Genomic DNA, 56,606 nt, shown 5'->3' with positions numbered 1-56,606 from the left:
TTGGCCCCGTACGCGGTGTGGTCGACGATCGAGCCGGCGCCCGTCGCCAGCTTCAGCGGGAAGGTGGCGTCCCGGCCGCTGAGCTGGAAGGTGACCTTCTGACCGTGTGCCACGACCTTCCGAAGGGTCGGAAAGAGCGGCGCGGGACCGACGTCCGTCTTGATCGCCATCATCCGCTCGAAGGAATAGCGGACGTCGTCACCGGTGATCTTGTGACCGTTGGAAAAGGTCAGATCGTCGCGGAGCGTGCACTCGTACGTCGTCAGCTTCGAACCGACGAACCGGCAGTTCTCGGCGGCGTCCGGAACCGGGGTGGTGAAACCCGGCTTGAAAGTCAGCAGCGACTGGAAGACGTTGCTGTACATCGCCCAGGAACCGGCGTCATAGGCACCGGCCGGGTCGAGGGACGTCACCTCGTCCGTGGTCCCGACGGTGATCGGATCGGAGCGCACGTCGTCGGAGGGCAGCAACTGCCAGCCTCCGATCCCCGCGACCACCAAAACCCCACAAGTGATCAGAATTCGCAGACGGACCGTAGACCGCATGAGACGTGTTTCCTTTTCGCGTTCCCACCCCTGTCGCGGCGGAAAACAGCCGGCCGCGATGCCGCAACCCAACCACACGCCCTTCACCAGTGGAAGGGTAAACCTTCACACTGCATGTATATGTCCAGGGATTAGGGATTTCAGGGGACTCAGCGGTACTCGGCAGTACGTATCCGGCAAGATGCACTCGGTGACTCCTCCTGTGAGCCGGCTGTGAGCCGGCTGTGGGCCACCTGTGCGTCACCCACTGCGCCGTCCCGTGAGGACCCCGACCCGACCCGTCTCCGCCTGCCTCAGGCCTGCTTCGAGGCCAGCTCCACGACAGTGATGTCGGAAGGCGCGCCGACCCGGACCGGCGGTCCCCAGGCACCCGCACCGCGCGACACGTACAGCTGTGTGTCGCCGTAGCGCTCCAGGCCCGCGACCGTCGGATTGGCCAGCTCCGCCAGGTAGTTGCCGGGCCAGAGCTGGCCGCCGTGGGTGTGCCCGGAGAGCTGGAGGTCGACGCCGTGGCGTACGGCGTCGTCGATGACGATCGGCTGGTGTGCGAGCAGCACGGCGGTACGGGCCGGGTCCCGGTCCCCGAGCGCCTTCACGAAGTCCGGGCCCTGCCCCTCGCTCTCCCCCGCGACGTCGTCCACGCCGGCGAGGTCGAAGCCGGCGCCGATCTCGACACGGGCGTTGCGCAGCGGGTGCAGGCCGAGCTCGCGGACATGGTCGACCCAGGCGTCGGCCCCCGAGAAGTACTCGTGGTTGCCGGTCACGAAGTACGCGCCGTCACGGGCCCTCAGCCGGGCGAGCGGCGCGGCGGCCGGACCGAGGTTCTCGACGGTGCCGTCGACCAGGTCGCCGACCACGGCGACGAGATCGGGCTGGGTGGCGTTGATCGTGTCGACGATCCGCTGGGTGTGGGCGCGTCCCAGGATCGGCCCCAGGTGGATGTCCGACACCACCGCGATCCGGTACCCGTGCGCCCCACGGGGCAGCTTGGCCAGCGGCACGGTCACCCGCTTCACCCGCGGCCCGCGCAGCACCCCGTACGTCCCGTACCCGACGGTCCCGAAGGCGACGGCGACCGCGGTCCCCGAGACGAGCCGGTTGACGAACAGCCGCCGCGAGAGGTCGGGAGCGACGCCGCCCGCCGGGACGCCCTCCTCGGCGGAGGCAGGCGCGGGGGCGGAGGCGGACACGTCGACGGAGGCGCCCGCCTCGGTGGGGGCGGACACCTCGACCGGAGCGGCCCCCGCGCCAGTGCCCGGAGCGGGAGCGTCCGCCGGAGCGGGTGCCTCCGCCGGAGCGGTCCCCACCGCGGCGGGGATCGCCTCCGGCCGGGCCTCCGCCGCCGGGACAAGGCCGGCCGGGGACCCCGCCCGCCGGGCGAGCCACCGCCGCAGCAGCGGCCGCAGCGGCTCCGTGACGAGCAGGGCGAGCGTCACGTACAGGAGCAGCGCGAGCCAGAGGAAGCCCGGCCAGGCGACGGTCTGCTGGAGGACGAACGGGGCGCCGGCCCGCCCCGAGACGAGCGCGGCGAGCGACAGGACCGGCAGCAGGATCGCCGCGGCCGTGCCGAGACGGCGGGCGGCCGTCCCGGGCGCCGTCAGGTCGCGCACGAGGCGCCGCCACACGTACCGGTGAACCGCCCCGAGCAGGGCGAGGACCACGACCAGGACCAGCAGGAAGACGACCACGCCCGAGATACCCCTATCCGCGCTCGCGCCGAAGGGCGCGCACGCCACGCAACCCGATCACCCCGACGACCGTCCCCAGAACAAAGGACGTGACGGCCAGCAGCAGGTGCACCCAGAAGTAGGCCGTCGGATCGCCCGCGTCGTCGAAGGCGAGACCGCTCGCGTCGTTCCACAGGTTCTTGACGAAAGTGATCCAGATGAACCAGCTCCACACGCCGAACGCGAGCAGGAACCAGGAGACGGGACGGCTGAGCTTCATGGTCCCAGTATCACCGGCCGCCCCACGGGCCCTGCGGACGGGTGGACGAGCGGGGACGAACCGCCCCGCGGGGTTCGGAACGCGCTTCCGGGGATGTACGTTCTCGATCGTGTCCGCTTCGAAGATGACCGCGAAGGCCGCCCTGTCGGTGACCGCCGCCGCCACCCTGCTCCCCTTCCTCGCCGCCCCCGCGCACGCGGACGACAAGGACCAGCAGCCCAAGCCGCCCGCCCTCATGTCCAGCGTCGGCGGGACGCGCCTCGCCCAGCCGGGCACCCAGGTGCAGCTCGGCCCCGGCGCGCCCGTGCTGCCGAAGGAGCTCAGCGCGCGCTCGTGGATCGTCGCGGACGCCGAGAGCGGCCAGGTGCTCGCCGCGCACAACGCGCACTGGAAGCTCGCGCCCGCGTCCACGCTCAAGATGCTGTTCGCGGACACCCTGCTGCCGAAGTTCCCCAAGACCACGAACCACACCGTGCTGGCGCAGGACCTGGCGGGCATGGGCGCCGGGTCGAGCCTGGTCGGCATCAAGGAGAAGCAGACCTACAGCGTCCACGACCTGTGGCTCGGCGTCTTCCTGCGCTCCGGGAATGACGCCGTCCACGTCCTGGCGGCCATGAACAACGGCGTGCAGCAGACCGTCGCGGACATGCAGGCGCAGGCGGACGACCTCCAGGCCCTCGACACCCAGGTGGTCTCCCCGGACGGCTACGACGCCCCGGGCCAGGTCTCCTCCGCGTACGACCTCACGCTCATCGCCCGCCACGGCATGCAGAACCCGGACTTCCGGGAGTACGCCGCGACCGCCCGGGCGAAGTTCCCCGGCGAGCAGAAGCCCGGCAAGAAGCGCGAGACCTTCGAGATCCAGAACACCAACCGGCTGCTCACCGGCGACCTCGGCGTCCCCGCGTACCAGGGCATCGCCGGCGTCAAGAACGGCAACACCACGCACGCCGGCGCGACCTTCACGGGCGTCGCGGAGCGCGACGGCCGGGTCCTGCTCGTCACCGTGATGAACCCCTCCTCGAAGGAGCAGCACGCCGTCTACAAGGAGACGGCCCGCCTGCTCGACTGGGGCTTCGCGGCCGCCGGCAAGGTGACGCCGGTCGGGGAGCTGGTGCCGCCGAAGTCGGCCCGTACGGGCCAGGGGACCGGCACGGACACCTCGAACGGGACCGCGCCCGCCCCCGGCAAGAACGCCCCGACGGGTGCCGACCACGCGGCCGTCGCGTCGCAGAAGTCGGGCGGCGCGGGCATCGCGCTCGCCGTGGCGGGCGGCGTGCTCGTGCTGCTCGCGGGCGCCGCGTTCCTGGTCAACCGCCGCTGGCCGCTGGCGGCTTCGGCCCGTCGCCAGAAGTCCGCGGGGTCTGCGGGACCTGAGGGGTCCGCGGTATCTGAGGGAGTGGAGGGGTCCGAGGGCGCGGAGGGTTCGCCGAAGCCCGAGGGGTCTGCGGAGACCCGGGAGACGGCGGGGGCCGCGGCGGCTACCGCGGGGACTGCGGCCGCTTCCGCGGGGACTACTGCGCAGGCTTCGGAGTCTCCGGCTTCTCAGGAGCCCGCGGGGGCCCCGGCGGCTCCAGCCGCGCCTGCCGCTCCGACGGCTCCGGTCGCGCCTGCGGCTCCGGTCGCTCCGGTCGCTCCGGTCGCTCCGGTCGAGCCTGCGGCTCCGACGGCTCCGACGGCCGCGGTGGACGGGACGACGGCGACGCCGTGACCCCGGTGGCCGTCCAGGCCGCGCAGAACAGCAGCAGCTTCGCGGTGAAGTTGATCCACAGGAGCAGGGCGACCGGCACGCCGAACGCCCCGTACATCGACTTCGCCGCGACGCCCTTCATGTAGCCGCCGAGCAGCAGCTTCAGGAGCTCGAAGCCGACCGCGCCCATCAGCGCCGCGATCACCAGGTCGCGGCGCCGCGGCTCGACGCCGGGCAGCAGCGTCAGCACGTACGACAGGATCAGGAAGTCGGCGACGATCGCGACCAGGATCGCGGCGGTCTCCAGGAAGAACCCGCCCGCGCCGGAGTGCGAGACGCCGAGCTGGTCGGCGCTCCAGCCGACGGCCGTCGAGCCGAGCCAGGACGCGGCGAGCGAGCCCAGCATGACGCCGCCGAGGCCCAGCAGCACGAGCGTGTCCTTGCCCTTGCGCAGGATCGGATTCTCCTCGTCGACACCGTCGAGGCCCCACACGGCGCGCAGGCACTCCCGCATCGAGCCCACCCAGCCGATGCCCATGAAGAGCAGCACGGCGCCGGCGACGAGACCGATGGTGCCGGCGTTGTCGACGAGGCCGGCGATGTCGAGCTGGTCGGAGATGCCGGGGACCTGGTCGGCGATCTTCGTCTCGATCCGGTCGAGCTGTTCGGGCGAGAGCAGCGCGGCGCCGATGGCGGCGGCGACGGTGATGAGCGGGAAGAGCGCGAGGAAGCTCAGGAAGGTGATGGCGGCGGCGAGCCGGGCCCAGTAGACCTCGTCGAGCCGCTCGTACGCGTGCCAGGCATGGGTCTTCATGAAGCGGTTGACCCATGGGCCGACGACGGGGAGCTTGGTCAGCCAGTCCATGGCGGGCGCGCCTCTTCCTCGGGGGACGGGGTCCGGAACACAAGGGTCCGCGTACCCCAGAATCGCAGAAAGGTCGCCAGGGCCATGCCGACTCCCAGTCCTGACACCGTGTCGGCCCGGGCCGAAGTGAGACCGAGGCCGTGGTGGGAGACGGCGAGGCACAGCAACTGGACTGCCGCTCCCGCCACGTTCACGGCGAAGAAGACGGCGTACTCGCGCAGGGCGACGGCGCGCCGGTGGTAGGTGCCGAGCGCGTTGCCGAGGTAGGCGACCGTGCAGCCGGCCAGGAAGGACAGCGTCTTGGCGGTGATCGGGTCGACGCCGAGCGGCCCGCGCAGCCACAGGAAGAGGGCGAGGTCGGTGGCGTAGGCGACGAGTCCGGCGCCGGCGAAGCCGAGCACCTCACGGCCGGCGCCGTGAGCGAGGGCCCGGCGCACGGACGCGACGGTTCCCTCGCCGCCCGGGCCGCGGGGGAGGGCCCGGCGCGGCCACCCGGCGGTTCCCTCGCCGCCGGCGCCGTGGGGAAGGGGCCGGCGCACCCGCCCGGCGGTCGTGTCGCTCACAGGTCCACCACCGCCATGCCGTACATCGCCGCCCACACCAGGCCGATGACGGCGAGCGGCCGGTCCCGCAGGACCACGTCCTCCGGCTCGCCCGCCGTGCCGCGGTCGGCGAAGACGGCGTAGCGCAGCACGGCCAGGACGAAGGCGACGACGGAGAGCTGTCGCCAGGGCAGCAGGGAGCCGTTGGCGACGCCGCCGCTCTCCAGGGCCCACAGGCAGTAGCCGAGCACGGCGACCCCGGCGGCCAACTGCCAGACGAAGCGCAGGTATCCGGTCGTGTACTGGGTGAGCAGGGCCCGGGTCGCGCCCTGCGCGTCCTCCATCTGCACGGCCTCGGAGTAGCGCTTGGCCGCCACCATGAACAGCGCGCCGAAGCCGGTGGTGATGAGGAACCAGCGTGAGAGGGGGATGCCCAGGGCGATTCCGCCGATCACCGCTCGCATGAGGAAGCCGGTGGTGACGACGGCGAGGTCGACGACGAGGACGTGTTTGAGGCGGACGCAGTAGGCGAGTTGCATGGCGAGGTACGCGGTGATCAGCAGCGCCGTCATCGCGTTGCAGAGCAGGGCGCTCGCGACCGCCGCCCCGAGCCCGAGCGCGGCACCGGCGGCGTACGCGAGGGGTACGGGGACGAGGCCGGCGGCGACCGGGCGGTGCCGTTTGACGGGGTGGGCCCGGTCGGCGGCGGCGTCGCGGGCGTCGTTGACCAGGTAGACGGCGGAGGCGGCGGCCGTGAACAGGGCGAAGACCAGGACGAGTCGGGCCGCGTGCTGGGCGGAGCCGAGCTGTCCGGCGGCGACGGGCGCGGCGACGACGAGGCTGTTCTTGACCCACTGGCGGGGCCGGGCGGTGCGGAGGAGCCCGCGGGCGACGGCGAGGGCGCCGCGCCGGGGACGGCGCAGCGGCGGTGCGGCGGGCGCGTCGAGCAGGGCGGTGACGGTGCGGCCCGTCGTGTGCTCAGTCACGGTGGCCTCCGGTGACCCAGCGGTGGCCCGCGGTCGCCGTGGCCACGCCGAGCAGGGCGCCGGCGGCCACGTCGGTCGGGTAGTGGACGCCGACGACGAGCCGGGAGAGGCACATGGCGGCGGCGGCCGGTACGGCGACGTGCCGGGCGACCGGATGCAGGGCGGCGAAGGCGACGGCCGCGGCCGCGGCGGAGCTGGCGTGACAGCTGGGGAAGGAGTGGCGGCCCGCGGTGCGGACCAGGGGCGCGTAGTCCTCGGGGCACGGCCGGGGGCGCCGGACCGCCCGCTTGACGCCCATGCCGGCCAGGTGGGCGGCGCCGACCAGGGCGGTGCCGCGCAGCCAGCCGGCGCGGCGCGGCGGGTCGAGCGCGGCGGCGGTGAGTCCGGCGGCGAGCCAGAGCGCCGCGTGTTCGCCGCCGTGCGAGAGCGCCCGGGCGGCGGCCGCCACGGCGGGGCGCCGGCCGCAGGCGCGCAGTGCGGCGAGGACCCGGTGGTCGGCCGCGGTCCAGTCCCCGTATCGCATGCGTCTCACTCGCCTCCGCGCGTCACCGTCAACCACGGGCGACTCTGACGCGCGGAGGGGCCCTAGGGGACGGCACGCTTTCCTGACACTCGTTTAATCACCCATATCGCCGAACCGCCTGCCAATCCCGGCATAAGCGACAGTCCCGGCTATACGGTCGCCCTCATGGCAGCCGAGACCGACATCGAGACGGGTGTCGCGCCCCCGTACCACGCGACGGACTCCGTCGCCGCAGACGCCTACGCCGACGCCGACGCCGACGACTTCATTGACGCCGAGTCCTGTGCGGGCGCCGACGCCGACTCGTACGACGTGGACGGCGCGTACGTCGGGGACGGCGGGGACGGCGCGTACGGCGGGGACGGCGCGTACGACTCCTTCGACACGCTCACCGGCTGGGGCCGCACCGCCCCCACCCTCGCCCGCGTGATCCGCCCCCGCACGTACGAGGAGGCCGCCGCCGCCGTCCGCGCCTGCGGTGCCCGCGGGTCGATCGCCCGCGGTCTCGGCCGGGCGTACGGGGACGCCGCCCAGAACGCCGGCGGGTCCGTGCTCGACATGACGGCCCTGGCCCGGATCCGCGCGATCGACGCCGACGCGGGGCTCGTCGTCTGCGACGCGGGCGTCAGCCTGCACCACCTGATGGAGGTGCTGCTGCCGCTCGGCTGGTTCGTGCCCGTCAGCCCCGGCACCCGTTACGTCACCGTCGGCGGGGCCGTCGGCGCCGACATCCACGGCAAGAACCACCACGTCTCCGGGACCTTCGCCCGGCACGTCGTCTCCCTGGACCTGCTCACCGCCGACGGACAGGTGCACACGCTCGCCCCCGGCACCCCGCTCTTCGACGCCACGACCGGCGGCATGGGCCTGACCGGCGTGATCCTCTCCGTCACGCTGCGGCTGCTGCGCGTCGAGAGCTCGCTGATGTACGTCGTCACGGAACGCGCCGCCGACCTCGACGACCTGATGAACAGGCTCGCCTCCACCGACCACCGCTACCGCTACTCCGTCGCCTGGATCGACCTGCTCGCGCGCGGCGCCGCGACCGGCCGCGCCGTCCTCACCCGCGGCGACCACGCCCCGTACGAGGCACTGCCGCGCCGCGCCCGCCGCGCGCCCCTCGACTTCCGGACCGGCCGGCTGCCCGCCGCTCCCGCGTACGTCCCCGAGGGGCTGCTCGGCCGCACGAGCGTGGGCGTGTTCAACGAGCTCTGGTACCGGAAGGCGCCCCGCCGCTCCACCGGCCGGCTCCAGGGCCTCGCCTCGTTCTTCCACCCCCTGGACGGCGTCCCGCACTGGAACCGGGTCTACGGGCGGAGCGGCTTCGTGCAGTACCAGTTCGTCGTCGGGTACGGGCAGGAGGAGACCCTGCGCCGGGTCGTGCGGCGGATCGCGAGCCGGGGCTGCCCGTCCTTCCTCGCCGTACTGAAACGCTTCGGCGAGGCGGACCCCGGCTGGCTGTCGTTCCCGCTGCCCGGCTGGACCCTCGCGCTCGACATCCCGGCCTCGCTCAGCGGGCTCGGCGCCTTCCTCGACGAGCTCGACGAGGAGGTCGTCGCCGCGGGCGGCCGGGTCTACCTGGCCAAGGACTCGCGGCTGCGGCCCGAGCTGCTCGCCGCGATGTACCCGCGGCTCGCCGACTTCCGCGAGCTGCGGGCCACCCTCGACCCGCGGTCGGTCTTCGTCTCCGACCTCTCACGGCGCCTGGGCCTCTGACCCACCAGCTGCCCCTCTTGTCTCCCCGTCTCCCCCGTCTCCCCCGTCTCCCCCGTCTCCCCAGCCCCTCCCATCTCCCCTGCCCCCGTCCCTCCCGTCCCTCCCGTCCCTCCCGTCCCTCCGGTCCTCATGAGGAGTGTGAACGCCATGAAGGACGCCTTCGGCGCCCCCCAGTCCCTGCTCGTTCTCGGCGGCACCTCCGAGATCGGCCTCGCCACCGCCCGGCGGCTGATCGCCCGCCGCACCCGCATGGTGTGGCTGGCCGGCCGGCCCTCCCCCGCCCTGACGGCCGCCGCGGAGTCGCTGCGGGCGCTCGGCGCCGACGTGCGCACGGTCCCCTTCGACGCGCTCGACACCGAGTCCCACGAGGAGCGCCTGGGCAAGCTCTTCATCGAGGGCGACATCGACATGGTGCTGCTCGCCTTCGGCGTCCTCGGCGACCAGGCCCGCGACGAGTCCGAACCGCTCGCGGCGGTCCGGGTCGCCCAGACCAACTACACCGGCGCCGTCTCCGCCGGCCTCGTCTGCGCCCAGGCCCTGCAGGCCCAGGGGCACGGCTCGCTCGTGGTGCTCTCGTCGGTGGCGGGCGAGCGGGCGCGGCGGGCCAACTTCATCTACGGCTCGTCGAAGGCCGGTCTCGACGCCTTCGCGCAGGGCCTCGGGGACGCGCTGCACGGCACCGGGGTGCACGTCATGGTGGTCCGGCCCGGGTTCGTCCGCTCGAAGATGACCGTGGGCCTCGAAGAGGCCCCGCTGGCGACCACCCCGGAGGCGGTCGCGACGGCCATCGAGCTGGGGCTGCGGCGGCGCTCGGAGACGGTCTGGGTGCCGGGTGCGCTGCGCGTGGTGATGTCGGCGCTGCGGCACGTGCCGCGGTCGGTGTTCCGGCGGCTGCCGGTGTAGCCGGCGCGGCCGCGTCTGCCGTACGGGAGGAGCGGCCGCACGACGGGGCTGCCGCTCCTAAGCCCCCGGGGGCTAAAGGGTGGCCGTCGGCTCGTCGACCGGGCTGCCGCCCTGCGCCGGTACGGAGGGGACGGTGACCGTGCGACCGCTGCCGAACTCGTAGTCGTACAGCTTGCGCCACACCTCGTCCGCGCCCTGCTCGTAGAGCGCGAAGGAGCGGCAGGTCCAGGCCGCCCGGTAGCCGGCGAGCTCCTCGAAGGCGCGGTCCATCGCCGGGTCGGGGATGCCGTGCGCGACGGTGACGTGCGGGTGGTACGGGAACTGGAGCTCGCGCGGGACGGGGCCGGCCGCGTCGCGGATGCGCTGCTGGAGCACGTCGCAGCCGACGGCTCCCTCGACGAGCTTCACGAAGACGACCGGGGAGAGCGGCCGGAAGGTGCCGGTGCCGTCGAGCCGCATCACGAAGGGCTCGCTGAGCGCGGCGATCCGGGCGAGGTGCGCCTCGATCTCCGGCAGGCGGTCCTCGTCGACCTCGGTCGGCGGGAGCAGGGTGACGTGCGTGGGAATGCCGTACGCGGCGGGATCCCCGAAGCCCGCGCGCCGCTCCTGGAGCAGGCTGCCGTGAGGCTCCGGGACCGCGATCGAGACGCCGATCGTTACGGTCCCCACGTCGTTCTCCTCCGTCGTCCGTCGAAACGTGTGTGGTGGTGCAGCGCCAGTGTGCGGCCTGCACCACCCTTTCGGCCAGGGTCCTTGGACTCCGTGCCCGGCTCAGTGCTTGGCGGGCAGGAAACCGATCCGCTCGTAGGTCTGCGCCAGCGTCTCCGCGGCGACCGCGCGGGCCTTCTCCGCGCCCTTGGCCAGGACCGAGTCCAGCGTCTCCGGGTCGTCCAGGTATTCCTGGGTGCGGGTCCGGAAGGGAGTGACGAAGTCCACCATGACCTCGGCGAGGTCGGTCTTCAGGGCGCCGTACATCTTGCCCTCGTAGCTCTTCTCCAGGTCGGCGATCGACGTGTCGGTGAGCACGGACATGATCGTGAGCAGGTTGGAGATGCCGGCCTTGTTCTCCGGGTCGAAGCGGATGACCGTGTCGGTGTCGGTGACCGCGCTCTTGACCTTCTTGGCCGTCGTCTTCGGCTCGTCGAGCAGGTTGATCAGACCCTTGGGGGTGGACGCCGACTTGCTCATCTTGATCGCCGGGTCCTGCAGGTCGTAGATCTTCGCCGTCTCCTTGAGGATGTACGGCGCCGGGATCGTGAACGTCTCGCCGAAGCGGCCGTTGAAGCGCTCGGCGAGGTCGCGGGTCAGCTCGATGTGCTGGCGCTGGTCCTCGCCGACCGGGACCTGGTGGGCCTGGTAGAGCAGGATGTCGGCGACCTGGAGGATCGGGTACGTGAAGAGGCCGACGGTCGCGCGGTCGGCGCCCTGCTTCGCGGACTTGTCCTTGAACTGCGTCATGCGGGAGGCCTCGCCGAAGCCGGTGAGACAGTTCATGACCCAGCCGAGCTGGGCGTGCTCGGGGACGTGGCTCTGGACGAAGAGGGTGCAGCGCTCCGGGTCGAGGCCGGCGGCGAGGAGCTGGGCGGCGGCGAGCCGGGTGTTGGCACGCAGCTCGGCCGGGTCCTGCGGGACCGTGATCGCGTGCAGGTCCACCACCATGTAGAAGGCGTCGTGGGATTCCTGCAGGGCGACCCACTGGCGCACGGCGCCGAGGTAGTTGCCGAGGTGGAACGAGCCTGCGGTGGGCTGGATTCCGGAGAGCACACGAGGTCGGTCAGAGGCCATGCTCATCATTCTCTCAGGTGTGGGAACCGATCCCGGACTTCCGGTGTATCAAAGGTGTGAGCACGCGGGAGGGGGGCCTGGTCGAGGACGAGGCCGCCGTGATCGCCCGTGTACGCGCCGGGGAGCCGGAGGCGTACGCGGAGCTGGTCCGCGCTCATACGGCGGTGGCGCTGCGCGCCGCGGTGGCCTGTGGGGCGGGCGCGGAGGCCGAGGACGTGGTGCAGCAGGCCTTCTTCAAGGCGTATCGCTCGCTGGGACAGTTCAGGAACGGGGCCTCGTTCCGGCCGTGGCTGCTGGGCATCGTGGCCAATGAGACGAGGAACACACTGCGGGCGGCGGGGCGGCAGCGGGCCGTGGCGGGCCGGGAGGCGGAGCTGCTCGCGGGCGAGCCGCTGATACCGGAGGGCGCGGATCCGGCGGTGGCGGCCGAGGAGGACGAGCGGCGCCGGCGGCTGCGGGCGGCGCTGGACGCGCTGGGCGAGGAGCACCGCCAGGTGGTGGTGCACCGCTATCTGCTGGAGCTGGACGAGGCGGAGACGGCCGAGGCGCTCGGCTGGCCGCGGGGGACGGTGAAGTCCCGGCTGAGCCGGGCGCTGAAGAGGCTGGGGACGGCGCTGGAGGGAGGTGACGAGCGTGGCTGACGGCGGGGAGCGTGGTCTGGAGGAGGAGCTGCGGGGGCTCGGGCGGTCCCTGAGGGTGCCCGACGTGGACGGGGCGACGATGGCCGAGCGGGTGCTCGCTCAGCTCCTGGCCGAGCAGGTCCCCGTGCCCGTGCCGGAGCCGCCGCCCGACCGGTGGGGGTGGCTGCGGCGCCGCTGGAAGGCGCTGGTCGCCTCGCTCTCGGGGCTGCTCATGGTGGTGGTGCTCACTCCGCCGGTGCGGGCGGCGGTCGTGGAGTGGCTGGGCTTCGGCGGGGTCGACGTGCGGTACGAGCCGGGGGCGCCGCCCGCGCCGCGCGCGGCGGCCGTTCCCGACTGTCCGGACCCGGTGCCGTTCGCGGAGGCGGGGCGCAGGGCCGGCTTCGCGCCGCCGGTGCCCGGGGCGCTCGGGGCGCCGGACGCGGTGACGGTGACGGGGGCGGAGCCGCGCGCGGTGATCGGCCTCTGCTGGCGGACGGCGGACGGCCGCGCGGTCCGGCTGGACGCGTTCCCGGCCCGGCTGGACCTCGGCTTCGCCAAGCAGGTGCGGGTCCAGCCGGAGTGGGTGGCGCTGCCGGACGGCACGGAGGCGTACTGGTTCGCCCGTCCGCATGTGCTGACGTTCCCGATGACGGATGCCTCGGGGACGGTGTGGACGCACTCGGTGCGCCCGGCGGGCCCCACGCTGCTGTGGACGAGGAGCGGAGGCGCGCTGACCCTCCGTCTGGAGGGGATACCGGACCGGACGGAGGCGCTGCGGGTCGCCGCCTCCGTCCGGTGAAGGGGGAGGCGGCGACGCGACCGATGCCGGTCACGGGCCACACCGGCCAGACCGGTCAGACTCGACAGACCGATCAGACCGATCAGACCGATCAGACCGATCAGGTTGGTGGCTCCGGCCGGTCTCAGACCGGGAGGCCGGGGGCCGGGAAGGCGGCCATGAGCTCGGCGACCTCGGCGCGGATCACGGCGAGGGCGTCCTCGTCGCCCTTGCCGGCGGCGGCGACACCGCGGTCGATCCAGTCGGCGACCTGCGGCATGTGGGAGACGTCGAGGCCACGGGAGGTGAGGGAGGGGGTGCCGATGCGGACGCCGGAGGGGTCGAAGGGCTTCCGGGGGTCGTAGGGGACGGTGTTGTAGTTGACGACGATCCCGGCCCGGTCGAGGGCCTTGGCGGCGATCTTGCCGGGGACCTCCTTGGGCGTGAGGTCCATCAGGATCAGGTGGTTGTCGGTGCCGCCGGAGACCAGGTCGAAGCCGCGGGCGAGCAGTGCCTCGGCGAGGGCCCGGGCGTTGGCGACGACCGCGTGGGCGTAGTCACGGAAGGAGGGCTGGGCCGCCTCGCGGAGGGCGACGGCGATGGCCGCGGTGGTCTGGTTGTGGGGGCCGCCCTGGAGGCCGGGGAAGACGGCCTTGTCGAGGGCCTTGGCGTGGTCCTCGCGGGACATCAGCATGGCGCCGCGCGGGCCGCGCAGGGTCTTGTGGGTGGTCGTGGAGATCACGTCCACGTGCGGCACCGGGGAAGGGTGGGCGCCGCCCGCGATGAGGCCGGCGATGTGCGCGACGTCGGCGACGAGCACGGCGCCGGCCTCACGGGCGATCTCGCCGAAGGCGGCGAAGTCGATGGTGCGGGGCAGCGCGGTGCCGCCGCAGAAGATCACCTTCGGGCGCTCGGCGAGGGCGAGTTCGCGGACCTGGTCGAAGTCGATGAGCCCGGTGTCCTTGCGCACGCCGTACTGGACGCCGCGGAACCAGGTGCCCGTGGCAGAGACGCCCCAGCCGTGGGTGAGGTGGCCGCCCATGGGCAGGGCCATGCCCATCACGGTGTCGCCGGGCTGGGCGAAGGCGAGGTAGACGGCGAGGTTGGCCGGGGAGCCGGAGTAGGGCTGCACATTGGCGTGGTCGACGCCGAAGAGGGCCTTGGCGCGCTCGACGGCGAGGGTCTCGACCTGGTCGATGTTCTGCTGGCCCTCGTAGTAGCGGCGGCCGGGGTAGCCCTCGCTGTACTTGTTCTGCAGCACGGTGCCGGAGGCTTCGAGGACGGCGGCCGAGACGTAGTTCTCGCTGGGGATGAGCCGCAGGGTCTCGGCCTGGAGCCGCTCCTCGGCACCGACGAGCGCGGCGAGCTCGGGGTCGGTGGCGGAGAGCGCAGGGTGGTGGGCGGGAAGTTCCGTGTGGTGGGCGGAAAGTTCCGCGTGGTGGGCGGGAAGTTCCGCGTGGTCGGCGGGAAGAGTCATGGCGTTCCTCCGGGCAGGGGCCCCGGTGCGGCTGCCTTCCGGCACCCCACGGGACCTGGTCGGTCGTCCCGTGATGCCCAGGCGGGCGGCACCTCGTGTGGTCTGCCGCGCACGGCTCCCCCGGGGTCCGTTCCCCGTTCGCCAGTCGCCGCGCGTGTTTCCAGACTAGCGGGCGCGCCGACACGTAGGTTTCCCCGTCCGGCATCCGAGCGACGATAAGAAAAGGGAGCCACACCCGCCCCAGGCCGCAGGACGAACGGAGATCCCGTGTCGAGAACGCAAGACGAGATCGCTGCCGCGGACGCGCACAGCGCCCACAACTACCACCCCCTCCCCGTGGTCGTCGCCTCCGCCGAGGGGGCGTGGATGACCGACGTCGAGGGACGCCGGTTCCTCGACATGCTCGCCGGGTACTCGGCGCTCAACTTCGGTCACGGCAACCGGCGCCTGCTCGACGCCGCGCGGGCGCAGCTGGAGCGGGTGACGCTCACCTCGCGAGCCTTCCACCACGACCGCTTCGGGGAGTTCTGCGCGCGCCTGGCCGAGCTGTGCGGCAAGGAGATGGTGCTGCCGATGAACACCGGCGCGGAGGCGGTGGAGACGGCGGTGAAGACGGCCCGGAAGTGGGGCTACGAGGTGAAGGGCGTGCCGGACGGGCACGCGAAGATCGTGGTGGCGGGCAACAACTTCCACGGCCGGACCACCACGATCGTCAGCTTCTCCACGGACCACGAGGCCCGCGACCACTACGGTCCGTACACGCCGGGCTTCGAGATCGTCCCGTACGGCGATCTGACCGCGCTGGAGACGGCGGTCACCGAGAACACGGTGGCGGTGCTCCTCGAACCGATCCAGGGCGAGGCGGGGGTGCTCGTCCCGCCGGCCGGTTATCTGCGCGGGGTACGGGAGCTGACGGCCCGGCGGAACGTGCTGTTCATGGCGGACGAGATCCAGTCGGGCCTGGGGCGTACGGGCAAGACCTTCGCGTGCGAGCACGAGGACGTGGTGCCGGACGTCTACATCCTGGGCAAGGCGCTGGGCGGCGGTGTGGTGCCGGTGTCGGCGGTGGTCGCGGACCGGGACGTCCTCGGCGTCTTCCGCCCGGGCGAGCACGGCTCGACCTTCGGCGGCAACCCGCTGGCCTGCGCGGTGGCCCTGGAGGTCATCGCGATGCTGCGGACCGGCGAGTACCAGCAGCGGGCGGCCGAGCTCGGCGAGCACCTGCACGCGGAGCTGGGCCTGCTCGTGGGCGGCGGCGCGGTGGAGGCGGTCCGCGGACGGGGCCTGTGGGCGGGTGTGGACATCGTTCCGGAGAAGGGCACGGGCCGGCAGATCTCGGAGAGGCTGATGGAGCGCGGCGTCCTGGTGAAGGACACCCACGGCTCGACGATCCGGATCGCCCCGCCGCTGGTCATCGGCAAGGAGGACCTGGACTGGGGGCTCGAGCAGCTGCGGGCGGTGCTGTCGTCGGACTGACGTCTGGCGTCGGGCTTCGGATCCGCGGTCCGGAGCCCGACGTCGGGGAGGGCGGATCGTGCCGGGGTCGGGCTTCGGAGCCGCGGTTCGGAACCCGACGCCGGGGACGGCGGACCGTGCCGGGGGCCGACTTCGGAGCCGCGGTCCGGAACTTGACGCCGGGGACGGGCGGACCGTGTCGGGGGCCGACTTCGGACTCCCGGTCCGGAACCCGCCGCCGGGGAGGGGGCCGTGCCGGCAGGGGTCGGCACGGTGGCCTTCCCGGCTTCCACCGTGGAGGGCGCCGGTCCGTTTCGCGGGGCGGGTGAGGGTCAACTGGGGCCGGGGGTAGGCCCATTGACACTTCATGTGGTCTAGGCCAATGATGGCCGCCATGTCGAGACCCCGTCTGCGTCGCGCGCTGCGCGGCGCGCTCGCCGCACTCGTCCCCGTCGCGCTGCTCGGCGCGTTCGCCGGCTCCGCGCACGCCGCCCCGGCGGCGGCCTGGCCCGAGCCCGTCCCGGTCGTCTCCCACGTGGAGACCACCGACCCGGTCGTGTTCGTCACCATCGACGACGGCTGGTACCACGATCCCGCCGCCGCGAAGCTGCTGCTCGACCGCCGGGTGCCCGCCTCGCTCTTCCTGCTGCCGGGGGCCTACACGTACGACGACGGCTACTTCCACACCCTGCTCGACCAGGGCCGTTCCCGGGTCGAGAACCACACGGTCGGCCACCCGGACCTGACCACCCTGGACGCCGCCGGCCAGAAGGCCGAGATCTGCGGCGCGCGCGACGCGCACCTCGCCGAGTTCGGCGACGGCCCGCGACTGCTGCGCCCGCCGTACGGCGCGTACGACGGGACGACCCGGACCACCGCCCGCGCCTGCGGTGCGAAGGCGCTGGTGACCTGGACGTACGACCTGACCACCTGGGGCGCGTGGACCCCGCCGGCGCCGAGCCTCAAGGCGGGCGACATCATCCTGCTGCACTTCAACGAGACGATCGAGCAGGACCTGAGGCGAGCGCTCGACCTCGCGGACGCGGCGGGCCTGAAGCCCGCACCGCTGCGGGACTACGTCACCGAGTAGCCCGCCGTCGCCGAGCGGCGCCGCGGCCCTGCCGGGCCCTCGCCTCAGAGGATGACGTGCGGGAGGAAGCGGGCGTACTCGTCCGTGACCGGGCCCGCCGACTCCCGGATCCCGAGCCCCGCCGCCTCGTCCCCGACGGTCCACGCGCCGAGCACCACCCGGTTGCCGTCGAAGTCGGGCAGCGGGGCCGACTCCTGGTAGCAGCGGGGCTCGTCGTCGGGCGGCACCGGGTCGGAGCCCGGCTCGTGGAGCGTGACGCCCGCGCCCTCGCGGCCGAGCAGCGGCTTGGAGACGTAGCCGGGACCGCCGGCGGCGGCGAGCTCGCGCGGGCCGTCGAGGTAGGCGGGCAGCAGGTTGGGATGCCCGGGGTACAGCTCCCAGAGGATCGCGAGGAGCGCCTTGTTGGAGAGCAGCATCTTCCAGGCGGGCTCGATCCAGCAGGTGGTCCCCGTACCGCCGCCGTTGTCGAGGGTGTCGAGGACGTACGGCCCGAAGCGGTCCGTGGTGAGCCACTCCCACGGGTAGAGCTTGAAGCAGGCGCGGATGAAGCGGAGCCGGTCGTCGACGAAGCGCCCGGAGATCCGGTCCCAGCCGATCCGCTCCACCGACAGCGCCTCCGTGGCGAGACCGGCCTGTTGGGCGGTCTCGCGCAGGTAGGCGACGGTCATCAGGTCCTCGCCGAGCTCGTCGCCCTCGGAGTGGACGAAGTGGACCGGGCTGCCGGGCGGCAGCAGATGCGCCTGGCGCCGCCAGGCGTCGACGAGCCGCTCGTGGAGGGAGTTCCACTGGTCGGCGCCGGGGAAGCGCTCCTCCATCCAGAACCACTGCGGGCTCGCGGCCTCCACGAGGGAGGTGGGGGTGTCGGCGTTGTACTCCAGCATCTTGGCCGGACCGGTGCCGTCGTAGCGGAGGTCGAAGCGTCCGTAGAGGGTGGGCAGTTCGGCGCGGCGGCGCCATGCCTCGGCGACCCGCGCCCGGAGCCGGCGGTCGGTGATGCCGAGCTCCGCGAAACGGTCCTTCTCGACGATGTGCGCGGCCGCCGCCAGGCACATGGCGTGCAGCTCCTCGACGACCTCTTCCAGGGCCTCGACCTCGGGGAGGGTGAAGGAGTAGTAGGCGCTCTCGTCCCAGTAGGGGCGCAGCGAGTCGTCGGGGTAGCGGGTCAGGGGATAGATCAGGCCCTGCTCCTCGACCGTCCGCTGCCAGCCGGGACGGGGCTCGATGGTGTGGCGCTGCACGGCGGGATCAGCCGCCGGAGGAGGAGTGGTGGCCGCCGAAGCCACCGCTGTCGACGGCGGAGCTGTCGAAGCTGCCGCCGCTGACCCTGCCGTTGCGGGAGGAGCCGCCGTAGTAGTAGCGGCCGCTGCTGTGGGAGTCGTCGTCGTCGCTGCCGCCGGACTGGCACTGGTAGTCCGGGAGTTCCTTGTACGTGACCGGGTCGATGCACCGGCGGTCGGGCTCGGAGCCGCACGCGGTGAGCGTGGCGGCGAGCACGCTGACGCCGCCGAGTATCACCGTTCCTGACCTCAGTCTGCGCATCGCCTTTCCTCCCCTGTCCGCCCGGCGGCTGCCGCGCCGGGTTGCGATCGCACAGTGTAGGCCCGGCGTAAGCGTGTGCCCGATCCCCGTCGCACTAGAGTCCCTTTCGTGCTTCTTGGGATGCTGTGCGCACTGGGGCCCGCTTTCTGCTTCGGCGCCGCTTCGGTGCTCCAGGCGATCGGCGCCCGGGCCGCCGAGCCCGGTACCGGCGGCGGGGTCGACGTCACCCTGATGTGGCGGGCGCTGCGGCAGTGGCGCTACCTGGCCGGGCTCGGCCTGGACGGGCTCGGTTTCGTGCTGCAGATCGTCGCGCTGCGGACGCTGCCGATCTACGCGGTGGGGGCGGCGCTCGCGGCGAGCCTCGCCGTGACGGCGGTGATCGCATCGCGGGTCCTGAAGGTCCGGCTGCGCCGGGTCGAGTGGACGGCCGTCGGCCTGGTGTGCCTCGGCCTGGCCATGCTGGCGCTCGCGTCCGGCAGGGAGGGCCACGAGGAGGTGGTGGCGGGCCTGGAGTGGGGGCTGCTCGCGGCGGCGTTCGGTGTCCTGCTGGTCGGCGCGGCGGCGGGACGGCTGCCGGAACGGCCGCGGGCCCTGACGCTGGGGCTCGCGGGCGGTGTCGGCTTCGGGGTGGTGGAGGTCGCGGTCCGCCTGATCGACTCGGTGGACCTCACGGACCCGGCGCTCTACGCCCTCCTCGTCGGCGGCGGCGCGGCGTTCCTGCTCTACACGTCCGCCCTCCACGGCGGGTCGGTCACCACCGCGACGGCCGGGCTGGTCCTCGGAGAGACGATCGGGCCGGCGATGGTGGGCGTGGCGTGGCTGGGCGACCGCACGCGGGAGGGGTTTTCCTGGCTGGCCTTTCTGGGCTTCGCGGTCGCGGTGGCGGGGTCCTTGACGTTGGCCCGCTTCGGAGAGGCCCCGTCGACAACCCAACCGGCCCCGGCCGACTGACCCCCTCCCGAACGCGCCCCCACCACCCCACTGCGCCCGGCACCCACCCCACTGCGCCCGCACCCACCCCACTGCGCCCGGCGCACAACCAACTGCGCGTCTCCCCCGCCCCCTCCGCACGATGGACGCAGCCGCAGGGGGCGGGCGCAGCCCGTACCGGGCGGACGCAGGCGTTGGGGGTGGGCGCAACCCGGAGGGATGGGCGGCGGGTTAGGGGAGGGAGCGGCAGAGGGTGGTCAGGGTGGGTGACCAGGCGCTGTCCGGGGGGGTCGCGTAGCCGACGACCACGGCGTCGGCGGTGGCCGGCGTGTCCGGGTGGCGGAAGTGGTCGAGACCGGTGAGGGCCAGCCCCTGGAAGGCGGCGGCGCGGACCACCGCGGCCTCCGTGTCGGCCGGCAGTTCCAGCACCGCGTGCAGCCCCGCCGCGATGCCGCTGACCCGCGTCGCGGGCGAGCGCTCGGCGACGGCCGCCACCAACTGGTCCCGCCGGCGCCGGTAGCGCAGCCGCATGGCGCGCACATGGCGGTCGTAGGCGCCCGAGCGCAGGAACTCCGCGAAGGTCAGCTGGTCCGTGACGCTGGACACCCAGTCCACCTCCCCCTTCGCCGCCGCCACCTCGTCCACCACGTGCTCCGGCAGCACCATCCACGCCAGCCGCAGCCCCGGCGCGAGGGACTTGCTCGCGGTGCCGAGGTAGACGACCCGCTCCGGATCGAGGCCCTGCAGCGCGCCGACCGGCTGCCGGTCGTAGCGGAACTCCCCGTCGTAGTCGTCCTCCAGGACCAGTCCCCCGGCTGCCCGCGCCCAGTCGACGGCCGCCGCCCGCCGGTCGGGCTGGAGCGCCCCGCCCATCGGGAACTGGTGGGCGGGCGTCATCAGGACCGCGCCGAGCCCGTCCCCCATGGCCCCCAACCCCTCCGTCCGCGTGCCCCGTTCGTCGAACGGCAGCGCCGGAGTCCGCAGGCCCGTCCGGGCGAGCAGGTTCCGGTGGATGTCGAGGCCGTACGCCTCCACGGCCGTCTCCCGTACCCCGCGGGAAGCCAGCACCTGCCCCATCAGCATCAGGCCGTGCACGAACCCCGAGCAGATCATGATGCGTTCGGGCCGCGCGTACACGCCCCGCGCCCGCGCCAGGTACTCGGCGAGGGCGGTGCGCAGTTCGATCCGGCCGCGCGGATCGCCGTACCCGAAGGCCTCGTGCGGCGCGGCCGTCAGCGCCTTGCGGGCCGCCTTCAGCCAGTCCGCGCGCGGGAAGGAGGCGAGGTCGGGGGTGCCGGGCTGCAGGTTGTACGCCGGCCTCCCGGCCGCGGCCGCCGCGATGGCGCCCCGGCTCGGCCCCGCCGGGCGGCGCGGCGCGGACCGCGGGGCCACCCGCGTGCCGGAGCCCTGCCGCGCGGTGAGCCACCCCTCCGCGACCAGTTCCGCGTACGCGTCGGCGACCGTGTTGCGCGCCACCCCCAGGTCGGCGGCGAGGGAACGGGAGGACGGCAGCCGTGTCCCGGCCGCCAGCCGCCCGCTGCGCACGGCCTCGCGCAGGGCGCCCATCAGTCCGTCGCGCAGGCCCTTGCCGGAGAGTTCCAGATGCAGGTCGGCGCCGAAAGTGGCCCAGTCATCCGCCATGGGAATGGACCATACCCGGGCACCATCCGGCCCGTACGGTGATCGACATGACGCTCACGGAGACCACCCCGTCCGCCCCCGCCGATCCCACCGCCCACGCCGAGGAGCACGCGCCCCGGATGCCCTTCCCGGAGCGGCACCCCGAGTTCTACAAGGCCATGATCGGCCTGGAGACGGCCGCGTCGAAGCACGTCGACCCCACCCTCTACGAGCTGATCAAGATCCGCGCCTCGCAGATCAACAACTGCGCCTTCTGCCTGGACATGCACACGAAGGACGCGCTCGCGGCCGGCGAGACCGTGCAGCGGATCGTCCAGCTGTCCGCCTGGCGCGAGTCGCGGCACTTCTACACCGAACGCGAACTGGCCGCCCTCGCCCTGACCGAGGCCGTCACCGTCCTCACCGACGGCTTCGTCCCGGACGAGGTCTACGCGGAGGCCGCCCGCCACTTCGACGAGGCCGAGCTCGCGCACGTCATCGGCGCGATCATCGTCATCAACTCCTGGAACCGGATCGCCGTCAGCACCCGGATGACCCCGGGGCACTACACCCCCGGGATGTACAAGCGATGAGCGCGGACGCGAAGGCGGGCCGCGGGCCCGGCGCCGAGGAGCTGCGCCGTCTGCACGACGTACCGCCCGGCGACCTTCCCCTGGTCCTGCCTGGTCCCTGGGACGCCGCCACCGCGCGCGTCTTCGAGGAGGCCGGTTTCCCGGCCCTCGCCACGCCGAGCGCGGGCATCGCCGCCGTCCTCGGCTACGCCGACGGGCACACCCCGGCCGACGAGATGTTCGCCGCGGTGACGCGGATCGTCCGGGCCGTCTCCGTACCCGTCACCGCCGATCTGGAGGACGGCTACGGCCTGCCGGCCCGGGAGCTGGTCGCGCGGACCGTGGAGTCCGGCGCGGTCGGCCTCAACCTGGAGGACTCCGAACGCGGTACGCACGACCTGCGCGACCCGCGCGAGCAGGCCGAACGGATCGCGGCGGTACGGGAGGCGGCAGGGCCCTCGCTGTTCGTCAACGCGCGCGTGGACACGTACCTGCGCGGCGGGACGGCCGACGAGGCCGCCGAACGCGCCCGCCTGTACGTGGCGGCAGGCGCGGACTGCGTCTTCCCGATCCTCGCGCCGCCCGAGGACCTGCCCCGGCTCCGCGCGGCGGGTGTCGAGGGCCCGCTCAACTTCCTGGCCCGGCCGGGCGACCCGTCGCACGCCGAGCTCGGCCGGCTCGGCGCGACCCGGATCACCTTCGGGCACGGCCTGCACGCGCGTGCGCTGCGGGGCGTCGCCGAACTGGCCCGTCAGCTGGCGACGGCCCGGCCGGTCACGGCTTGAAGAACCGCAGGGCCGTGTCCAGCGTCTTCCGCTGCTCGGGCCAGGTGCTCTCGGGTCCCGCCGCGAGCACCGCGTACTGCCGCCCGTCGCCGCCGGTGAAGGCCCGGTCGACGACCTTCCGACGCCCTTCGCTGCGGTCGTACGCGTAGACCAGCTCGGCGTCCGCGCCGCCCGCCCCGGTCCGGCCGAGGCTGATCTCGCGGTAGCCGGGGTTCTGGGCGGCGAGGTCCCGCGAGGTCTGCCGCAGCGCCTCGTACGGGGTGATCCCCGGCTCGTCCAGGATGTAGACCTGCACCAGGCTGAGGCCGTCGGGCGCGTTGTAGAAGACGCTCGCCCCCGAGGAGGTGCGGTTCCAGCCCTCGGGTACGGCGAGGGTGAAGCCGCTCTCCTCGACGAGCCGGTAGCCGGCCGGCGGGGCGCCGTCGGAGGGCGACGGGGACTCCGAGGCCGTTCCGGAGGGCGTGCCGTCGGAGCCGGACGGCGATGCGGAGGTCGACGCGGACACGCTGGGCGCGGCCGTGGGGCCCTGCCCCGTACCCCCGCCGCTTCCGCCCCGTCCCCACAGGAACCAGCCGCCGACGGACCCGGCGACCAGCACGGCCACCACGACCCCGGCGATCACGGCGTTCCGCGATCCCCCGAGCGCGCCTCCCGGCGCCCCCGGCACCCCGGGCGGCGCCTGCGGGGGCAGGGGCGGCGGCATGGGCGGCATGGGCACGACGGCCCCCGGCCCGTAGCCACCGCCACCGCCACCGGGGATCGGAACGGCCCCCGGCACCGCGCCGGGGCCGTGCATCGCTCCCGGTCCGGGCGGCGCGCCGGGGCCCGACGCCGCCGGGCCGGAAGCAGCCCCCGGCCCGTACCCGCCAGCAGGCCCCGGAACGGCCCCCGGCGCCGCGCCGGGGCCCGGCACCGCTCCCGGGCCGGGCGGCGGCGGTCCAGCGTCAGGACCGGTCGCCGGTCCCGTCTCCCAGCTCTGCGTCTCGTCGTTCCACCACGCTGCGCCGCCCCCGTTACGGCTCATCTCACCCTCCGAGCAGCGCGCCGAGCGCCTGGCCGACGGCCGCGGCCGAGGCGAAGAGCCCGGTGACGGCGCCCGCGTCGGCGAGGGCCTGGCGGAGCCGGGTGAGGCGGCCGGGGGCGGCGGCGCCCGTGCCCTCGATCTCCTCCTGCGCGCCGGACAGTTCGGCGTCGAGCGCGGCCGTCTGCTCCGAGGCGACGAGGCGCGTCAGATCGGCGCGGAGCGCGCGGACGGCCTGGAGGAGTTCCTCCTGGCGGGGGTCGCGGGCGGGTTCGGACCCCCGTGCCGTGTACGACACCGTGTTGTGGTCGCCGATGGTGACGTTGCCGCCGGCGTTGCTGACGTGGATGCCGCCGGCCGCGGGGTTCGCGGGGGTGTGGTGCTCAGCCACGGGAGCCTCCGGTCTTCGTCGTGGTGAAGGTCTTGCTGGTGACGGTGTTGCGGTCGCCGATGGTGACGTTTCCCTTGGTGCCCTCGATGAACGTTCCGCCCTCGGCGACGTGGACGATCTTCTGCTCGAACTCGGCGGTCTCGTAACCGGCCTGACGCAGCGCCACGGTCACGCCGTTCACGACCCGGTCCTGGATGCTCTTCAGGTAGCGGCTGACGTCCATCTCCTGGAAGAGCGAGGCCTCGTCGTCGGAGCCGAGCTCGCGCACGGAGTGCAGCGGGCCCTCGGGCAGCGCGCCCCCGTACCCCTCGGTGGCGAGCCGCCACCCGTGGACGAAGGCCCGCCAGAGGGTGACCACGGCCTGCCCGGCGGACCGCGGGGTCTGGCGGAGCGCCTGGACGGCCCGGCCGAAGTGGTGGTTGTGGCGGTAGCGGTGGGCGGTGCGGTCGGCGTACCGGTACAGCTCGGCGACCGGCCGGAGGACGTGCGGGGCGACCTCCAGCATCAGCATGCCGCCCTGGGTGTGGACGCGGACGAAGACGGTGGTGACGATCTCCTCGCCCCAGCCGCCGACCCTGATCCGCAGGAAGTGCCGGCGGGTCTCGCCGCCCTCCTCGATCGCGCCGGAGCGGTGCCGTTCGAAGCCTTCGGGGCTGTACGGGGCGGCCTCGCGGCTCGGCAGGCCGTCGACGGGCAGGAAGACGACCTCGTCCATCTCCAGTTCGCGCAGCCGGTCCCGTACGCCCGCCTGGATTCCCGGGGAGCCGTGCGGGGACGGCACGCGCAGCGCCTCCACGAGCGGGACGATGTGCCGCATGATCGCGCTGTTGTCGAGCGGTTCGGGTGCGCGGCCGTCCAGGTCCTTGCGGGGCCGCAGCTCCACGGAGAGGGACCAGGGCTCGTGCGGTTCACCGGCGCCGCAGAACGGGTTTTCGGAGCGGTACATCACGAGACGCGCGTGCTGTTCGATCCGGATCCGGTCGCGCAGCCGCCGGAAGCGGGCGCCCTGGGCCTGCTCGGCGGGGTCGCGCTGGAGGTCGGCGAAGCGGGTTCCGGCCAGTTCGCCCGTGAGGGCCCTGGCGAACTGGCCGCTCTGCGCGGCCACCGCGGCGGCGATGAGGAACGGCACGGCGAGGGTGACCCAGACCTCCAGGGGGCCGATGCCCCACCCGAGGCCCGCGGCGCCGGAGAGGGCGTACCCGGTGAGCTCGTTCGGGCTTCCGTCGCCCAGGAGCTCCGAGAGCATCCACCAGCCGCCGACGTCCTGCTGGAAGGCGGCGGAGAGCAGCGTCAGGACGTTCATGAGGAGCAGCAGCCGGGCGTACCAGCGCAGGAGGAAGGCGGGGACGGCGCGGTACCACGGCGCGCGTCGCGCCCGGCCGCGGAGCCAGCGGGCGATGCCGAGGAGGAGAAACGGTACGGCCAGGAGCAGCACCAGGCCCTGGGTGAGGGCGAAGGAGACGACCCAGAGGCCGAGGATCGCGGCGGACCAGCCGAGTTCGATGCGGCGGGCGCGCAGGGCGTGGGCGAGGACGCGGGCCGCGTCGATGCCGAGGGAGGGGGCGGCGACCCGTTCCTCGTGGACGTAGAGCTCCTCGATGACGGCGTCGCGGAAGGTCTCGTCGAGGTAGGTGCCGGCGCACAGCAGCCGGGTGGCCTCGCTCGCGGCCGGGTCGCCGCGGGGCACGGCGGGCGGCGGGCCGGGCTGCTGAGGTAAGGACGGCTGCGTCAAGGACTCCCCCGAGGTACCGAACTGCGCGTGCGCTCCGCCCCGTTGGCCGGGGCTGACGGGACAGCATAGAACGCACGGTGCCCCCGGCCGTAGGGGCCGGGGGCACCGTGTGCGTGCTACGGGCAGAGCCCGGTGGCTCGGATCGGGCCGAGCTCACGGACCCGGGTCCGGGGCTCGGATCGGGCCGAGCTCGCGGACCGGAGTCCGGATCAGATCAGGCCGAGCTCGCGGACCGCGTCGCGCTCCTCGACGAGCTCCTGGACGGAGGCGTCGATGCGCGGGCGGGAGAACTCGTTGATGTCCAGGCCCTGGACGATCTCGTACTTGCCGTCCTTGCAGGTGACGGGGAAGGAGGAGATCAGGCCCTCCGGGACGCCGTAGGAGCCGTCCGACGGGACACCCATGGAGGTCCAGTCGCCCTCGGCGGTGCCGTTGACCCAGGTGTGGACGTGGTCGATGGCGGCGTTGGCGGCGGAGGCGGCGGAGGACGCGCCACGGGCCTCGATGATCGCGGCGCCGCGCTTGGCGACGGTCGGGATGAAGGTGTCGGCGAGCCAGGCCTCGTCGTTGACGACCTCGGCGGCGCTCTTGCCGGCGATCTCCGCGTGGAAGATGTCCGGGTACTGCGTGGCGGAGTGGTTGCCCCAGATGGTGAGGCGCTTGATGTCCTCGACGGAGGAGCCGGTCTTCTGGGCCAGCTGCGTCAGGGCGCGGTTGTGGTCCAGGCGGGTCATCGCGGTGAAGCGCTCGGCCGGGACGCCGTCGGCGTTCGACTGGGCGATCAGGGCGTTGGTGTTGGCCGGGTTGCCGACGACCAGGACCTTGATGTCGTCCGCGGCGTGGGCGGCGATGGCCTGGCCCTGCGGCTTGAAGATGCCGCCGTTCGCGGCGAGCAGGTCGCCGCGCTCCATGCCGGCGGTGCGCGGGCGGGCACCGACGAGCAGCGCGATGTTGGCGCCCTCGAAGCCCTTGTTCGGGTCGTCGAAGATGTCGATGCCCTTGAGGAGCGGGAAGGCGCAGTCGTCGAGCTCCATGGCGGTGCCCTCGGCGGCCTTGACGCCCTGCGGGATCTCGAGGAGGCGGAGCTTGACCGGCACGTCCGCGCCGAGCAGGTGGCCGGAGGCGATGCGGAAGAGCAGCGCGTAGCCGATCTGGCCGGCCGCGCCGGTCACGGTGACATTCACGGGAGTGCGGGTCATGGCGATCTCCGTAAGACAGCTGGCGGTGGGGGTCCCTGCCCCTGGTGTCGGATAGCCCTCTTGATCGATCGGTGTCTCGACGTGAAGAGATATCCAGCGGTCAGGCTATCCGACCCGGGCCCTGCCGAATCCCCACCCCCTTGTGGGACGGCTCACTGCCACCCGGCTACCGGACACCAAGTACCGGAATGGTCACTTCCGTGCCACAGAGGTCCGGCGACGCTTGAACGGGCGTTGGCACGTACATGACCCTGGATCGCGGCGGCGCCCGTCCTCCCACGGGGGAGAGGACGGGCGCCCGCCGTTTCCTCGGCGTCAGATCACCGTGAGATCAGACCACCGTGAGATCAGACCACCGTGAGATCAGACCACCGTGAGATCAGACCACCGTGAGATCAGACCACCGTGAGATCAGGCCACCGTGAGATCAGGTCACCGTGAGATGGAGGACGTCCTCCAGGAACGGGATCCGCAGCCACGGCTCCGGCTGCACCATCAGCGCGAGCAGCACGATCAGGCCGCCCATCACCCCGTACGTGACCATGTCGGTGAACCGGGAGCGCACCGCCAGCATCCCGACCGAGGGCAGCACGCGCCGCAGCACCGCGCCCGTCAGCAGCGACGCTCCGACCAGCAGGGTGCCGATCCGGAACGACTGCGGCAGCAGATCGGTGCCGACGATGAGCAGCCCGAGCGCGGACAGACCCAGGACGGTCAGCAACGGCCACTGGCGCGCGGGCGCCGGCGCGTCGCCGGGCGCCGCCCGGCCGCCTCCCTCGGGGCGTGCGGTCGTGGTGGTGAGCGTGGCCCGCGGGTGACGGCGCGACGCGGCCCCGCCGGGCGCCTCCGGGTACTCCGCCCGCGTGCCGGCGTCCGGCTCCTCCGGCGACTCGGAGGAGGGCACGGTCAGAGCACCCCGGCCGCGCGCTCGGCGGCCTCGACGACGTTGACCAGGAGCTGGGCGCGGGTCATCGGTCCGACGCCGCCGGGGTTCGGCGAGATCCAGCCGGCGACCTCGGCGACGCCCGGGTGCACATCGCCGACGATCTTGCCGTCGGCGTCGCGGGAGACGCCCACGTCGAGCACGGCGGCGCCCGGCTTGACGTCCTCCGGCCTGATCAGGTGGCCGACGCCGGCCGCGGCGACGATGATGTCCGCGCGCCGCAGGTGGGCCGCCAGGTCCTTGGTGCCGGTGTGGCACTGGGTCACGGTGGCGTTCTCGGAACGGCGGGTCAGCAGCAGCGGCATCGGACGCCCGATGGTGACACCGCGGCCGACGACCACGACCTCGGCGCCCTTGATCTCGACGCCGTGCCGGCGCAGCAGGGTGATGACGCCGTTCGGCGTGCAGGGCAGCGGGGCGGGCTCGTTGAGGACCAGCCGGCCGAGGTTCATCGGGTGCAGGCCGTCGGCGTCCTTGGCCGGGTCCATCAGCTCCAGGATGCGGTTCTCGTCGATGCCCTTGGGCAGCGGCAGCTGCACGATGTAGCCGGTGCAGGACGGGTCCTCGTTCAGCTCCCGGACGACCGCCTCGATCTCCTCCTGCGTGGCGGTGGCGGGCAGTTCCCGCTGGATGGAGGCGATGCCGACCTGGGCGCAGTCGCGGTGCTTGCCCGCGACGTACTTCTGGCTGCCCGGGTCGTCGCCGACCAGGACGGTGCCGAGACCGGGCGTGACGCCCCGCTCCTTGAGGGCCGCCACGCGGGCGGTCAGATCGGACTTGATCTCGGCTGCGGTGGCCTTGCCATCGAGAATCTGGGCGCTCATGCGGCCATCCTCCCGGATGACCCCCGCCTGATTCCAATTCGGAACCGGAGATTGCACTTGCACAACCGCGCTGCGTATCGACTGGACAAGGGGCCGCCGTCTTGACCACGATGATCTGCGCAGTGCCGCGGGCAGTGCTGGGGGGACATACCGCTCTTTTCGTTTGCTGACTTTCCTCGGTGCGGCCGCGTCGTCCCCGCAGAGACCCACGGAGGAATTACCGAATGAGCTTCGGCGACCCCAACAACCCGTACGGCCAGCAGCCCGGCTACGGCCAGCCCCAGGGCCAGCCCGGCTACGGCTACCCGCAGCAGGCCCCCCAGGGCGTCCCGCCGCAGTACGGCTACCCGCAGGCGCCGCCGGTCCAGCAGCCGTACGGCGGCGGCTACCCGCAGGCCCCGATGGGCTACGGCGCCCAGCCGCCGCTGGCGCACTGGGGCTGGCGCGTGCTGTCCCGCCTGATCGACTCGCTGATCATCCTCGGCCCGTACTACCTGCTGGCGGGTATCGGCCTCGCGATGTCCGACGGCGAGAGCAGCGGCCCGGCCGCGATCCTCTCCCTGCTCGGGTTCGTCTACCTGATCGGCATGTTCTTCTTCCAGGTCTACCAGGAGGGCTCCACCGGCCAGACCATCGGCAAGAAGGTCTGCGGCACGCGCACCCTCCGCGAGGCCACCGGCGCCCCGCTGGGCTTCGGCATGGCCTTCGTGCGGCAGCTCGCGCACTTCGTCGACGGCATCGCCTGCTACCTCGGCTACCTGTGGCCCATCTGGGACGCCAAGAAGCAGACCTTCTCCGACAAGATGTGCAGCACGGTCGTCGTCAAGGAGAACCGCTGACCGCGGTCGCGTGACGGACGCCGACGGGCGGGCCCCCGGTCCTCGGACCGGGGGCCCGCCCGCTCGCGTTCGGCGTGCTACTGCCGCTTCAGCACCACGAACTGGCCCGCCTGCGCCGACACCGCGTAGCGCGCCTCCGGGTGCAGCTGCGAGGCCAGGCCCACCGGGTCGGTGACCGGCTGGGACCAGCCGGAGTTGAGGTCGAGGGCGAGGTAGTCGGGGCTCACGCCCTGCGCGCCGCCGACCCAGTAGACCGTGTGGTCCCCGGTCAGATGGGCCATGAGCGTCACGTTGGTCTCGACGCTGGTGCCCTCCGGCACCGCGGCGACCGCCCGCCGCGCGTCCAGGGTGCGGGCGTCCGTGCGGTACGTCTCGGAGCGCAGCAGCTCGCGCAGCGGCATGTCCAGGGCGTGCACGAGGGCGATCGCCGTGACCACGGGCACGACGACCTTCCCGTACGCCACGAGCCACGGGCGCGGCGAGCTGCGCACGGCGCGCACCGCGTCGACCAGCGCCAGGAAGACCACCGGCATGAGGATGGCGTTGTAGTGCCAGAACATGCCCCAGTGGTTGGGGTCGTGGGAGAGGAAGCGCCAGGCGAGGGTCGGCAGGACGAGCAGCGTCAGCGGGGAGCGCAGGCACAGGAAGCCCGTGACGGCGACGAGGAAGAAGACCATCTCCCACTTCTCGCCGTGCTGGAAGGCGCCGACGAGGGAGTCGAGGAAGGAGACGTGCGCGCCGTCCCCGGTCTTCTCGATCTTCGCCCAGTAGTCGTACTGGCCGACCCGGCTCGCGGCCGGGATGAGGACGAGCACGGTGAGCCCGAAGAAGACGGTGCCGAAGCCGGCGAGTGCGGCGCCGAGCCGCTTCTGTCCCTTGACGAAGAGGACCGCGCCGACCATGGCGACGGTGAGGCCCATGTCCTCCTTGACGAGGACGAGCGGCACGGACCAGGCGACGGCGGCGGTCCAGCGGCCGAGGAGCAGGGCCCGGCAGGTCAGGGCGAGCAGCGGGACGGCGAAGGCGATCTCGTGGAAGTCGGACTTGACCGCCTCCTGGAGGCCCCAGGACAGCCCGTACGCCACGGTGAGGCCGATCCCGGCGGCGCGGCTGCCGAGCACCTGCTGGGCGGTGCGGCCGACGACGACGGCGGAGGCGGCGAAGAGCGCGGCCTGGGCGAGGAGGAGCGCGAGCGGGGAGGACCACACCCAGTACAGCGGCGCGAGGAGCGCCGTCACCGGGCTGAAGTGGTCCCCGAGTATGAGGAAGCCGGGGCCCTTGATGTCGACGATCGGGGCGCGCAGCTCGGCGTAGGCCCGGACGGACTGCTCGAAGATGCCGAGGTCCCAGGAGGGCGTACGGAAGCGGTCGTACTGGACCCAGGAGTAGAGGAAGTACAGGGCGCCGAGGACGGTCGCGACGGCCGCGTACGGGAGCACCGGTGCCGGCGCGAGGCCGGCGTCCGGCCTGCCGCCGTCGGCCTCGGGGGCGGAGGACTCCGCCGCGGAACTGCTCTGGACATCCAACACCGCGCCCCCATGGACCAGCCGCCGACAGAACGGCAACCCATTAGAACAGAGTCCACTCGACCGGCGGAATCGACGCCGGGGCGGGCCGGAGCCCGCCCCGGGCGTCGATCAAGGGGACCGTGACGGTCCCCGTCACCGTCAGTGGAAGAAGTGGCGCGTACCGGTGAAGTACATGGTCACGCCCGCCTTCTTCGCGGCCTCGACGACCAGCTCGTCGCGGACCGATCCGCCCGGCTGCACGACCGCCTTCACGCCGGCGGCGGTGAGGATCTCCAGGCCGTCGGGGAAGGGGAAGAAGGCGTCCGAGGCGGCGTACGAGCCGGCGGCGCGCTCCTCGCCGGCCCGCTCGACGGCCAGCTTCGCGGAGTCGACGCGGTTGACCTGGCCCATGCCGACGCCGACCGAGGCGCCGTCCTTGGCGAGCAGGATGGCGTTGGACTTGACCGCGCGGCAGGCCTTCCAGGCGAAGGCGAGCTCGGCGAGCTCGGCCTCCGACAGGGCCTCGCCGGTGGCGAGGGTCCAGTTGGCCGGGTCGTCGCCGTCGGCCTGGAGGCGGTCGGTGCCCTGGAGCAGGGCGCCGCCGTCGATGGGCTTGACCTCGACCGGGTTGGCCGGGGCGCCCTCGGCGCGCAGCACGCGGATGTTCTTCTTCTTGGCGAGGATCTCGACCGCGCCGTCCTCGTAGCCGGGGGCCACGATGACCTCGGTGAAGATCTCGGCGACCTGCTCGGCCATCGCGACGGACACCGGGCGGTTGACGGCGATGACGCCGCCGAACGCGGACAGCGGGTCGCAGGCGTGCGCCTTGCGGTGGGCCTCGGCGACGTCGGCGCCGACCGCGATGCCGCACGGGTTGGCGTGCTTGATGATCGCGACGCACGGCTCGGCGTGGTCGTACGCGGCCCGGCGCGCGGCGTCGGTGTCCGTGTAGTTGTTGTACGACATCTCCTTGCCGTGCAGCTGCTCGGCCTCGGCGAGGCCGCCCGTGCCGTCGACGTAGAGCGCGGCGCCCTGGTGCGGGTTCTCGCCGTAGCGCAGCACGTTCTTGCGCGCGTAGGTGGCGCCCAGGAAGTCGGGGAAGCCCGAGTCGTCGGCGGCGGCGTAGTCGTCGGCGAACCAGGCGGCGACGGCCACGTCGTACGCGGCGGTGTGCTGGAACGCCTCGCCGGCCAGGCGCTTGCGGGTGGCGAGGTCGAAGCCGCCGGCCTTGACGGCGGCGAGCACGTCGGCGTACCGCTCCGGGCTGGTGACGATGGCCACGGACGGGTGGTTCTTGGCCGCGGCGCGGACCATGGACGGGCCGCCGATGTCGATCTGCTCGACGCACTCGTCCGGGGTGGCGCCGGAGGCGACGGTCTCGCGGAACGGGTACAGGTTCACGACGACCAGGTCGAAGGGCTCGACGCCCAGCTCGGCGAGCTGCGCGCGGTGCGACTCCAGGCGCAGGTCGGCGAGGATGCCGGCGTGCACGCGCGGGTGCAGCGTCTTGACGCGGCCGTCCAGGCACTCGGGGAAGCCGGTCAGCTCCTCGACCTTGGTGACCGGGACGCCGGCGGCGGCGATCTTCGCCGCCGTGGAGCCGGTGGAGACCAGCTCGACGCCGGCCTCGTGCAGACCACGGGCCAGCTCTTCGAGCCCCGTCTTGTCGTAGACGCTGACCAGCGCGCGGCGGATGGGCTTAACGGTGTCCGTGTTCACCGACATGAACCTTTCGTCCCTCAATGCTGTAGCCGTTGCGGGCGAGGCGCCCCACGACCTCGACGAGCAGCGAGCGCTCGACTTCCTTGATGCGCTCGTGGAGCGCGGCTTCATCGTCCTCGTCCCGCACCTCGACCACGCCCTGGGCGATGATCGGGCCGGTGTCGACACCGTCGTCGACGAAGTGGACGGTGCATCCGGTGACCTTCGCGCCGTAGGCGAGGGCGTCGCGGACGCCGTGGGCACCGGGAAAACTGGGCAGCAGCGCCGGGTGGGTGTTCACGACGCGGCCGCCGAAGCGGGCGAGGAACTCCTTGCCGACGATCTTCATGAAGCCGGCCGAGACGACGAGATCGGGCTCGTACGCGGCGGTGGCCTCGGTCAGGGCGCGGTCCCACTCCTCACGGCTCGCGTGGTCCTTCACGCGGCAGACGAAGGTGGGAAGCCCGGCCCGCTCGGCCCGGTCGAGCCCGACGATGCCCTCGCGGTCGGCGCCGACGGCGACGACCTCGGCGCCGTAACCCTCGGGGTCGGCGGCGATGGCGTCGAGCAGGGCCTGAAGGTTCGTGCCGGAACCGGAGACCAGGACGACGAGGCGGGCGGCAGCCACTGGGTCACTCTTTCCGTGGTGTTTGTGCGGTCGTACGAACGAATCGCGTCCCTCGATACGGGGAACCCTACGAAGGGCCCGACCGTCAGCAACGATACCGGCACTCCGGACGGCCCCCACGGGACGGGGGCGGGACCGGGCGGTAGCGTCAGGGTCCGACGACCCGCCACACCAGGGCCGCGCGCCACATCACACCCGGGCACACCAGACAGAGGGAAGACGTCCAGCACATGCCGGATCGCCAGTCCACGAACGACAACAACCCGTTCGCACCGCCGCCGGAGGGACAGCCGGACCAGCCGTGGCAGCCGCGGCGTCCGGAGGGCCCGGAGGGGCAGCAGGACCCGGAGGGCGGCGGCGACTCGGCCGGTCCCGGCTGGAGCAGCAGTCAGCCCGGACGTTCCTCCGACGGCTTCGGCCGTCGACCCGAGCGCCCCTCGGGCGGCCAGGGCGGTCAGGGCGGCCCCGAGGGCGGCCAGGGCCCCGGGCTGCGCTGGGACCCGACCGACCCGGCGCAGCGGCGTGCGCGGTACGCGGTGCTCTCCGGCATGTGGGCCTTCTTCTTCGCGATCTTCGACATCCCCGAGCTCGCGCTGCTGCTCGGTGCGCTCGGCGTGTACTGGGCGGTCAGCGCGCTGCGCGCCAAGGTGAAGGCGCCCGACGCCGCGGAGGGCGAAGGCCCGCGGCCGCCGGTCCCGGCCGGCCAGGCGGCGACCGCGGCCCGCTCGAAGCGGACGGCCGCGATCAGCGGCCTGGCCGCGTCCGCGGTGGCCCTGATGATCGTCGCGAGCGGCTTCGCGATGCACCTCGCGTACCGCGACTTCTACGAGTGCCGGGCGGACGCCCTGACCAAGCAGAGCCAGCTGGCGTGCAACGACCTGCTGCCGAAGCCGCTGCAGGACACCTTCGGGGTGCGCGAGTAGTCACCCCTGCTCGGGCGGCGGGGCCGGCGGCTCCGCCGGGGGGCCGGCAGGGGGTTCCCAGGCGGCGGGCAGGAAGCCGTAGGCCTCGTCGCCGGAGTCGTCGTCGAGCGGGTCGAGCGGGTCGAGGGGATCGAGGGCGTCCAGGGCGTCCAGCGCCCCGGTCGTGTCGGGCCGACCTGCCGGGAGAGAGCCCGCGTCCGGGCCCCCCAGCACTTCCCCGGAGTCCCCCTCGGAACCCCGACGCGTGGCCGGTGCCGGTACGGACAGGTGCAGGAGCGCGGACAGGGCCGCGGACACGGACGGAACGGCGGGTGCCGACGGAGCCGGGGGTACGGGCACGGGCCCGGCCGACCCGCCCGCCGCCTGGCCCGCCGTGGCGCCGGCCGCGATGTCCGCCGCCCGTGTCGCCCGCTCCGCCGCCTTCCGGAGGCCACGGCGGCCCCAGGCCCGTACGGCGAACGCGACCGGCAGGCCGACGGCCGTGGACCACAGCGCCGCCGCCGCGCCCGTCTGCCACCAGACCGGCCCGAAGGCCGCGAGCCGGCCCGAGCCGAGCGGGCCGCCGGCCGCCGCCGCGAGGACCGCGACCACCGCGCCGCAGAGCCCGGCGCCGGCCAGCGCGCTCGCCGCCGTCTCCGGCCCGGACCAGGAGCGGGCCGCCCGCCCCACCCGGCGCCCCAGGACGAGGGCGGCCAGGACGGGCACCGCGGCGGCGACCCCCTGCGGCCAGCCGGCGGGGCCCTGGCCGGGGAGCGCGGCGAGCAGCGGGAAGTCGGGGACGGCGGGGGTGCCGGTGAAGCCGAGCGGGGTGACCAGGGCGCCCGTGCCCAGCAGGAATCCGGGGCCGAGCCCGTAGGCGGCGCCCCAGACGACGGCGTTCGGCAGGAGCGCGAGGCCGAGGAGGGTGAGGGACGCCCGGCCCGACCACTCCCCCGCGAGACCGTTGAAGGACGCCTGGGCCTCGCCCACGTGCCACAGCAGCGAGGTCGCCGCGAGGACCGCGCCGCCGCAGAGGAGCGTCAGCAGGGCCGGCCCGGCGGCGCGCAGGGCCACCTCGCTCTGTGCGCGGCCCGGCAGCGGCCGGCCGTACGCGGTCCAGGCTCCGGCGCCGGTGGCGGCGAGGACGGTGGCGGGGCACCAGCCACCGGCGGTGAGCAGGTCGGCGGGGAGGGCGCCGGCCTCGCTGTAGACCACGACCAGGGCCGCGACCAGCAGATATCCCGAGGCGACCGCGGCGATGCCGGCGACGGGCGGGGGCGCGGGCCGGCCGTCGTCGGGGTCGAGGGTGTCGCGGGCCACCCGGTGCGCCAGCCACAGGGGCAGGGCGGTGAGGAGCAGCGGGGTGACGCCGAGGGGGGCCGGGACGCCGGTGGCGGTGCCCGTCCGGAGCAGGTCGGCCCCGTGCGCCAGCAGCCAGAGGCCGGCGGCGGTGTGCAGGGCGCCGCCGGGGCCGCTGTCGGGGTAGGGCGAGGCGATCCAGGCGGCGATCACGAGAACGGCGAACGCGCCGAGACCGAGTCCGGCCGCCAGACCGCCGCGCACGAAGGCGGTGGCCAGGGCGGCGGAACGGCCGCCGTGGACCCGGACGGCGGGCTCCATCGGCGGGCGTTGCTCGGTCAGCTGCGTCACGGAGGCCATGCTGCCAGCGACACGCGGTTTGCCCTCGTAACAGGCGAATGCCGGTTGTGTCGCTCAAGATACGTTTATGTACTTTTCCGCCCAGGGCAGCGCCGCGGGAGGTCGACGCCGATGAGTCCGACGAGTCCGTCCGTCTCGCTCCCGTCCCCCAAGGAGCGGCGCCGACTGCGGGAGGCTCTCTCCCTGAGCGAGGACCAGGTCGCGGAGGCCTTGGGCGTCACCCGCGCCACCGTCCGCTCCTGGGAGACCGGGCGCAGCGCCCCCCGAGGGCGTAAGCGGGAGGCGTACGCGAAGCTCCTCGGCGTCTACGAGGAGCCGACGCCCCCGCAACCGGAGAAGGCCACCCGCCCCGCCCCGGACCCCACCCGGCCGCGACCGGCCACGAAGGGCCCGGACCGCCCGCCCAGGACCCCGTCGGCCCCGCTGACGACGACACCCCACCCGGCGGAATCCGCACGGCCCGCACCCCAGGAACCTCCGCGACAGCCGGAGGAACGCCTGAAAACGACCGGGAGCGACCCCAGGACGCCCGCGCCGCCCGCGCCGCCCGCGACCACGACGGGCGCCGCCGCCGCACAGGTCCGGACTCGCGGGACCACCGCTGAGCGCGGCAGCGCGGGGCGCGGCAGCGCGGAACGGGGCGCCGAGGGGCGGGGCCTCGCGAGGCGGGGCACCGCGAGGCGGGGCACCGAAGAACGGGACTCCGCGGAAGGCGCCGTGGTGACGAACACGGACGGACCTGCCAGGCGCGCCGCTGCCGCGCGCGACGATGCGGCGCGGGGTGCTGCCCCGGCGGGCGGCCACGGGCCGACCCGGCGTGCCACCGCCGCGCGGGACGATGCGGTGCGGGACGGTGCGGCGCTGGGCTCTGCCCCGGCGGACGCCCACGGACCGAACCGGCGCGCCACCGCCGTGCGCGACGGTGCGGCGCGGGACGCTGTCGCGGCGGACGCCCACAGGCCGGCCCGGCGGGTCACCGCCGCGGCGGACGCCCGTGGACCCGTGCGCCGCGTCATCGCCTCGACCGGGACCACCGGCCCGGACGCCGGGGCATCGGCGGCGGACCGTGCGATGGCGGGTGTGACCGTCGCAGCGGCCGACGCCGGTGAGGCGGCCGGCATCGCGCCCGCCGCCGCGGGGAACGGCTCCGCTTCGGCGGGTGCGGCCGGCGCCGAAGCGGCGGACGCGGCCGTCGGCGGCCCCGCCACGGAAGCCACGCCCGGCACCCGGACCACGTCCACGAGCGGCACCCAGGCCGCAGCCCCGGCCAGGGCCACCGGGGCCGGCGCGGGTGGGGGTGGATCGGCCGGTGCGGGCGGCGCCCGGTCCGTCGCCGCGGACGCGCGGGACGCCGTGGTCGGCGACGGCGCCGTACGCGGGGCCCGGGGCGGGCGGGGCCGGAGGCCGCGGCGGGAGGCCGCCGCCTCAGGGGCCGACGGCCGGATCGACGCGGCCCCGGCGGCCCCGGAAGGCGGTGAGGCCGCTGGTGGGGCGGAGGTCGGGGGCGTCGGCGGGCTGACGCCCGAGGAGGCGTTCGACGCGCTGTACGCGTATGCCGCGCCCTCGCTCGCGCACCAGACGTATCTGCTCACGGGGCGCCGCAGGCTGTCCCGCGAGTCCGTCGAGCGCGCGTTCCACCACGCCTGGCAGCACTGGCCCGAGGTCGCCGTCGACCGCGATCCGGTGGGCTGGGTGCGCGCGGCGGCGTACGAGTACGCGCTCTCGCCCTGGCACCGCTTCCGGCGCCGCCACCGGCACCCCGACTCCCCGCCGACCGACGGCTCCCGGCGCGCCCTCCTCACGGCGCTGCTCGAACTGCCGCCCCCGTACCGCCGTACCGTCCTGCTCTACGACGGACTCGGCCTCGACCTGCCGGAGACGGCGGCCGAGACCGAGGCGAGCACCCCGGCCGCCGGGAACCGGCTGCTGCACGCCCGTGAGTTCATCGCGCGGCAGCTGCCCGAGCTCGCCGACCCCGAGGCGCTGCACAGCCGGCTGAGCACGCTCGTCGCGGAGGCGCCGACGGCGACGCTGCCCGCGGCGCGCAGCGTGCGGTCGGGCAGCGAGCGGCGGGCCCGGCTGCTCACCCGGGCGGTCTTCGGGGCGACGGCGGTGCTGATCGGCCTCACGGCCTTCACCGTGGTGACCGCGCCGACCCGCTACATCCCGCTGATCGCGCCCGGTGAGGTCGTCGAAGGGGTACCGGTGCGGGGCGGTCCGCCGAAACTGCGCCCGGAGGACAAGGAGCTCCGCGAGATGCTGCGTACCGCTCCGAACCCGGGCCCGGAGCGGCTGGTGCCGAGCACCGAGTAGCGCACCGCACGGTCGGCCTGGTCGCGGAAAAGAACTCGGCCTGGCTGCGGAAACGCTTCAGCACCCGCGTATGCCCAGGGGCCCCGCCCCTCCGGGAGACCGGAGGGGCGGGGCCCCTGCGCTTGCGGCCCGTGGGGCCGTCAGGCTGCTGTGCGATTCAGCCCGTCAGTCAGGTCAGCCCGCGAGGATCGCGCGCGCCAGCTTGGCGGTCTCGGTCGGGGTCTTGCCGACCTTCACACCGGCGGCCTCGAGGGCCTCCTTCTTCGCCTGGGCGGTGCCGGAGGAGCCGGAGACGATGGCGCCGGCGTGGCCCATGGTCTTGCCCTCGGGCGCGGTGAAGCCCGCGACGTAGCCGACGACCGGCTTGGTGACGTTGGCCTTGATGAAGTCGGCCGCACGCTCCTCGGCGTCGCCGCCGATCTCACCGATCATGACGATCAGGTCGGTTTCCGGGTCGGCCTCGAAGGCCGCCAGGGCGTCGATGTGCGTGGTGCCGATGACCGGGTCGCCACCGATGCCGACGGCGGAGGAGAAGCCGATGTCACGGAGCTCGTACATCATCTGGTACGTCAGCGTGCCGGACTTCGAGACCAGGCCGATGCGGCCCGGCTTCGTGATGTCGCCCGGGATGATGCCGGCGTTGGACTGGCCCGGGGTGATGAGGCCGGGGCAGTTCGGGCCGATGAGGCGGGTCTTGTTGCCCTTCTCCACGGCGTACGCGTAGAACGCGGCGGAGTCGTGGACGGCGATGCCCTCGGTGATGACGACGGCGAGCGGGATCTCGGCGTCGATCGCCTCGACCACGGCGGCCTTGGCGAAGGCCGGCGGGACGAAGAGGACCGAGACGTTGGCGCCGGTCTCCTTCATCGCCTCGGCGACGGTGCCGAAGACCGGGATCTCGGTGCCGTCGAAGTCGACGGTCGTGCCGGCCTTGCGCGGGTTCACGCCGCCGACGATGTTGGTGCCGTCACCCAGCATGAGCTTGGTGTGCTTCATGCCCGTGGCACCGGTCATGCCCTGGACGATGACCTTGCTGTCCTTGTTGAGGAAGATAGCCATGGCTGTTCTGTCCCTCTTCCCTTACTTCGCAGCCGCGAGCTCGGCGGCCTTGTCGGCCGCACCGTCCATGGTGTCCACGCGCTGGACCAGCGGGTGGTTGGCGTCCGACAGGATCTTGCGACCCAGCTCCGCGTTGTTGCCGTCGAGGCGCACGACCAGCGGCTTGGTGACCTCGTCGCCACGGGAGGCGAGGAGCTCCAGGGCCTGGACGATGCCGTTGGCGACCTCGTCACAGGCGGTGATGCCACCGAAGACGTTGACGAACACGGACTTGACGTCCGGGTCGCCGAGGATGATCTCCAGGCCGTTCGCCATGACCTCGGCGGAGGCGCCGCCGCCGATGTCGAGGAAGTTGGCGGGCTTCACGCCGCCGTGGTTCTCACCGGCGTACGCGACGACGTCCAGGGTCGACATGACCAGGCCGGCGCCGTTGCCGATGATGCCGACCTCGCCGTCGAGCTTGACGTAGTTGAGGTTCTTGGCCTTGGCGGCAGCCTCGAGCGGGTTGGCTGCGGCCTTGTCCTCGAGAGCCTCGTGCTCGGGCTGACGGAAGTCGGCGTTGGCGTCCAGGGAGACCTTGCCGTCGAGGGCGATGACCTCACCGGAGGCGACCTTGGCCAGCGGGTTGACCTCGACGAGGAGCGCGTCCTCGGCGATGAAGGTCTTCCACAGGGTCACCAGGACCTCGGCGACCTTCTCGGCGACCTCGGCCGGGAACTGGGCCTGGGCGACGATCTCGCGGGCCTTCTCGATGTCGACACCCTTGTTGGCGTCGACCGGCACCTTCGCGAGCTTCTCGGGGGTCGTCGCTGCGACCTCCTCGATGTCCATGCCACCGGCGACGGAGGCCATGGCGAGGAAGGTGCGGTTGGTGCGGTCGAGGAGGTACGAGACGTAGTACTCCTCGAGGATCTCCGGAGCGGTCTCCGCGATCATCACCTTGTGGACCGTGTGGCCCTTGATGTCCATGCCCAGGATGTCCGTCGCGCGGGCGACGGCCTCGTCCGGGGTGGCGGCCAGCTTGACGCCGCCGGCCTTGCCGCGGCCGCCGACCTTCACCTGCGCCTTGACGACCGACTTGCCGCCAAGCCGCTCGGTGGCCTCGCGCGCCGCCTCAGGCGTGTCGATGACTTCACCGGCCAGCACCGGTACACCGTGCTTGGCGAAGAGGTCCCTCGCCTGGTACTCGAACAGGTCCACGCGCGTCCCTTTTCTAGATGATCGCGGTTCGTTGTCTGCGTGGGCGTGCCGCGAAGGGCAACGTGACTGCGCTGTCACTAGGGAGGCGTACACGGTGTCCGTGGACGCGGCATGTCCGTCTCGCAGGTTATCCCCGTGGGCCGTGGGTCCCTAAATCGCAGCTCACAACAGGGCGGTGATACGGGTCACAGATCGTAGGGGTGACGGGGCGTTCCGTAGAGACGGGGGCGGGGGCCGCTCCTGTCCTAGCAGCAGTCTGGGCGCGCCTGTTGCCCGCCTCACGGCGCGCCGGGCGGCCGGGTGAGGGCGGTGCGGGCGCGACTGTGATATGGGCCTCAGTGACAGCACGGGCACCCGTCCGGGTGCCCGCGGCACGACGGATTCCGCACCTGGCGCGGCGGGGCAGGAGACGGCGCGGCCCGCCCCTCCGGGCCCGTCTCCGGGTGGCCGCGTCAGGCCGCGGGTACGGGCAGCGGGCGCTTCTCCAGGGCGGCGGCCATGACCTCGGGGAAGAGGTCGGGGGTGCAGGCGAAGGCCGGTGCGCCGAGCGCGGCGAGCGCGGCGGCGTGCTCCCGGTCGTAGGCGGGGGCGCCCTCGTCGGACAGGGCGAGGAGACACACGAACTGCACGCCGGAGGCCTTCATGGCGGCGACCCGCTTCAGCATCTCGTCGCGGATGCCGCCCTCGTAAAGATCACTGATGAGGACGACGACGGTGTCGGCGGGTCGGGTGATCCTCGACTGGCAGTAGGCGAGCGCCCGGTTGATGTCCGTGCCGCCGCCGAGCTGGGTGCCGAAGAGGACGTCGACGGGGTCGTCGAGCTGGTCGGTGAGGTCGACGACGGAGGTGTCGAAGACGACGAGCCGGGTGGCGATCGCGCGCAGGGAGGCCAGGACGGCGCCGAAGACGGAGGCGTAGACGACGGAGGCGGCCATGGAGCCGGACTGGTCGACGCAGAGGACGACCTCCTTCCTGACCGACCGGGCGGCCCGGCCGTAGCCGATCAGCCGCTCGGGGACGACCGTGCGGTACTCGGGGACGTAGTGCGCCAGGTTCGCGCGGATGGTGCGGTCCCAGTCGATGTCCCGGTGCCGGGGGCGGTTGATCCGCGCCGAGCGGTCGAGTGCGCCGGTGAGGGTGGAGCGGGTGCGGGTGGCGAACCGCTTCTCCAGATCCTCGACGACCTTGCGGACGACGGCCCGCGCGGTCTCCTTGGTGGTCTCCGGCATGGCCTTGTCGAGGGACAGCAGCGTGCCGACGAGGTGCACGTCCGGCTCGACGGCCGCCAGCATCTCGGGCTCCAGGAGGAGCGTGGACAGTCCGAGCCGCTCGATCGCGTCGCGCTGCATGACCTGGACGACGGAGCTGGGGAAGTACGTGCGGATGTCGCCGAGCCAGCGGGCGACGGAGGGCGCGGAGCCGCCGAGGCCGGCGGACCGATCGCCGCCGCTCCTCCGGTCGCCACCCCTTCCGCCGCCGTAGAGGGCGGCGAGGGCGCCGTCCATGGCGGCGTCGGTCCCGGTCAGGGCGCGGCCGGTGCCGTCGGCCTCCCCGCCGCCGAGCACCAGGCGCCAGCGGCGCAGCCGCTCGTCGTCGGAGGGGCCGGAGGAGTGGGCGGGAGTGGCGGGGCCGGAGGGGCCGGAGGGGCCGGAGGGGCCGGAGGGGCCGGAGGGGCCGGAGGGGCCGGAGGGGCCGGAGGGGCCGGAGGGGCCGGAGGGGCCGGAGGGAATGGTGGAGGTGGTGGGGCCGGAAGGGCCGGAGGGAATGGTGGAAGTGGTGGGGCCGGAGGGGCCGGAGGGAATGGTGGAGGTGGTGGGGGTGGCGGGGTCGGGGGAGCCGGCGGGGGTGGTGACGCTGCTCATGACTGTCCTCACTGTCCTTCCGTACCGAGGATGAGACGGAGCAGGGGCAGCGCGCCGTCGGCGCGCTCCTGGTCGGGGATGACGGCGAAGCCGGGCGTGCCGGCCGCGGGCCCGGCGGGGCCGCCGGCCGCGGGACCGCGCGCGACGAGCTCGCCGAGTGTCCGGCGTACGCCGGGCTCGTAGGCGGCGAAGGTGCGGCGCAGCAGCGGCAGCACGTCGGTGAACGCCTCGGCCGGTACGGCGCCGAGCCAGTCGTCGACCAGACCGAGCAGCCGCTCGTCGTGCACGAGGAGCAGTCCGCCCCCGGAGGCCCCGCCGACGAAGCCCTCGATCCAGGCGGCGGCGTCGGCGGGCGGGGTACCGGGCGACAGGGCGAGCCCCATCAGCCGGGCGGCCTCGTCCTCCCCGAGCCGCCCCTCGTCGAGCAACAGCCGAGCGGCCCGCCCCCGCACCACCCCGGGCACCCGCTCCCGCCCGGCAAGCCGCCGCAGCACACCGGCCCAACGCCCGGCAAGACCGGAGGCGCCGGGGTCGGGGGCGGCGTCGGACACGGCGTCGGAGGCGACGGGCTCGGGGGCGGCGTCGGAGACGGCGGGGTCGGGGGCGCTGGAGGGGGCGAGCCGGCCGGGGCCGTCGGGATGACGGAGTTCGGCGGGGTGGCCGGGGCCGGCGGGGTCGGGGGCGTCGGCGGGCGGGCCGACCGGCGCGCCGAGGGGCCCGCCGGCAGGCGGGCTGCTCGTGGGCGGCCCTTGCGGCCCGTCGGGCCGGCCGGTCAGCAGGGCGACTGCCGTGTGGACGGCGTCGATGCGGTCGCGCATCTCCGCGGCGGCGTCGGCGTCGAGTCCGGTGCAGGCGGGCGGCAGGCCGACGCAGATCCGCTCGGCCAGCCCGGCGGCGACCTCGCCGAGCGCGGCGGTGTCGGTGGCGCGGACGTCCCCGTAGCGCAGGGAACGGGCGAGGGCGGGCAGGGCCTGGGCGAGGTGGGAGACGTCGGCGTCGAGGGCGGCGCGGTCGGCGAGGGCGTGCAGGACGGCGGGCAGGGCGTCGGTGAGCCCGGCGAGCAGGCACTGCTCGGCGAGCGCCGTGACGGCGGCGAGATCGGCGGCCGCCACGGCCTGCGACTCGGCCTTGGCGGTGGCGGCGCCCTCGACGGTCGTGCCCCAGATGCCCGCCTCGGCGACCTGGACGTGCAGCTCGGGCTCCCAGCACAGCCGCCAGGTCTCGCGGAAGGTGCCGGTGGAGCCGCGGCCCGCGACGGGGGCGCCCCAGGCGACACCGAGCAGCCGGAGCCGGTGGAGCAGCCGGCTGCGGGCGGCGTCGTTGTCCTTGCGCAGGTCGAGTTCGAGCTCGCGCTCGTGCGCCTCGGGCTTGAGGCGCAGTCCGCGCTGGAGGCGTTCGAGGTCGCGCTGGAGGGGTACGGCGGGGGCGGCGGCCGGGACGGTGCCGAGGACGTCGCCGACCACGAGCCGGTCGCGGACCAGGTCGAGGGGGACGTCGGAGCCGTCGCACATGACGGCCCGGACGGCGTCGGTGGTCTCGCCGAGGCCGGGCAGCGGCCGGCCGCGCATGGCGGCGAGGGTGTCGGCGAGCCGGACGGCCTCGATGACGTGGGCGGAGGACACCGCGAGGTCCTCGTCCCGGAGCAGCCTGGCGACCTTGGTCATCCAGCGCTCGACGGGCCGGTCGGCGGCGGTGAACAGGTGCGCGTACCAGCCGGGCGCGTCGATGCCGGCGCCGTATCCGGAGCGGCGGGCGAGGCGGCGGTGGGTCCAGGGCACCCAGGTCAGCGCGGTCTTCACCTTGGGCAGGCCCTTGAGCAGGGCGCGGTCGGCGGTGACGGACGCCCTGCGGCGCAGGGCCGGGACGTGCCAGGCGCCGCAGACGACGGCGACGTCGTCGCCGAACTCCTTCTGCGCGGACCGGAGCTGGATCCGCATGTACGCCTCGCGCACCAGGTCGCGGGGGTGGCCGCCGTGCCCGTACGCCTCGCGCAGGGCGCCCATCGCCTCGGCGAGGGCGTCGAAGGGGGCGAACGGGTCGGTGGACCCGCGGAGTTCGACGACGTCCTCCCACCAGCGCTCGGCGTCGTCGTATCCGGCCGCTTCGGCGAGCTCGGCGATGGGGTCGACGCGCAGCCCCTGGCCGGTGGCCTCGTCCTCGTCGCCCCAGGTGGGGTCGGTGGCGGCGAGGGTGTGGGCGGCGGGCAGGTCGATGAAGCGGACCTCGGCGCCGTGGGCGAGGGCCCAGCGGATGGCGACCCACTCGGGCGAGAACTCGGCCATCGGCCAGAACGCGGCGCGCCCCGGGTCGTCGACGGCGTGCGCGAGCAGCGCGACCGGGGGCCGCAGCCCCTCGTCGGCGGCGAGCCCCACCAGCGCGTCCCCCTCGGGCGGCCCCTCGACGAGCACGACCTTGGGCCGCCCGGCGTCGAGCGCCGCCCGCACGGCCCGGGCGGACCCGGGCCCGTGATGCCGCACCCCGAGCACGAGGGGACCGGCGAGGGACCGGACCGTCCCGTCTCCGGCCCGCCCGGATGCGGTGTCGGCGACGCGGGAGGCCTCGGCGCCGGACGCGCCGGCCGCCGGGTCGGAGCTCGGCGCGGCCGGCGCGGCCGCCGCGGGGGCGACGCCCGATCCGGCAGGCATCGGGGCGACGCTCGGCCCGGCAGGCGCCCGGTCGGCGCCCGGCCCGGCAGACGTCCGGTCGGCACTCGGCCCGGCGGGCGTCCAATCGGCGCCCGGCCCGGCAGGCGCCCGGTCGGCACTCGGCCCGGCAGGCGCCCGGTCGGCACTCGGCCCGGCAGACGTCCGGTCGGCGCCCGGCCCGGCAGACGTCCGGTCGGCACTCGGCCCGGCAGGCGCCCGGTCGGCGCCCGGCCCGGCAGACGTCCGGTCGGCACTCGGCCCGGCAGGCGCCCGATCGGCACCCGGCCCAGCAGGCGTCCGGTCGGCGCCCGCGCCGGCCGCAGCCGCGGCCCGGCTGGCGGGCCGGTGCGTGTCGGTGGTCCGTGTCACGCGCTCACCTCGCGGCAAGCGCGGTAGAAGTCCTTCCAGCCGTCTCTTTCGCGGACCACCGTCTCCAGGTACTCCTGCCAGATCACCCGGTCGGCGGCCGGGTCGCGGACCACCGCGCCGAGCAGGCCGGCGGCGACGTCGGCGGAGCGCAGGACGCCGTCGCCGAAGTGGGCGGCGAGCGCGAGGCCGCCGGTGACGACGGAGATCGCCTCGGCCGTCGAGAGCGTCCCGGAAGGGGACTTGAGCTTGGTGCGGCCGTCGGTGGTGATGCCGTCGCGCAGTTCACGGAAGACGGTGACGACCCGACGGATCTCCTCCACGCCCTCCGGCACGGCCGGCAGGTCGAGCGAGCGGCCGATCTGGTCGACGCGCCGCGCCACGATGTCCACCTCGGCGTCCGGAGTGGCGGGCAGCGGCAGGACGACGGTGTTGAAGCGGCGGCGCAGCGCGCTGGAGAGGTCGTTGACGCCGCGGTCGCGGTCGTTGGCGGTGGCGATGAGGTTGAAGCCGCCGACCGCCTGCACTTCCTCGCCCAGCTCCGGGATCGGGAGGGTCTTCTCGGAGAGGATCGTGATGAGCGTGTCCTGCACGTCCGCCGGGATACGGGTCAGCTCCTCGACCCGGGCGGTCATGCCCTGCGCCATGGCCCGCATGACCGGGCTGGGCACGAGGGCGGCGCGGCTGGGGCCGTGGGCGAGCAGCTGCGCGTAGTTCCACCCGTAGCGGATGGCCTCCTCGGGCGTGCCGGCGGTGCCCTGGACGAGCAGGGTGGAGTCGCCGCTGACGGCGGCGGCGAGATGCTCGGACACCCAGGTCTTGGCGGTGCCGGGCACGCCGAGCAGGAGAAGGGCGCGGTCGGTGGCGAGCGTGGTGACGGCCACCTCGACGATGCGGCGCGGGCCTACGTACTTGGGGGTGATCACCGTGCCGTCGGGGAGCGTGCCGCCGAGGAGATAGGTGGCGACGGCCCACGGCGAGAGCCGCCACCGGGCGGGGCGCGGGCGGTCGTCCGCGGCGGACAGCGCGGCGAGCTCATGGGCGAAGGCGTCCTCGGCGTGGGGCCGCAGGGCCGCCTCGCGGGAGCTGGCCGCGGAGGTGGTCACAGCGGCCTCCGCGGCGGTGGTCGTGGTGGTTTCGGGCAGGGTCATGGGTCCCCCTCCAGATCGTTCGACCTGCTGTGCGATCCACGGTGCACCATCCCACTGACAATCCCCGTCCGTCCGGGAGAACCGCAGGTGGGGGGGTGGTGGGGGCGGTGCACGGAGGGCGTTGTCAGTGGTGACCCGTACGGTCGTTCGCATGACTGAGCAGGGGGTGCGCTGGACGGCGGACCAGGTGCTGGCACTGGCTCCTGACGAAGCGTCGCGCAGAGCGGGAAGCAAGCTGGGCACGTCCGGCCCGTGGTCGGGGACGGGCCGGGGTGCGGGCGCGGGTACCGGTGGCGGGGAAGTCGTGTGGGGGCTGTGCAAGGGCAGCGGCAGGACGCCGTACCGCACGGTCGTGGACACCACGGGCCCCGCGTACGACTGCAGTTGCCCGAGCCGGAAGTTCCCGTGCAAGCACGCGCTGGGACTGCTGCTGCTGTGGGCCGGCGGCGAGGTCGACACCGACGGCGGGACGCCGGACTGGGCGGAGAAGTGGCTCGCGGGCAGGCGGGCGCGGGCCGAGGGCGCGACGACACGGGCGGACGCGGGGGTGGACGCGGGGCCCGCCGATCCGGCGGCGGCGCGCCGCCGGGCCGAGCGGCGGGCGGCCCGGATCACCGCGGGCGCGGAGGAGTTGGAGCGGCGGCTGGCCGATCTGCTGCGCGGCGGCCTCGCCTCGGCCGAGCAGGCGGGGTACGGGCTGTGGGAGGAGACGGCGGCCCGCATGGTCGACGCGCAGGCGCCCGGACTCGCGGGTCGGGTCCGGGAGTTGGGGTCGATACCGGGGTCCGGGCCGGACTGGCCGGTGCGGCTTCTGGAGGAGTGCGCGTTGACGCACCTCCTCGACCGGGCCTGGCTGTCCGCCGACCGTCTGCCCGCTCCCCTGGTGGCGACGGTACGGAGCAGGGTCGGCCTGTCGGCCCCGCAGGAGGGGCCCACGGTGCGGGACCACTGGCTGGTGCTCGCCCAGTACGACACGGCGGACAGCCGTCTGACGACCCGCCGCATCTGGCTGCACGGCCGGGCGAGCGGCCGCACGGCCCTGCTCCTCTCCTTCGGGGCGGCGGGCCGCGCGCCGCAGCCGTCCTTCCCCGTCGGCGTCGTCCTGGACGCCGAGCTGCGCCCGTACACGGGGGGCGGCGGCCTCCGCGCGGAGCTGGTCGAGCAGTTCGCCCCGCCCGCTCCCGGGGGCACGCCGCCGGTCGGCGGCTCGGTCGGCGCCGCCCTCGACAGCTACGGCCGCGCCCTGCGCGAGGATCCCTGGCTCGACACCTGGCCGGTCACGCTCACCGATGTCGTCCCGGCCCGCGCCGACTACGGCTGGCAGCTCGCGGACGCGCGGCCCCCGGAGGACAGGGACGCGTCGCACCCCGCGGGCGGGGAGGCGTGGCGGCACATGCCCTACGGCGGCGCTGCGACGGCGGGTGAAGCCCTCACCAGCGGCGCCCACACGGACGGGGCCGCCCTGCCCGTCCCCCGTCCGGCCAAGGCCCCGGCCGAGGCCCCCGCTCCCGCCCCGGTCCCGGCACCGGCACCGCCACCGGCGTCGACCGGCCACGCAGGCTCCGGCACCGTGGCCTCCCTCACCCCGTCCCCCCTCACGGGGTCCCCCCGCACCCCGCCGCCCCCGCCCGGCGACGCGGCCCCCGCCGGCGCCCGCGAAGCCGTACCGCTGACGCGCGCCGCGCAGAGTCGTCCCGCCCTGTGGCGGCTGATCGCGCTGTCGGGCGGCGGGCCGGTGACCGTGTTCGGGGAGGTGGGGCACCAGGGGTTCACGCCGCTGGCCGCCTGGTCCGCCGATGCGCCCGGGGAGACGGTGCCGCTCGCCTGACCGTACGTCGACCGCTCGCGCACACACGTCTGGAGGAGTCCATGGACGCCTGGGAAGAGCTCGTCACGTCGGCGCTGCTGGGCACCGACCGGAAGCCGCTCACGGGGAGCGGGAGGAGCGGCGGGGACGGGGCGCCGGTCGCCCTGCTCGACGCCGCCGCCGTGCACACCGTACGGCGCAGGGCGGGGCTGCGGCCCGGGCCCGCCGCCGCGCCGCTGGAGGTCGCGCCGGAGGACGGGCGCAGGCCGTTGCCGGAGGCGGCCCGGCGCAGGCTGGGGCAGCTCCTCGCGGGCCGGGCCGCGCCCGCGCCGTCCGGGGGGCGGCGCGGGGCGGCCCCGGACCTCGCCGAGCTGCTGCCCCAGTGGCTGGCCGCCGCCAACGAGCGCGGCTACGGCGCGCCCGCCGCCGCGCTGCCCGCGCTGCTCGACGCGGCCCGGGCCCGGACCGATCTGCGGCCCCAGGCGCTGGCCTTCGCCGGGCCGCGCGGGCTGTGGCTGGCCCGCCTCAATCCGGAGTGGAAGTTCGCGCTGCGGGGGACGGGCGGAGGTGGCATGCTGCCCGACCCCGGCGACCCGGACGCGGTGTCGGCGCTGTGGGAGGAGGGGCTCTTCGCGGAGCGGGTGGCGCTGCTGTCCGCCGTACGGGCCGCCGATCCGGCCCGGGGCCGTGAGCTGCTCGCCTCGACGTGGGAGTCGGAGAGGGCCGAGGACCGGCTGATGTTCCTGGACTCGCTGCGGGCCGGACTCGGGCCCGCGGACGAGGAGTTCCTGGAGGCCGCGCTGTCCGACCGCAGCCGCAACGTCCGCGCCACGGCCGCCGAGCTGCTGTCCGCCCTGCCGGCCTCCGCGCTGGCCGCGCGGATGGCGGAACGGGCCGTGTCGTGCGTGTCCCTGGACCGTACGGAGGGGGCGGAGACACTCGTCGTCGAGGCGCCGCACGAGTGCGACGCGGGGATGCGGCACGACGGGGTGACGCCCACCCCGCCCACGGGGCGCGGCGAGCGTTCCTGGTGGCTCGGCCAGCTCGTCGAGGCGGCACCGCTGGGGTGCTGGCCCGCCCGGTTCGGCGGGCGGACGCCCGAGGAGATCGTCGCCCTGGCGGTCACGGACGACTGGCGCGGCGAGCTCCACGCCGCCTGGTGCCGGGCGGCCGTGCGCCAGCGCGACGCGGACTGGTCGCGCGCCCTGCTGGGCGCGCCGGCCGCCCCGCAGGCCACCGGCCCCGGCACCTCCTCACTGGCGGAGCGCGCCCAGCTCCTGTCGACGCTGCCGGAGGAGGAGCGGGCCTCTTGGGTGGCCTCGTTCATCGCGGCGCACGGCCTGTCGGAGGCGTTCCAGCTGCTGGGCGTGTGCGCGGTGCCGTGGTCGGAGCCGCTGGGCCGGGCGGTCGTCGACGCCCTGGACATCGCCCGGGACGCGGGCAGCTACCCGTGGAGCTTCAGCGGCGTGATGGGCCTCGCGGAGCGCTGCCTGTCACCGGCCGCCGCTCCCCAGCTCGCCGCCCTGACCGCCCTCCCCGCCGAGGCCGAGGACGCCTCGCCCGGCGCCGGCGCCTACTGGAGCGAGGCCTTCCAGCGCCTCGTCTCCACCCTGGAGCTCAGGGCGGCGATGCACGCGGAGCTGTCGGAGGGCGGGTGACCCGCGGCGGACCGGTGTGCGGCGAGGCGGCGAGGCGGCGGGCCGGGGTGCCACGGACCCGGGTGCGGCGGGCCGGACAGTGCGCGGCGGGGCGGTCCCGGGCTCCCGCCCCGGACCGCCCCGCCGTGTGTTGTCGTCGCTGTCGCCGACGCTCAGGCCGCCACGCGGACGTTCGCGTTCACCCAGTCGACGATCGACGTGGTCGTCGCGCCCGGCGTGAAGATCTCCGCCACGCCCTTCTCCTTCAGCGGCGGGATGTCCGCGTCCGGGATGATGCCGCCGCCGAAGACCTTGATGTCCTCCGCGTCGCGCTCCTTCAGGAGCTCCAGCACCTTCACGAACAGCGTGTTGTGGGCGCCGGAGAGGATCGAGAGGCCGATCGCGTCGGCGTCCTCCTGGATCGCGGTGTCGACGATCTGCTCGGGCGTCTGGTGGAGCCCGGTGTAGATCACCTCCATGCCGGCGTCGCGGAGCGCCCGCGCGATCACCTTGGCCCCGCGATCGTGGCCGTCGAGACCCGGCTTGGCGACCACCACGCGGATCGGACCGGTCACACCCATCACTGCCTCCACATGCGACCCCCGAGCCTCGTTGCCGGGGAGGTGAACGAACGTTATCGCCAGCATCCCGCACCCGGCCGTTTCGCGGAGGGCGGCGAGGGGGAAATCACACATGGGACATTGTTCGCTCCGCAGCGGAGCCGCCACGGAGTCGCCGCATCCCCGCGCCGTCGACCGCACGGCCCGGAGGTGCGGCGCACCGCCGTACGGGACGGAGGTCGGCGATGGATCTCACCCCCACCGCGCTCACCGACCGGATGAAGGCCCACGCCCTGGAGCTCGCCGTTCTCGCCGGGCACCTGGTCCTCTACCCCTCCGGCCTGATCACCGAACGTCGCCGGACGACTCCGTCCGACGACCCCGGAAGCGGCCCGCGCCCCGTGGTGATGCTGCACGGCTTCGTCGACAACCGCTCCGTGTTCGTCCTGCTGCGCCGCGCCCTCGCCCGGCACGGCCGTCACGAGATCGAGTCGCTCAACTACTCTCCGCTCACCTGTGACCTGCGGGCCGCCGCCGAACTGCTCGGTCGCCGCGTGGAGGAGCTGCTCACCCGGACCGGCCACGACGGGGTCGACCTGGTGGGCCACAGCCTGGGCGGGCTCGTCGCCCGTTATTACGTACAGCGCCTCGGCGGTGACGCCCGGGTGCGCACGCTGGTCATGCTGGGCACCCCGCACTCCGGGACGAGGTTCGTGCCGCTGCCGCTGGCCGACGCGCATCCGCTGGTGCGCCAGATGCGCCCCGGTTCGGAGGTGCTGAGCGAGCTGGCGGGCCCGGCGCCGGGCTGCCGTACCCGGTTCGTCAGCTTCTGGAGCGATCTGGACCAGGTGATGGTCCCGGTCGAGACGGCCCGTCTCGACCATCCGGACCTCATCGTCCACAACGTGCGCGTCAGCGGCGTCGGGCACCTCGCGCTGCCGGTGCATCCCACGGTGGCCACGGGCATCCTCGAGGCCCTGGACGACGAGGGTCCGGCCGCGGATGCGCGGGACGGGTCCGCGGGGGCGGCCTCGGTGGCCTGACGGGCCGCCGGAGGACAACCGTTCTTCGAACGTTCTTCGAACACAGAGCCAAAGCTCTCTCCGTAACCCACCGAAAGACGGCCGATTGCCCGTTTCCCGGGGCCTGGAAACCCGGCGAAGATTGTCGGGCGCGCGTACCGCCGGGTACAGTCACGCCACTGCTTGACCCCCTGCTGCCGAGGCGAGAGAGAAGTTGGTGAACGACCAGCACCCCCACGCCGGGTACGTCACGGACGCCACCCAGACCACGGGCAGCTACGCCGTCGACCCCCTGTTCGGCACCTACGACACGGGCTACGACGCAGGTCGGACCAGCCACGACGGGTACACCGACCAGAGCGCGTACGCCGGTTACACCGACTACAGCGGCCAGTGGGACACCGGCTCCCACGGCTCGTACACCGCCACCGGCCAGTGGGACGCCACCGCCTGGAACGAGGCGCAGCAGACGGGCCAGTACGACGCGACGGCCTTCGCCTCGTACGACGCCACGGCCCAGTGGGCGACTCCCGGCTTCGAGACCGGGACCTACGACGCCACCGCCTGGAACCAGCCGGCCCCCGAGGCGGTCGTCCCGCAGCAGTACACGCCGGAGAACTCCCCCGAGTACCCGGCCGAGCACGCCACCGGCACCTCGTACGACTTCTCCCAGGAGAGCTTCGCGGCCTACGGGTCGTACGACTCCTACGCGGCTCCCGAGACGGCGACGTACGAAACCCCGCAGTACGAGGCGGAGTACGCCACGGCCGCCTACCCGACCGCCTCCTACGACGAGCAGCAGGCGTCGGCGTACGAGCCGGAGTTCGCCGAGTACACCCAGGGCGCCGAGTACACCGAGGGCGGCGAGTTCGCCCAGGGCACCGACGGCACCGACCAGGAGCTCGACGCGTTCCACGCCGCCGAGACCATGATCGCCCTGGAGATCGACCCCGATCTCCTCCCGGAGCAGGGCTCCGGCCCGGACGCCGCCCTTCCCGGCCGGCCCGTCCGCCGTTCCGGTGGCGGCAGCCGCGGCCGGCGCCGCACGCCCGCCAAGCGGTCGGCGCTCCTGACGGTCGCCGTCCCGTCCGCGTGCGTCATGGGAGTCGCCGGCATCGCCGCCGCCTCCGTCAGCGGTCTCACCGACGGCGCCGACTCCAAGGACGACACGACGTCCCTGGCCGCCGCCGACCCGGCCTCGGTCAAGCAGGTCGCCGCCAACAGCGAGCTGGACACCCAGCTCGCCGCGCTCAGCGCCGACGCCCGCGACTTCGGCGACCGCGCCAGCCGCACCCAGGAGCGCATCGACCTGAAGCTGCGCCAGGAGGCGGAGCGGAAGAAGCGCGAGGAGGAGGCCGCCCGCAAGGAGGCCCTCCGCCCCAAGTTCATGCTCCCGGTGAAGCTGCACCAGCTCAGCGCCCGCTTCGGTCAGGCCGGCGTCAACTGGATGTCCACGCACACCGGTATCGACTTCCCCGTGCAGTACGGCACGAAGGTCATGTCCGCGACCGACGGCACCGTCCGCACGCAGTGGAACAGCGCCTACGGCAACATGGCGATCGTGACCGCCCCGGACGGCACGGAGACCTGGTACTGCCACCTCAGCAGCACCAAGATCCGCTCCGGCAAGGTCAAGGCCGGCGAGGTCATCGCGTACTCCGGCAACTCCGGCAACTCCACCGGCCCGCACCTCCACTTCGAGGTCCGGCCGAACGGCGGCGCGGCCATCGACCCGCTGCCCTGGCTGCTCAGCCACGGCCTCAACCCGCTGAGCTGACGCCGCCGCCTCGCGTACGAGGAAGGGCCCCCGCCGAACTCCGGCCGGGGCCCTTCCTCTTGCCGCCGGTGCGCGGCGCCGGCGCAGGCGCCGGCCGCCTACAGCTTCTCGACCGGTGCGTACCGCAGCAGCAGCCGCTTCGGCTTCTCGCCGCCGAAGTCGATCGTCGCCTGCGCGTCGGCACCCGCGCCCTGCACGGCCATGACCGTGCCGAGGCCGAACTGGTCGTGGGTGACCCGGTCGCCGACCTGGAGGGCGATCACCGGCTTGTCGCTCGTACGACGGGTGGCGAAGCCCGAGGGGCCGGAGCGGGTGCGCGAGGAGGACAGCGAGGACGTGATGCCCGAGGTCGGCCCGGCGGGCTTGGCCATCGGCCCGGTCCGCTTCCACTCCAGATACGCGGTGGGGATCTCCTCCAGGAAGCGGGAGGCCGGGTTGTACGAGGGCTGGCCCCAGGCGCTGCGCATCGCGGAGCGGGTCAGATAGAGGCGCTCACGCGCGCGCGTGATGCCCACGTACGCGAGGCGGCGCTCCTCCTCCAGCTCCTTGGTCTGGCCGAGGGCCCGCATGTGCGGGAAGACGCCGTCCTCCATGCCGGTGAGGAAGACCACCGGGAACTCCAGGCCCTTGGCGGTGTGGAGGGTCATCAGGGTGATGACGCCCGCGCCCTCCTCGTCCTCGTCCGGGATCTGGTCGGAGTCGGCGACGAGCGCGACCTGCTCCAGGAACTCGGCGAGCGATCCGCCCTCTTCCCCGCGCTCCTGCTCGAACTCCAGGGCCACGGCGGCGAGTTCCTGCAGGTTCTCGATCCGGGTCTCGTCCTGCGGGTCGGTGGAGGCCTGCAGCTCGGCCAGATAGCCGGTGCGCTCGAGCACGGCCTCCAGGACCACGGCCGGTCCCGCGCCCGAGTCGACGATGGTGCGCAGCTCCTCCATGAGCGTGTTGAAGCGCTTGACGGCGTTGGCGGAGCGGGCCGCCATGCCGTACGCCTCGTCGACGCGCTTGAGCGCCTGCGGGAAGGTGATCTTCTCGCGCAGCGCGAGGGCGTCGATCATCGCCTCGGCGCGCTCGCCGATGCCGCGCTTGGGCACGTTGAGGATGCGGCGCAGCGGCACGTTGTCCTCGGGGTTGGCGAGGACGCGCAGGTAGGCGAGGACGTCCCGGACCTCCTTGCGCTCGTAGAAGCGCACGCCGCCGACGACCTTGTACGGCAGTCCGACGCGGATGAAGATCTCCTCGAAGACGCGGGACTGGGCGTTGGTGCGGTAGAAGACGGCGACGTCGCCGGCCTTCGCGTCGCCGGCGTCGGTGAGCCGGTCGATCTCGTCGGCGACGAACTGGGCCTCGTCGTGCTCTGTGTCGGCGACGTAGCCGGTGATCTGCGCGCCCGCGCCCGCGTTGGTCCACAGGTTCTTGGGGCGGCGGGACTCGTTGCGCTCGATGACGGCGTTGGCGGCGGACAGGATCGTCTGCGTGGAGCGGTAGTTCTGCTCCAGGAGGATCGTCGTCGCGTCCGGGTAGTCCTCCTCGAACTGGAGGATGTTGCGGATGGTCGCGCCGCGGAAGGCGTAGATCGACTGGTCGGCGTCGCCGACGACGCACAGCTCGGCCGGGCCGAGGTCCTCGTATCCGGTGCCGACCAGTTCCCGTACGAGCGTGTACTGGGCGTGGTTGGTGTCCTGGTACTCGTCGACGAGGACGTGGCGGAAGCGGCGGCGGTAGTGCTCGGCGACGTCCGGGAAGGCCTGGAGCAGGTGGACCGTCGTCATGATGATGTCGTCGAAGTCCAGCGCGTTGGCCTCGCGCAGCCGGGCCTGGTACATCCGGTAGGCCTCGGCGAGGGTCTTCTCGAAGCCGTCGGCGGCCTGGTCGGCGAAGGACTCCTCGTCGATGAGCTCGTTCTTGAGGTTGGAGACCTTGGCGCTGAAGGACTTCGGCGGGAAGCGCTTGGGGTCCAGGTCCAGGTCGCGGCAGACCAGGGACATCAGGCGCTTGGAGTCGGCGGCGTCGTAGATCGAGAAGGAGGACGTGAAGCCGAGCTTCTTCGACTCGCGGCGCAGGATGCGCACGCACGCGCTGTGGAAGGTGGACACCCACATGGCGTTGGCGCGCGGGCCGACGAGCTGCTCGACCCGCTCCTTCATCTCGCCGGCGGCCTTGTTGGTGAAGGTGATCGCCAGTATCTGGCCGGGGTGGACGTGCCGGGTGGCCAGGAGGTGGGCGATGCGGTGGGTGAGCACCCGGGTCTTGCCGGAGCCGGCGCCGGCGACGATGAGCAGCGGGGAGCCGGTGTGGACGACGGCGGCGCGCTGCTGCTCGTTCAGCCCGTCCAGGAGCGCGGCCGGGTCCACGACGGGGCGGTGGGCGCCGTCGCGGTAGTAGGGGTCCCGGGGCGCCGGGGGCGCGTCGAAGTGCTCCCCGAAGAGGTCGTGCGGAACCTCCTCCGCGGCCGGGGCGCCGTGCTCGTCGTCCTCGGGCAGGGGCGGAGGCTCCTCCGAGGAGTGGGTCTGGAGGCTCGCCAGGAAGCTGTCGTCAAAGAGGCTGCTCATCGCCTCCCGAGTTTAGGCCGCCGGACTGACAGGCGGTTGCCGCGTCCGAAAGTGACCCTCGGGAGGCGGGACGATGCGGAGGGTGCCGGTCCTCATCAGGTCACGAAAATGTATCGGACATAAGGCGCACCGGGCTTCCCACCCGTCCCACGGCTCGCTAGCGTGCTCGCCCAAGCGGCCCGTCCCCTACCCCTCTGCACCGTCGGCGAACCGCGCCGAGCGGGAAGCCCACGCCGAACCAGGCCCGCTCCCCCACGGCCGGCACCACACGGTCGGGTGCCTCTCGGCGTCCAGGAAGGAGATGCCGGCCTTGGCGTCCCATCGCAAGCCGCGCACGACCCGCCCCCACGCCCCCGCCGTCGGTGTCACCACGGCCGCCCTCGCCTCCGTCACGCTGCTGTCCGGACAGAGCGCCCACGCCGTGCCCACGCAGCCGGCGAAGCCCTCGGTCGAGGAGGTGCAGAAGAAGGTCGACCGGCTGTACCGGGAGGCCGGCGTCGCGACGCAGGAGTACGACCGCGCCAAGGAGGCCACCGAGCGGCAGCGCCGCGCGGTCGACCGGATGCTCGACGAGGCGGCTCGCCGGACCGAGGAGATCAACGCCTCGCGCCGGGCACTCGGCGCGTACGCGGCGGCGCAGTACCGGGCCGGCGCGGTCGGGCCGACCGCCACCCTGATCTTCGCGGACAGCCCGCAGGACTACTTCGACCAGACGCACCTCATGGACCGCCTCTCGCAGAAGCAGCGCACGGCGGTCGCGGACTACGAGTCGAAGCGCGCCGCGGCGGCGAAGCAGCGGGCGCAGGCCGCCCGGAGCCTGACGGAGCTGACCGAGGCGCAGAAGAAGCTGCGCGGCAGCAAGGAGACCGTGCAGGCCAAGCTCGCCGAGGCGCGCACGCTGCTCGCGAAGCTGACCGCCGAGGAGAAGGCGCGGCTCGCCCGG

Annotated in this window: 47 protein-coding genes, 1 pseudogene and 1 riboswitch (2 of these 49 cut by a window edge); of the genes and pseudogenes, 18 read left to right on the top strand and 30 right to left on the bottom strand. The window is 73.9% G+C overall.

Annotated elements, in window-relative coordinates:
- From ACIGXE_RS27295 to ACIGXE_RS27285, 3 genes are all read right to left on the bottom strand, one after another.
- Window positions 1-545 carry the beginning of an ABC transporter substrate-binding protein gene (locus tag ACIGXE_RS27295; RefSeq protein ID WP_399751507.1) on the bottom strand. Its footprint begins 1,015 nt before the window's first position, so 545 of the gene's 1,560 nt are visible here — the first part of the coding sequence; its start codon is at window positions 543-545; the stop codon falls past the left edge of the window.
- 293 nt (window positions 546-838) lie between these two features.
- Window positions 839-2,233: a metallophosphoesterase gene (locus tag ACIGXE_RS27290; protein WP_399751506.1), complete on the bottom strand. Its 1,395-nt coding sequence runs from the start codon at window positions 2,231-2,233 to the stop codon at window positions 839-841.
- A 13-nt stretch (window positions 2,234-2,246) separates the two neighbouring features.
- On the bottom strand, window positions 2,247-2,492 hold the full coding sequence (locus tag ACIGXE_RS27285; RefSeq protein WP_399751505.1) for an SCO4848 family membrane protein: 246 nt from the start codon (window positions 2,490-2,492) through the stop codon (window positions 2,247-2,249).
- On the opposite strand from ACIGXE_RS27285, the pseudogene ACIGXE_RS27280 reads away from it, so the two are divergent.
- Window positions 2,431-3,450 (top strand): annotated as a pseudogene (locus ACIGXE_RS27280) (D-alanyl-D-alanine carboxypeptidase); the annotation flags it as partial. The gene ACIGXE_RS27285 and the pseudogene ACIGXE_RS27280 overlap by 62 nt on opposite strands.
- A 556-nt stretch (window positions 3,451-4,006) precedes the next feature.
- Here ACIGXE_RS27280 and ACIGXE_RS27275 read toward each other — a convergent pair.
- The 4 genes from ACIGXE_RS27275 to ACIGXE_RS27260 form a co-directional block, all read right to left on the bottom strand.
- On the bottom strand, window positions 4,007-5,047 hold the full coding sequence (locus tag ACIGXE_RS27275) for a YihY/virulence factor BrkB family protein (protein WP_399751504.1): 1,041 nt from the start codon (window positions 5,045-5,047) through the stop codon (window positions 4,007-4,009).
- Window positions 5,035-5,484 carry a GtrA family protein gene (locus ACIGXE_RS27270; protein WP_399751581.1) on the bottom strand — a complete coding sequence of 150 codons (450 nt, stop codon included), beginning with the start codon at window positions 5,482-5,484 and terminating at the stop codon, window positions 5,035-5,037. Before ACIGXE_RS27270 ends, ACIGXE_RS27275 begins: the two co-directional genes overlap by 13 nt.
- A 122-nt stretch (window positions 5,485-5,606) precedes the next feature.
- Complete coding sequence (locus tag ACIGXE_RS27265) at window positions 5,607-6,512, bottom strand: decaprenyl-phosphate phosphoribosyltransferase (RefSeq protein WP_399751580.1); 906 nt, start codon at window positions 6,510-6,512, stop codon at window positions 5,607-5,609.
- A 55-nt stretch (window positions 6,513-6,567) separates the two neighbouring features.
- Entirely contained in the window at window positions 6,568-7,098 is a 531-nt protein-coding gene (locus tag ACIGXE_RS27260) for a phosphatase PAP2 family protein (RefSeq protein ID WP_399751579.1), read from the bottom strand.
- Between the two features lie 165 nt (window positions 7,099-7,263).
- On the opposite strand from ACIGXE_RS27260, the gene ACIGXE_RS27255 reads away from it, so the two are divergent.
- Together ACIGXE_RS27255 and ACIGXE_RS27250 are read left to right on the top strand one after the other, a co-directional pair.
- Window positions 7,264-8,814, top strand: coding sequence for an FAD-binding protein (locus ACIGXE_RS27255; RefSeq protein ID WP_399751503.1), 1,551 nt, complete (start codon window positions 7,264-7,266; stop codon window positions 8,812-8,814).
- Window positions 8,815-8,961: 147 nt separating this feature from the next.
- Entirely contained in the window at window positions 8,962-9,717 is a 756-nt protein-coding gene (locus ACIGXE_RS27250; RefSeq protein WP_399751502.1) for a decaprenylphospho-beta-D-erythro-pentofuranosid-2-ulose 2-reductase, read from the top strand.
- Window positions 9,718-9,789: 72 nt separating this feature from the next.
- Here the strand turns inward: ACIGXE_RS27250 and ACIGXE_RS27245 are convergent, their stop codons facing one another.
- Complete coding sequence (locus ACIGXE_RS27245) at window positions 9,790-10,386, bottom strand: 2'-5' RNA ligase family protein (protein WP_399751501.1); 597 nt, start codon at window positions 10,384-10,386, stop codon at window positions 9,790-9,792.
- A 102-nt stretch (window positions 10,387-10,488) separates the two neighbouring features.
- Window positions 10,489-11,502 carry a tryptophan--tRNA ligase gene (trpS, locus tag ACIGXE_RS27240; RefSeq protein ID WP_399751500.1) on the bottom strand — a complete coding sequence of 338 codons (1,014 nt, stop codon included), beginning with the start codon at window positions 11,500-11,502 and terminating at the stop codon, window positions 10,489-10,491.
- 56 nt (window positions 11,503-11,558) lie between these two features.
- Between trpS and ACIGXE_RS27235 the strand changes: the two genes are divergently transcribed.
- Window positions 11,559-12,143, top strand: coding sequence for an RNA polymerase sigma factor (locus ACIGXE_RS27235; RefSeq protein ID WP_399751499.1), 585 nt, complete (start codon window positions 11,559-11,561; stop codon window positions 12,141-12,143).
- Entirely contained in the window at window positions 12,136-12,921 is a 786-nt protein-coding gene (locus tag ACIGXE_RS27230) for a hypothetical protein (RefSeq protein WP_399751498.1), read from the top strand. The genes ACIGXE_RS27235 and ACIGXE_RS27230 overlap by 8 nt, the downstream gene beginning before the upstream one ends.
- A gap of 124 nt (window positions 12,922-13,045) precedes the next feature.
- Here the strand turns inward: ACIGXE_RS27230 and glyA are convergent, their stop codons facing one another.
- A complete protein-coding gene (gene glyA, locus ACIGXE_RS27225) occupies window positions 13,046-14,377 on the bottom strand; it encodes a serine hydroxymethyltransferase (RefSeq protein ID WP_399751497.1) in 1,332 nt (443 codons plus the stop codon).
- A 68-nt stretch (window positions 14,378-14,445) separates the two neighbouring features.
- Window positions 14,446-14,536, bottom strand: a riboswitch (ZMP/ZTP riboswitch).
- Window positions 14,537-14,644: 108 nt separating this feature from the next.
- Between glyA and rocD the strand changes: the two genes are divergently transcribed.
- Window positions 14,645-15,853, top strand: a complete 1,209-nt coding sequence (gene rocD, locus ACIGXE_RS27220) for an ornithine--oxo-acid transaminase (protein WP_399751496.1) — start codon at window positions 14,645-14,647, stop codon at window positions 15,851-15,853.
- A 373-nt stretch (window positions 15,854-16,226) separates the two neighbouring features.
- Window positions 16,227-16,922 carry a polysaccharide deacetylase family protein gene (locus ACIGXE_RS27215; RefSeq protein ID WP_399751495.1) on the top strand — a complete coding sequence of 232 codons (696 nt, stop codon included), beginning with the start codon at window positions 16,227-16,229 and terminating at the stop codon, window positions 16,920-16,922.
- 44 nt (window positions 16,923-16,966) lie between these two features.
- Here ACIGXE_RS27215 and ACIGXE_RS27210 read toward each other — a convergent pair whose 3' ends face one another.
- Window positions 16,967-18,160: a glutathionylspermidine synthase family protein gene (locus ACIGXE_RS27210; protein WP_399751494.1), complete on the bottom strand. Its 1,194-nt coding sequence runs from the start codon at window positions 18,158-18,160 to the stop codon at window positions 16,967-16,969.
- Window positions 18,161-18,167: 7 nt separating this feature from the next.
- On the bottom strand, window positions 18,168-18,461 hold the full coding sequence (locus tag ACIGXE_RS27205) for a hypothetical protein (RefSeq protein WP_399751493.1): 294 nt from the start codon (window positions 18,459-18,461) through the stop codon (window positions 18,168-18,170).
- A 120-nt stretch (window positions 18,462-18,581) separates the two neighbouring features.
- Between ACIGXE_RS27205 and ACIGXE_RS27200 the strand changes: the two genes are divergently transcribed.
- Complete coding sequence (locus ACIGXE_RS27200; protein WP_399751578.1) at window positions 18,582-19,412, top strand: hypothetical protein; 831 nt, start codon at window positions 18,582-18,584, stop codon at window positions 19,410-19,412.
- A gap of 210 nt (window positions 19,413-19,622) precedes the next feature.
- Here the strand turns inward: ACIGXE_RS27200 and ACIGXE_RS27195 are convergent, their stop codons facing one another.
- Window positions 19,623-21,032: a PLP-dependent aminotransferase family protein gene (locus ACIGXE_RS27195; protein WP_399751492.1), complete on the bottom strand. Its 1,410-nt coding sequence runs from the start codon at window positions 21,030-21,032 to the stop codon at window positions 19,623-19,625.
- A 47-nt stretch (window positions 21,033-21,079) separates the two neighbouring features.
- Between ACIGXE_RS27195 and ACIGXE_RS27190 the strand changes: the two genes are divergently transcribed.
- Together ACIGXE_RS27190 and ACIGXE_RS27185 are read left to right on the top strand one after the other, a co-directional pair.
- Window positions 21,080-21,604 carry a carboxymuconolactone decarboxylase family protein gene (locus ACIGXE_RS27190; RefSeq protein ID WP_399751491.1) on the top strand — a complete coding sequence of 175 codons (525 nt, stop codon included), beginning with the start codon at window positions 21,080-21,082 and terminating at the stop codon, window positions 21,602-21,604.
- Window positions 21,601-22,368, top strand: coding sequence for an isocitrate lyase/phosphoenolpyruvate mutase family protein (locus ACIGXE_RS27185; RefSeq protein WP_399751490.1), 768 nt, complete (start codon window positions 21,601-21,603; stop codon window positions 22,366-22,368). The genes ACIGXE_RS27190 and ACIGXE_RS27185 overlap by 4 nt, the downstream gene beginning before the upstream one ends.
- On the opposite strand, the gene ACIGXE_RS27180 is transcribed toward ACIGXE_RS27185, so the two are convergent.
- From ACIGXE_RS27180 to ACIGXE_RS27155, 6 genes are all read right to left on the bottom strand, one after another.
- On the bottom strand, window positions 22,358-22,990 hold the full coding sequence (locus ACIGXE_RS27180; protein ID WP_399751489.1) for a hypothetical protein: 633 nt from the start codon (window positions 22,988-22,990) through the stop codon (window positions 22,358-22,360). The genes ACIGXE_RS27185 and ACIGXE_RS27180 overlap by 11 nt on opposite strands.
- Before the next feature lie 403 nt (window positions 22,991-23,393).
- Window positions 23,394-23,780 (bottom strand): hypothetical protein, encoded by a 387-nt coding sequence (locus tag ACIGXE_RS27175; protein WP_399751488.1) that lies wholly within the window; start codon window positions 23,778-23,780, stop codon window positions 23,394-23,396.
- Window positions 23,773-25,512 (bottom strand): hypothetical protein, encoded by a 1,740-nt coding sequence (locus ACIGXE_RS27170; protein WP_399751487.1) that lies wholly within the window; start codon window positions 25,510-25,512, stop codon window positions 23,773-23,775. The genes ACIGXE_RS27175 and ACIGXE_RS27170 overlap by 8 nt, the downstream gene beginning before the upstream one ends.
- 209 nt (window positions 25,513-25,721) lie before the next feature.
- The gene (locus ACIGXE_RS27165; protein ID WP_399751486.1) at window positions 25,722-26,711 is read right to left on the bottom strand and encodes a malate dehydrogenase; all 990 of its coding nucleotides are present in this window, start codon (window positions 26,709-26,711) and stop codon (window positions 25,722-25,724) included.
- Between the two features lie 427 nt (window positions 26,712-27,138).
- Window positions 27,139-27,717, bottom strand: coding sequence for a DUF3017 domain-containing protein (locus ACIGXE_RS27160; protein ID WP_399751577.1), 579 nt, complete (start codon window positions 27,715-27,717; stop codon window positions 27,139-27,141).
- Entirely contained in the window at window positions 27,618-28,478 is an 861-nt protein-coding gene (locus tag ACIGXE_RS27155; RefSeq protein WP_399751485.1) for a bifunctional methylenetetrahydrofolate dehydrogenase/methenyltetrahydrofolate cyclohydrolase, read from the bottom strand. Before ACIGXE_RS27155 ends, ACIGXE_RS27160 begins: the two co-directional genes overlap by 100 nt.
- Before the next feature lie 224 nt (window positions 28,479-28,702).
- Between ACIGXE_RS27155 and ACIGXE_RS27150 the strand changes: the two genes are divergently transcribed.
- Window positions 28,703-29,317, top strand: coding sequence for an RDD family protein (locus tag ACIGXE_RS27150; RefSeq protein ID WP_399751484.1), 615 nt, complete (start codon window positions 28,703-28,705; stop codon window positions 29,315-29,317).
- Between the two features lie 77 nt (window positions 29,318-29,394).
- Here ACIGXE_RS27150 and ACIGXE_RS27145 read toward each other — a convergent pair whose 3' ends face one another.
- From ACIGXE_RS27145 to purN, 3 genes are all read right to left on the bottom strand, one after another.
- Window positions 29,395-30,846, bottom strand: coding sequence for a DUF2079 domain-containing protein (locus ACIGXE_RS27145; RefSeq protein WP_399751483.1), 1,452 nt, complete (start codon window positions 30,844-30,846; stop codon window positions 29,395-29,397).
- Between the two features lie 138 nt (window positions 30,847-30,984).
- A complete protein-coding gene (gene purH, locus ACIGXE_RS27140) occupies window positions 30,985-32,550 on the bottom strand; it encodes a bifunctional phosphoribosylaminoimidazolecarboxamide formyltransferase/IMP cyclohydrolase (protein ID WP_399751482.1) in 1,566 nt (521 codons plus the stop codon).
- On the bottom strand, window positions 32,525-33,154 hold the full coding sequence (purN, locus tag ACIGXE_RS27135; protein WP_399751481.1) for a phosphoribosylglycinamide formyltransferase: 630 nt from the start codon (window positions 33,152-33,154) through the stop codon (window positions 32,525-32,527). The genes purH and purN overlap by 26 nt, the downstream gene beginning before the upstream one ends.
- A gap of 230 nt (window positions 33,155-33,384) precedes the next feature.
- On the opposite strand from purN, the gene ACIGXE_RS27130 reads away from it, so the two are divergent.
- Window positions 33,385-34,077 carry a hypothetical protein gene (locus tag ACIGXE_RS27130; protein WP_399751480.1) on the top strand — a complete coding sequence of 231 codons (693 nt, stop codon included), beginning with the start codon at window positions 33,385-33,387 and terminating at the stop codon, window positions 34,075-34,077.
- Here the strand turns inward: ACIGXE_RS27130 and ACIGXE_RS27125 are convergent, their stop codons facing one another.
- Entirely contained in the window at window positions 34,078-35,706 is a 1,629-nt protein-coding gene (locus ACIGXE_RS27125) for a DUF6350 family protein (RefSeq protein WP_399751479.1), read from the bottom strand.
- 120 nt (window positions 35,707-35,826) lie between these two features.
- Here ACIGXE_RS27125 and ACIGXE_RS27120 point away from each other — a divergent pair, with 120 nt between their 5' ends.
- Window positions 35,827-38,028, top strand: coding sequence for a sigma factor-like helix-turn-helix DNA-binding protein (locus ACIGXE_RS27120; protein ID WP_399751478.1), 2,202 nt, complete (start codon window positions 35,827-35,829; stop codon window positions 38,026-38,028).
- A gap of 174 nt (window positions 38,029-38,202) precedes the next feature.
- Here the strand turns inward: ACIGXE_RS27120 and sucD are convergent, their stop codons facing one another.
- From sucD to ACIGXE_RS27095, 5 genes are all read right to left on the bottom strand, one after another.
- A complete protein-coding gene (gene sucD / locus ACIGXE_RS27115) occupies window positions 38,203-39,087 on the bottom strand; it encodes a succinate--CoA ligase subunit alpha (RefSeq protein ID WP_399751477.1) in 885 nt (294 codons plus the stop codon).
- Window positions 39,088-39,108: 21 nt separating this feature from the next.
- The gene (gene sucC, locus ACIGXE_RS27110; RefSeq protein WP_399751476.1) at window positions 39,109-40,287 is read right to left on the bottom strand and encodes an ADP-forming succinate--CoA ligase subunit beta; all 1,179 of its coding nucleotides are present in this window, start codon (window positions 40,285-40,287) and stop codon (window positions 39,109-39,111) included.
- 452 nt (window positions 40,288-40,739) lie between these two features.
- Window positions 40,740-42,149, bottom strand: coding sequence for a VWA domain-containing protein (locus tag ACIGXE_RS27105; protein ID WP_399751475.1), 1,410 nt, complete (start codon window positions 42,147-42,149; stop codon window positions 40,740-40,742).
- Window positions 42,150-42,157: 8 nt separating this feature from the next.
- On the bottom strand, window positions 42,158-44,794 hold the full coding sequence (locus tag ACIGXE_RS27100; protein ID WP_399751474.1) for a DUF5682 family protein: 2,637 nt from the start codon (window positions 44,792-44,794) through the stop codon (window positions 42,158-42,160).
- A 365-nt stretch (window positions 44,795-45,159) separates the two neighbouring features.
- Window positions 45,160-46,311, bottom strand: a complete 1,152-nt coding sequence (locus ACIGXE_RS27095; protein ID WP_399751473.1) for an AAA family ATPase — start codon at window positions 46,309-46,311, stop codon at window positions 45,160-45,162.
- Window positions 46,312-46,462: 151 nt separating this feature from the next.
- Here ACIGXE_RS27095 and ACIGXE_RS27090 point away from each other — a divergent pair, with 151 nt between their 5' ends.
- Together ACIGXE_RS27090 and ACIGXE_RS27085 are read left to right on the top strand one after the other, a co-directional pair.
- Window positions 46,463-48,139: an SWIM zinc finger family protein gene (locus ACIGXE_RS27090; protein WP_399751472.1), complete on the top strand. Its 1,677-nt coding sequence runs from the start codon at window positions 46,463-46,465 to the stop codon at window positions 48,137-48,139.
- 41 nt (window positions 48,140-48,180) lie between these two features.
- Window positions 48,181-49,776 (top strand): DUF5691 domain-containing protein, encoded by a 1,596-nt coding sequence (locus ACIGXE_RS27085; protein ID WP_399751471.1) that lies wholly within the window; start codon window positions 48,181-48,183, stop codon window positions 49,774-49,776.
- A 152-nt stretch (window positions 49,777-49,928) separates the two neighbouring features.
- Here ACIGXE_RS27085 and ACIGXE_RS27080 read toward each other — a convergent pair whose 3' ends face one another.
- On the bottom strand, window positions 49,929-50,336 hold the full coding sequence (locus ACIGXE_RS27080; RefSeq protein WP_365337713.1) for a cobalamin B12-binding domain-containing protein: 408 nt from the start codon (window positions 50,334-50,336) through the stop codon (window positions 49,929-49,931).
- A 224-nt stretch (window positions 50,337-50,560) separates the two neighbouring features.
- Here ACIGXE_RS27080 and ACIGXE_RS27075 point away from each other — a divergent pair, with 224 nt between their 5' ends.
- Both ACIGXE_RS27075 and ACIGXE_RS27070 read left to right on the top strand, forming a co-directional pair.
- Complete coding sequence (locus ACIGXE_RS27075) at window positions 50,561-51,358, top strand: esterase/lipase family protein (protein ID WP_399751470.1); 798 nt, start codon at window positions 50,561-50,563, stop codon at window positions 51,356-51,358.
- A gap of 196 nt (window positions 51,359-51,554) precedes the next feature.
- Window positions 51,555-53,114: a M23 family metallopeptidase gene (locus ACIGXE_RS27070; RefSeq protein ID WP_399751469.1), complete on the top strand. Its 1,560-nt coding sequence runs from the start codon at window positions 51,555-51,557 to the stop codon at window positions 53,112-53,114.
- 98 nt (window positions 53,115-53,212) lie between these two features.
- Here ACIGXE_RS27070 and pcrA read toward each other — a convergent pair whose 3' ends face one another.
- On the bottom strand, window positions 53,213-55,663 hold the full coding sequence (gene pcrA / locus ACIGXE_RS27065; protein ID WP_399751468.1) for a DNA helicase PcrA: 2,451 nt from the start codon (window positions 55,661-55,663) through the stop codon (window positions 53,213-53,215).
- A 301-nt stretch (window positions 55,664-55,964) separates the two neighbouring features.
- Here pcrA and ACIGXE_RS27060 point away from each other — a divergent pair, with 301 nt between their 5' ends.
- Window positions 55,965-56,606: the 5' portion of an NlpC/P60 family protein gene (locus ACIGXE_RS27060; RefSeq protein WP_399751467.1), read on the top strand. Its footprint extends 516 nt past the window's final position; only the first 642 of its 1,158 coding nucleotides appear in the window; its start codon is at window positions 55,965-55,967; its stop codon lies off the right edge, out of view.

Source organism: Streptomyces sp. NPDC053431, from assembly GCF_044544925.1.
In the GTDB taxonomy this organism is placed as follows: Bacteria; Actinomycetota; Actinomycetes; order Streptomycetales; family Streptomycetaceae; genus Streptomyces.
The sequence above is the reverse complement of the archived record's forward strand: the minus strand, read 5'-3'. Positions and strand labels throughout refer to the sequence as shown.

Excerpts from the sequence above, each read along its gene's own strand:
- ACIGXE_RS27120 (WP_399751478.1), top strand. The coding sequence starts at position 35,827 with ATGAGTCCGACGAGTCCGTCCGTCTCGCTCCCGTCCCCCAAGGAGCGG.
- ACIGXE_RS27215 (WP_399751495.1), top strand. The coding sequence starts at position 16,227 with ATGTCGAGACCCCGTCTGCGTCGCGCGCTGCGCGGCGCGCTCGCCGCA.
- ACIGXE_RS27155 (WP_399751485.1), bottom strand. The coding sequence starts at position 28,478 with ATGAGCGCCCAGATTCTCGATGGCAAGGCCACCGCAGCCGAGATCAAG.
- ACIGXE_RS27150 (WP_399751484.1), top strand. The coding sequence starts at position 28,703 with ATGAGCTTCGGCGACCCCAACAACCCGTACGGCCAGCAGCCCGGCTAC.
- ACIGXE_RS27260 (WP_399751579.1), bottom strand. The coding sequence starts at position 7,098 with ATGCGATACGGGGACTGGACCGCGGCCGACCACCGGGTCCTCGCCGCA.
- ACIGXE_RS27275 (WP_399751504.1), bottom strand. The coding sequence starts at position 5,047 with ATGGACTGGCTGACCAAGCTCCCCGTCGTCGGCCCATGGGTCAACCGC.
- ACIGXE_RS27090 (WP_399751472.1), top strand. The coding sequence starts at position 46,463 with ATGACTGAGCAGGGGGTGCGCTGGACGGCGGACCAGGTGCTGGCACTG.
- ACIGXE_RS27185 (WP_399751490.1), top strand. The coding sequence starts at position 21,601 with ATGAGCGCGGACGCGAAGGCGGGCCGCGGGCCCGGCGCCGAGGAGCTG.
- ACIGXE_RS27105 (WP_399751475.1), bottom strand. The coding sequence starts at position 42,149 with ATGAGCAGCGTCACCACCCCCGCCGGCTCCCCCGACCCCGCCACCCCC.
- glyA (WP_399751497.1), bottom strand. The coding sequence starts at position 14,377 with ATGACTCTTCCCGCCGACCACGCGGAACTTCCCGCCCACCACGCGGAA.
- ACIGXE_RS27080 (WP_365337713.1), bottom strand. The coding sequence starts at position 50,336 with ATGGGTGTGACCGGTCCGATCCGCGTGGTGGTCGCCAAGCCGGGTCTC.
- ACIGXE_RS27095 (WP_399751473.1), bottom strand. The coding sequence starts at position 46,311 with ATGACCCTGCCCGAAACCACCACGACCACCGCCGCGGAGGCCGCTGTG.
- ACIGXE_RS27255 (WP_399751503.1), top strand. The coding sequence starts at position 7,264 with ATGGCAGCCGAGACCGACATCGAGACGGGTGTCGCGCCCCCGTACCAC.
- ACIGXE_RS27195 (WP_399751492.1), bottom strand. The coding sequence starts at position 21,032 with ATGGCGGATGACTGGGCCACTTTCGGCGCCGACCTGCATCTGGAACTC.
- ACIGXE_RS27075 (WP_399751470.1), top strand. The coding sequence starts at position 50,561 with ATGGATCTCACCCCCACCGCGCTCACCGACCGGATGAAGGCCCACGCC.
- ACIGXE_RS27200 (WP_399751578.1), top strand. The coding sequence starts at position 18,582 with ATGCTGTGCGCACTGGGGCCCGCTTTCTGCTTCGGCGCCGCTTCGGTG.
- ACIGXE_RS27190 (WP_399751491.1), top strand. The coding sequence starts at position 21,080 with ATGACGCTCACGGAGACCACCCCGTCCGCCCCCGCCGATCCCACCGCC.
- purH (WP_399751482.1), bottom strand. The coding sequence starts at position 32,550 with ATGTCGGTGAACACGGACACCGTTAAGCCCATCCGCCGCGCGCTGGTC.
- ACIGXE_RS27250 (WP_399751502.1), top strand. The coding sequence starts at position 8,962 with ATGAAGGACGCCTTCGGCGCCCCCCAGTCCCTGCTCGTTCTCGGCGGC.
- pcrA (WP_399751468.1), bottom strand. The coding sequence starts at position 55,663 with ATGAGCAGCCTCTTTGACGACAGCTTCCTGGCGAGCCTCCAGACCCAC.
- ACIGXE_RS27205 (WP_399751493.1), bottom strand. The coding sequence starts at position 18,461 with ATGCGCAGACTGAGGTCAGGAACGGTGATACTCGGCGGCGTCAGCGTG.
- ACIGXE_RS27085 (WP_399751471.1), top strand. The coding sequence starts at position 48,181 with ATGGACGCCTGGGAAGAGCTCGTCACGTCGGCGCTGCTGGGCACCGAC.
- trpS (WP_399751500.1), bottom strand. The coding sequence starts at position 11,502 with ATGGCCTCTGACCGACCTCGTGTGCTCTCCGGAATCCAGCCCACCGCA.
- ACIGXE_RS27165 (WP_399751486.1), bottom strand. The coding sequence starts at position 26,711 with ATGACCCGCACTCCCGTGAATGTCACCGTGACCGGCGCGGCCGGCCAG.
- ACIGXE_RS27100 (WP_399751474.1), bottom strand. The coding sequence starts at position 44,794 with ATGCCTGCCGGATCGGGCGTCGCCCCCGCGGCGGCCGCGCCGGCCGCG.
- ACIGXE_RS27130 (WP_399751480.1), top strand. The coding sequence starts at position 33,385 with ATGCCGGATCGCCAGTCCACGAACGACAACAACCCGTTCGCACCGCCG.
- ACIGXE_RS27285 (WP_399751505.1), bottom strand. The coding sequence starts at position 2,492 with ATGAAGCTCAGCCGTCCCGTCTCCTGGTTCCTGCTCGCGTTCGGCGTG.
- sucD (WP_399751477.1), bottom strand. The coding sequence starts at position 39,087 with ATGGCTATCTTCCTCAACAAGGACAGCAAGGTCATCGTCCAGGGCATG.